General features: G+C 55.4%; 50 protein-coding genes and 3 pseudogenes (1 of these 53 only partly in view). 27 read left to right on the forward strand and 26 right to left on the reverse strand.

The genetic code is table 11. The features are described from left to right. The 8 genes from HA41_RS01470 to mutT form a co-directional block, all read left to right on the forward strand. Nucleotides 1-516, forward strand: partial view of a D-alanine--D-alanine ligase gene (locus HA41_RS01470; protein ID WP_094119267.1) — the 3' portion only. It extends 405 nt beyond the left edge of the window; only the last 516 of its 921 coding nucleotides appear in the window; its start codon lies beyond the left edge, outside the window; it ends in the stop codon at nucleotides 514-516. 1 nt (nucleotide 517) lies between these two features. Continuing rightward, nucleotides 518-1,357: a cell division protein FtsQ gene (ftsQ, locus tag HA41_RS01475; protein ID WP_094119268.1), complete on the forward strand. Its 840-nt coding sequence runs from the start codon at nucleotides 518-520 to the stop codon at nucleotides 1,355-1,357. Continuing rightward, nucleotides 1,354-2,610 (forward strand): cell division protein FtsA, encoded by a 1,257-nt coding sequence (ftsA, locus tag HA41_RS01480; RefSeq protein ID WP_003854739.1) that lies wholly within the window; start codon nucleotides 1,354-1,356, stop codon nucleotides 2,608-2,610. The genes ftsQ and ftsA overlap by 4 nt, the downstream gene beginning before the upstream one ends. A 71-nt stretch (nucleotides 2,611-2,681) precedes the next feature. Then, nucleotides 2,682-3,836, forward strand: coding sequence for a cell division protein FtsZ (gene ftsZ / locus HA41_RS01485; protein WP_009092127.1), 1,155 nt, complete (start codon nucleotides 2,682-2,684; stop codon nucleotides 3,834-3,836). Between the two features lie 101 nt (nucleotides 3,837-3,937). After that, complete coding sequence (lpxC, locus tag HA41_RS01490; RefSeq protein WP_094119269.1) at nucleotides 3,938-4,855, forward strand: UDP-3-O-acyl-N-acetylglucosamine deacetylase; 918 nt, start codon at nucleotides 3,938-3,940, stop codon at nucleotides 4,853-4,855. A 301-nt stretch (nucleotides 4,856-5,156) separates the two neighbouring features. Continuing rightward, nucleotides 5,157-5,663 (forward strand): secA translation cis-regulator SecM, encoded by a 507-nt coding sequence (gene secM / locus HA41_RS01495; RefSeq protein ID WP_208612731.1) that lies wholly within the window; start codon nucleotides 5,157-5,159, stop codon nucleotides 5,661-5,663. A gap of 74 nt (nucleotides 5,664-5,737) precedes the next feature. Further along, nucleotides 5,738-8,443: a preprotein translocase subunit SecA gene (gene secA / locus HA41_RS01500; RefSeq protein WP_094119271.1), complete on the forward strand. Its 2,706-nt coding sequence runs from the start codon at nucleotides 5,738-5,740 to the stop codon at nucleotides 8,441-8,443. Between the two features lie 165 nt (nucleotides 8,444-8,608). Next, a complete protein-coding gene (mutT, locus tag HA41_RS01505; RefSeq protein ID WP_094119272.1) occupies nucleotides 8,609-9,004 on the forward strand; it encodes an 8-oxo-dGTP diphosphatase MutT in 396 nt (131 codons plus the stop codon). A 30-nt stretch (nucleotides 9,005-9,034) separates the two neighbouring features. On the opposite strand, the gene yacG is transcribed toward mutT, so the two are convergent. The 3 genes from yacG to coaE are packed head-to-tail and all read right to left on the reverse strand — an operon-like array spanning nucleotide 9,035 to nucleotide 10,606. Then, nucleotides 9,035-9,232 carry a DNA gyrase inhibitor YacG gene (yacG, locus tag HA41_RS01510; RefSeq protein WP_031376700.1) on the reverse strand — a complete coding sequence of 66 codons (198 nt, stop codon included), beginning with the start codon at nucleotides 9,230-9,232 and terminating at the stop codon, nucleotides 9,035-9,037. Nucleotides 9,233-9,240: 8 nt separating this feature from the next. Continuing rightward, a complete protein-coding gene (gene zapD / locus HA41_RS01515; RefSeq protein ID WP_094119273.1) occupies nucleotides 9,241-9,984 on the reverse strand; it encodes a cell division protein ZapD in 744 nt (247 codons plus the stop codon). Between the two features lie 4 nt (nucleotides 9,985-9,988). Continuing rightward, nucleotides 9,989-10,606: a dephospho-CoA kinase gene (coaE, locus tag HA41_RS01520; protein ID WP_094119274.1), complete on the reverse strand. Its 618-nt coding sequence runs from the start codon at nucleotides 10,604-10,606 to the stop codon at nucleotides 9,989-9,991. Between the two features lie 225 nt (nucleotides 10,607-10,831). Between coaE and HA41_RS01525 the strand changes: the two genes are divergently transcribed. Continuing rightward, nucleotides 10,832-11,872 carry a GMP reductase gene (locus HA41_RS01525; protein WP_094119275.1) on the forward strand — a complete coding sequence of 347 codons (1,041 nt, stop codon included), beginning with the start codon at nucleotides 10,832-10,834 and terminating at the stop codon, nucleotides 11,870-11,872. 215 nt (nucleotides 11,873-12,087) lie between these two features. Here the strand turns inward: HA41_RS01525 and hofC are convergent, their stop codons facing one another. From hofC to nadC, 4 genes are all read right to left on the reverse strand, one after another. Beyond that, nucleotides 12,088-13,287 (reverse strand): protein transport protein HofC, encoded by a 1,200-nt coding sequence (gene hofC / locus HA41_RS01530; protein WP_094119276.1) that lies wholly within the window; start codon nucleotides 13,285-13,287, stop codon nucleotides 12,088-12,090. Further along, nucleotides 13,280-14,662, reverse strand: a complete 1,383-nt coding sequence (gene gspE, locus HA41_RS01535; protein WP_094119277.1) for a type II secretion system protein GspE — start codon at nucleotides 14,660-14,662, stop codon at nucleotides 13,280-13,282. Before gspE ends, hofC begins: the two co-directional genes overlap by 8 nt. Then, nucleotides 14,652-15,104, reverse strand: a complete 453-nt coding sequence (gene ppdD / locus HA41_RS01540; protein ID WP_094119278.1) for a prepilin peptidase-dependent pilin — start codon at nucleotides 15,102-15,104, stop codon at nucleotides 14,652-14,654. Before ppdD ends, gspE begins: the two co-directional genes overlap by 11 nt. Before the next feature lie 177 nt (nucleotides 15,105-15,281). After that, nucleotides 15,282-16,178: a carboxylating nicotinate-nucleotide diphosphorylase gene (gene nadC, locus HA41_RS01545; RefSeq protein ID WP_094119279.1), complete on the reverse strand. Its 897-nt coding sequence runs from the start codon at nucleotides 16,176-16,178 to the stop codon at nucleotides 15,282-15,284. A 198-nt stretch (nucleotides 16,179-16,376) separates the two neighbouring features. On the opposite strand from nadC, the gene ampD reads away from it, so the two are divergent. Continuing rightward, nucleotides 16,377-16,928 carry a 1,6-anhydro-N-acetylmuramyl-L-alanine amidase AmpD gene (gene ampD / locus HA41_RS01550; RefSeq protein ID WP_094119280.1) on the forward strand — a complete coding sequence of 184 codons (552 nt, stop codon included), beginning with the start codon at nucleotides 16,377-16,379 and terminating at the stop codon, nucleotides 16,926-16,928. A 16-nt stretch (nucleotides 16,929-16,944) separates the two neighbouring features. Further along, complete coding sequence (gene ampE / locus HA41_RS01555) at nucleotides 16,945-17,799, forward strand: beta-lactamase regulator AmpE (RefSeq protein WP_094119281.1); 855 nt, start codon at nucleotides 16,945-16,947, stop codon at nucleotides 17,797-17,799. Here the strand turns inward: ampE and HA41_RS01560 are convergent. The 4 genes from HA41_RS01560 to HA41_RS20635 form a co-directional block, all read right to left on the reverse strand. Next, nucleotides 17,781-18,740, reverse strand: a complete 960-nt coding sequence (locus HA41_RS01560) for a glycoside hydrolase family 43 protein (protein WP_094119282.1) — start codon at nucleotides 18,738-18,740, stop codon at nucleotides 17,781-17,783. The genes ampE and HA41_RS01560 overlap by 19 nt on opposite strands. After that, nucleotides 18,737-20,149, reverse strand: a complete 1,413-nt coding sequence (locus HA41_RS01565) for a glycoside-pentoside-hexuronide (GPH):cation symporter (protein WP_094119283.1) — start codon at nucleotides 20,147-20,149, stop codon at nucleotides 18,737-18,739. The genes HA41_RS01560 and HA41_RS01565 overlap by 4 nt, the downstream gene beginning before the upstream one ends. Nucleotides 20,150-20,348: 199 nt before the next feature. Continuing rightward, nucleotides 20,349-21,704: an aromatic amino acid transporter AroP gene (gene aroP, locus HA41_RS01570; RefSeq protein WP_094119284.1), complete on the reverse strand. Its 1,356-nt coding sequence runs from the start codon at nucleotides 21,702-21,704 to the stop codon at nucleotides 20,349-20,351. Nucleotides 21,705-21,762: 58 nt separating this feature from the next. Beyond that, nucleotides 21,763-22,038: a hypothetical protein gene (locus HA41_RS20635; protein ID WP_143807221.1), complete on the reverse strand. Its 276-nt coding sequence runs from the start codon at nucleotides 22,036-22,038 to the stop codon at nucleotides 21,763-21,765. 182 nt (nucleotides 22,039-22,220) lie between these two features. Here HA41_RS20635 and pdhR point away from each other — a divergent pair, with 182 nt between their 5' ends. The 4 genes from pdhR to lpdA all read left to right on the forward strand — a co-directional run bounded on the left by pdhR (nucleotide 22,221) and on the right by lpdA (nucleotide 29,259). After that, nucleotides 22,221-22,985, forward strand: a complete 765-nt coding sequence (pdhR, locus tag HA41_RS01575; RefSeq protein ID WP_094119285.1) for a pyruvate dehydrogenase complex transcriptional repressor PdhR — start codon at nucleotides 22,221-22,223, stop codon at nucleotides 22,983-22,985. A 103-nt stretch (nucleotides 22,986-23,088) separates the two neighbouring features. Beyond that, nucleotides 23,089-25,755 carry a pyruvate dehydrogenase (acetyl-transferring), homodimeric type gene (aceE, locus tag HA41_RS01580; protein ID WP_094119286.1) on the forward strand — a complete coding sequence of 889 codons (2,667 nt, stop codon included), beginning with the start codon at nucleotides 23,089-23,091 and terminating at the stop codon, nucleotides 25,753-25,755. Between the two features lie 14 nt (nucleotides 25,756-25,769). After that, nucleotides 25,770-27,674: a pyruvate dehydrogenase complex dihydrolipoyllysine-residue acetyltransferase gene (gene aceF / locus HA41_RS01585; protein ID WP_094119287.1), complete on the forward strand. Its 1,905-nt coding sequence runs from the start codon at nucleotides 25,770-25,772 to the stop codon at nucleotides 27,672-27,674. 160 nt (nucleotides 27,675-27,834) lie between these two features. Further along, the gene (gene lpdA, locus HA41_RS01590) at nucleotides 27,835-29,259 is read left to right on the forward strand and encodes a dihydrolipoyl dehydrogenase (RefSeq protein WP_094119311.1); all 1,425 of its coding nucleotides are present in this window, start codon (nucleotides 27,835-27,837) and stop codon (nucleotides 29,257-29,259) included. Between the two features lie 129 nt (nucleotides 29,260-29,388). Here the strand turns inward: lpdA and HA41_RS01595 are convergent. Beyond that, nucleotides 29,389-30,285: pseudogene (locus tag HA41_RS01595) on the reverse strand (LysR family transcriptional regulator). A 102-nt stretch (nucleotides 30,286-30,387) separates the two neighbouring features. Between HA41_RS01595 and HA41_RS01600 the strand changes: the two are divergent. The 7 genes and pseudogenes from HA41_RS01600 (at nucleotide 30,388) to HA41_RS01630 (ending at nucleotide 38,774) form a co-directional block, all read left to right on the forward strand. Further along, nucleotides 30,388-30,900, forward strand: coding sequence for a phenolic acid decarboxylase (locus HA41_RS01600; protein ID WP_162287199.1), 513 nt, complete (start codon nucleotides 30,388-30,390; stop codon nucleotides 30,898-30,900). Nucleotides 30,901-31,361: 461 nt separating this feature from the next. Next, a complete protein-coding gene (gene acnB / locus HA41_RS01605; protein ID WP_143807223.1) occupies nucleotides 31,362-33,959 on the forward strand; it encodes a bifunctional aconitate hydratase 2/2-methylisocitrate dehydratase in 2,598 nt (865 codons plus the stop codon). 189 nt (nucleotides 33,960-34,148) lie between these two features. After that, entirely contained in the window at nucleotides 34,149-34,529 is a 381-nt protein-coding gene (yacL, locus tag HA41_RS01610; RefSeq protein WP_094119289.1) for a protein YacL, read from the forward strand. Between the two features lie 280 nt (nucleotides 34,530-34,809). Further along, nucleotides 34,810-35,766 (forward strand): 2-keto-3-deoxygluconate permease 1, encoded by a 957-nt coding sequence (locus HA41_RS01615; RefSeq protein WP_094119290.1) that lies wholly within the window; start codon nucleotides 34,810-34,812, stop codon nucleotides 35,764-35,766. Continuing rightward, a complete protein-coding gene (gene dtnK, locus HA41_RS01620; protein WP_094119291.1) occupies nucleotides 35,763-37,034 on the forward strand; it encodes a D-threonate kinase in 1,272 nt (423 codons plus the stop codon). Before HA41_RS01615 ends, dtnK begins: the two co-directional genes overlap by 4 nt. Then, nucleotides 36,994-38,006: pseudogene (locus HA41_RS01625) on the forward strand (D-threonate 4-phosphate dehydrogenase). Before dtnK ends, HA41_RS01625 begins: the two are co-directional and overlap by 41 nt. A gap of 6 nt (nucleotides 38,007-38,012) precedes the next feature. Beyond that, nucleotides 38,013-38,774 carry a DeoR/GlpR family DNA-binding transcription regulator gene (locus tag HA41_RS01630; RefSeq protein WP_094119292.1) on the forward strand — a complete coding sequence of 254 codons (762 nt, stop codon included), beginning with the start codon at nucleotides 38,013-38,015 and terminating at the stop codon, nucleotides 38,772-38,774. A gap of 75 nt (nucleotides 38,775-38,849) precedes the next feature. On the opposite strand, the gene speD is transcribed toward HA41_RS01630, so the two are convergent. From speD to HA41_RS01645, 3 genes are all read right to left on the reverse strand, one after another. Next, nucleotides 38,850-39,659 carry an adenosylmethionine decarboxylase gene (gene speD, locus HA41_RS01635; RefSeq protein ID WP_094119293.1) on the reverse strand — a complete coding sequence of 270 codons (810 nt, stop codon included), beginning with the start codon at nucleotides 39,657-39,659 and terminating at the stop codon, nucleotides 38,850-38,852. Nucleotides 39,660-39,687: 28 nt separating this feature from the next. Further along, nucleotides 39,688-40,551: a polyamine aminopropyltransferase gene (gene speE, locus HA41_RS01640; protein ID WP_094119294.1), complete on the reverse strand. Its 864-nt coding sequence runs from the start codon at nucleotides 40,549-40,551 to the stop codon at nucleotides 39,688-39,690. A 105-nt stretch (nucleotides 40,552-40,656) separates the two neighbouring features. Next, nucleotides 40,657-41,004: a YacC family pilotin-like protein gene (locus HA41_RS01645; protein WP_094119295.1), complete on the reverse strand. Its 348-nt coding sequence runs from the start codon at nucleotides 41,002-41,004 to the stop codon at nucleotides 40,657-40,659. A gap of 180 nt (nucleotides 41,005-41,184) precedes the next feature. Between HA41_RS01645 and cueO the strand changes: the two genes are divergently transcribed. Further along, nucleotides 41,185-42,771, forward strand: a complete 1,587-nt coding sequence (gene cueO / locus HA41_RS01650; protein ID WP_094119296.1) for a multicopper oxidase CueO — start codon at nucleotides 41,185-41,187, stop codon at nucleotides 42,769-42,771. Between the two features lie 2 nt (nucleotides 42,772-42,773). Here the strand turns inward: cueO and HA41_RS01655 are convergent, their stop codons facing one another. Then, nucleotides 42,774-44,054 carry a cystathionine gamma-synthase family protein gene (locus HA41_RS01655; protein WP_094119297.1) on the reverse strand — a complete coding sequence of 427 codons (1,281 nt, stop codon included), beginning with the start codon at nucleotides 44,052-44,054 and terminating at the stop codon, nucleotides 42,774-42,776. Nucleotides 44,055-44,289: 235 nt separating this feature from the next. On the opposite strand from HA41_RS01655, the gene hpt reads away from it, so the two are divergent. Then, nucleotides 44,290-44,826, forward strand: coding sequence for a hypoxanthine phosphoribosyltransferase (gene hpt, locus HA41_RS01660; protein WP_046289198.1), 537 nt, complete (start codon nucleotides 44,290-44,292; stop codon nucleotides 44,824-44,826). 78 nt (nucleotides 44,827-44,904) lie between these two features. Here hpt and can read toward each other — a convergent pair. Then, nucleotides 44,905-45,557 (reverse strand): annotated as a pseudogene (gene can / locus HA41_RS01665) (carbonate dehydratase). Between the two features lie 108 nt (nucleotides 45,558-45,665). On the opposite strand from can, the gene HA41_RS01670 reads away from it, so the two are divergent. The 3 genes from HA41_RS01670 to HA41_RS01680 all read left to right on the forward strand — a co-directional run bounded on the left by HA41_RS01670 (nucleotide 45,666) and on the right by HA41_RS01680 (nucleotide 48,789). After that, nucleotides 45,666-46,592 carry an ABC transporter ATP-binding protein gene (locus tag HA41_RS01670; protein WP_094119298.1) on the forward strand — a complete coding sequence of 309 codons (927 nt, stop codon included), beginning with the start codon at nucleotides 45,666-45,668 and terminating at the stop codon, nucleotides 46,590-46,592. Continuing rightward, nucleotides 46,589-47,359, forward strand: coding sequence for an ABC transporter permease (locus HA41_RS01675; protein WP_089561393.1), 771 nt, complete (start codon nucleotides 46,589-46,591; stop codon nucleotides 47,357-47,359). Before HA41_RS01670 ends, HA41_RS01675 begins: the two co-directional genes overlap by 4 nt. Before the next feature lie 416 nt (nucleotides 47,360-47,775). Continuing rightward, nucleotides 47,776-48,789 carry an acyltransferase family protein gene (locus tag HA41_RS01680; RefSeq protein ID WP_094119299.1) on the forward strand — a complete coding sequence of 338 codons (1,014 nt, stop codon included), beginning with the start codon at nucleotides 47,776-47,778 and terminating at the stop codon, nucleotides 48,787-48,789. Nucleotides 48,790-48,846: 57 nt separating this feature from the next. Here HA41_RS01680 and panD read toward each other — a convergent pair whose 3' ends face one another. The 9 genes from panD to HA41_RS01725 form a co-directional block, all read right to left on the reverse strand. Continuing rightward, complete coding sequence (panD, locus tag HA41_RS01685) at nucleotides 48,847-49,227, reverse strand: aspartate 1-decarboxylase (RefSeq protein WP_094119300.1); 381 nt, start codon at nucleotides 49,225-49,227, stop codon at nucleotides 48,847-48,849. A 42-nt stretch (nucleotides 49,228-49,269) separates the two neighbouring features. Then, the gene (gene panC / locus HA41_RS01690; protein WP_094119301.1) at nucleotides 49,270-50,124 is read right to left on the reverse strand and encodes a pantoate--beta-alanine ligase; all 855 of its coding nucleotides are present in this window, start codon (nucleotides 50,122-50,124) and stop codon (nucleotides 49,270-49,272) included. Nucleotides 50,125-50,139: 15 nt separating this feature from the next. After that, on the reverse strand, nucleotides 50,140-50,934 hold the full coding sequence (gene panB / locus HA41_RS01695; RefSeq protein WP_094119302.1) for a 3-methyl-2-oxobutanoate hydroxymethyltransferase: 795 nt from the start codon (nucleotides 50,932-50,934) through the stop codon (nucleotides 50,140-50,142). Between the two features lie 83 nt (nucleotides 50,935-51,017). Beyond that, nucleotides 51,018-51,503 (reverse strand): 2-amino-4-hydroxy-6-hydroxymethyldihydropteridine diphosphokinase, encoded by a 486-nt coding sequence (gene folK / locus HA41_RS01700; RefSeq protein ID WP_094119303.1) that lies wholly within the window; start codon nucleotides 51,501-51,503, stop codon nucleotides 51,018-51,020. Continuing rightward, nucleotides 51,500-52,918, reverse strand: a complete 1,419-nt coding sequence (gene pcnB / locus HA41_RS01705; RefSeq protein WP_208612732.1) for a polynucleotide adenylyltransferase PcnB — start codon at nucleotides 52,916-52,918, stop codon at nucleotides 51,500-51,502. Before pcnB ends, folK begins: the two co-directional genes overlap by 4 nt. Nucleotides 52,919-52,957: 39 nt before the next feature. Continuing rightward, nucleotides 52,958-53,884, reverse strand: coding sequence for a tRNA glutamyl-Q(34) synthetase GluQRS (gene gluQRS / locus HA41_RS01710; protein WP_094119305.1), 927 nt, complete (start codon nucleotides 53,882-53,884; stop codon nucleotides 52,958-52,960). Between the two features lie 73 nt (nucleotides 53,885-53,957). Beyond that, complete coding sequence (gene dksA, locus HA41_RS01715) at nucleotides 53,958-54,413, reverse strand: RNA polymerase-binding protein DksA (protein ID WP_031375735.1); 456 nt, start codon at nucleotides 54,411-54,413, stop codon at nucleotides 53,958-53,960. Between the two features lie 248 nt (nucleotides 54,414-54,661). Then, entirely contained in the window at nucleotides 54,662-55,366 is a 705-nt protein-coding gene (gene sfsA / locus HA41_RS01720) for a DNA/RNA nuclease SfsA (RefSeq protein WP_094119306.1), read from the reverse strand. A gap of 11 nt (nucleotides 55,367-55,377) precedes the next feature. Beyond that, nucleotides 55,378-55,603 (reverse strand): 2'-5' RNA ligase family protein (locus HA41_RS01725; RefSeq protein WP_279627054.1); only part of this gene is annotated, 226 nt, incomplete at its 5' end.

A 55,603-nucleotide genomic window follows, 5' to 3' on the forward strand; every position in this document is an offset into this window, starting at 1 on the left:
GCGCTGGGTCTGCCCTTATTCGTTAAGCCCGCCTGTGAGGGCTCCAGCGTCGGGATCAGTCGGGTCAATGCACTGAGTGACTTGCCTGACGCGCTGGCGACCGCGTTTCAACACGACGATAACGTGCTGGTTGAAGCGTTTCTCAGCGGCGCGGAGTACACGGTGGCGATTGTTGGCGATCGTATCCTGCCCTCTATCGAAATAAAGAGCGCCAGCGAGTTCTATGACTATGAAGCAAAATATATTTCTGACGATACTCAGTACGTCTGCCCGGCTGATCTGAGCCCGGCGCGAGAAGCGGAGTTGCAGCAGCTGGTGCTGGCGGCCTGGCATGCGCTTGGCTGTCGTGGCTGGGGCAGAGTCGATGTGATGACCGATGAGGCGGGCAACTTCCAGCTGCTGGAAGCCAATACCTCGCCGGGAATGACCAGCCACAGCCTGGTGCCAATGGCGGCGAAACAGGCGGGCATGAGCTTCGCGCAGCTGGTTGCGCATATTCTGGAGTTGGCCGACTGATATGTCACAGGCGGCGATGAGAGTTCGAAATCGTGAACCGCAGGAGCGTATACGCACCGGGCGCAGTAACGGCGCCCGATTGTTCGGCATCGTTTTTTTGCTGATCGTAATCGGGATTATGATTTCTGGCGGGCTGGTGGTGCTGAAGTGGATGAACGATGCATCGCGGCTGCCGTTGTCAAAGCTGGTGGTGACCGGGCAAACCCATTACACCACCCATGATGACATTCGCCAGGCGATTTTATCGCTCGGCGCGCCGGGCACCTTTATGTCGCAGGATGTGGATATTCTGCAGCAGCAGATTGAGCGGCTGCCGTGGATTAAGCAGGTCAGCGTGCGTAAACAGTGGCCGGACGAACTGAAAATCCATCTGGTGGAGTATACGCCGGTGGCGCGCTGGAACGATCTGCATATGGTGGACGCCGATGGCGTCTCCTTCAGCGTGCCAGCGAACCATAGAGGTAAAGAGACTTTGCCGATGCTGTATGGGCCAGAAGGCAGTGAAAAAGAGGTGCTGGCGGGTTATCACAGCATGGACGATGTCCTGAAGGCGAGAAAGTTTACCCTGAAGGTCGCGTCGATGACGGCCCGGCGCTCATGGCAGCTGGTCACCAGCGACGATGTACGCATCGAACTGGGACGCAGCGATACCATGAAGCGCCTGAACCGCTTTATTGAGCTCTACCCGGTGCTGCAACAGCAAGGTCAGAACGAGAGCAAACGTATCAGCTACGTGGATTTACGATACGACTCGGGCGCCTCTGTTGGCTGGACGCCGGTCGTGATGGAGCCACAGGACAGTAATCAGCAACAGAACCAGGCACAGGCTAAACAACAATGATCAAGGCAACGGACAGAAAACTGGTAGTTGGACTCGAAATTGGCACCGCGAAGGTTGCCGCCCTGGTTGGGGAAATTCTGCCCGATGGTATGGTCAACATTATTGGGGTGGGCAGCTGTCCGTCCCGCGGTATGGATAAAGGTGGCGTGAATGACCTTGAGTCGGTGGTGAAATGCGTACAGCGCGCCATCGATCAGGCTGAGCTGATGGCAGATTGCCAGATTTCCTCCGTCTACCTTGCGTTATCGGGCAAACATATTAGTTGTCAGAACGAAATCGGGATGGTTCCGATTTCCGAAGAGGAAGTGACTCAGGATGATGTGGAGAACGTAGTGCATACCGCTAAGTCGGTGCGTGTGCGTGACGAGCATCGCATCCTGCATGTTATTCCTCAGGAGTACGCCATCGATTATCAGGAAGGGATCAAAAATCCGGTCGGTCTGTCCGGGGTGCGCATGCAGGCAAAAGTGCATCTGATCACCTGTCACAACGATATGGCGAAAAATATCGTCAAAGCCGTTGAACGTTGTGGCCTGAAAGTTGACCAATTGATTTTTGCCGGCCTGGCCTCCAGTTTTGCGGTCTTAACTGAAGACGAACGTGAGCTGGGTGTCTGTGTTGTCGATATTGGTGGCGGTACAATGGACATTGCCGTATATACCGGCGGCGCTTTACGGCACACTAAGGTTATTCCGTATGCAGGTAATGTGGTCACCAGCGACATCGCCTATGCATTTGGTACACCGCCGACCGATGCTGAAGCGATCAAAGTGCGTCACGGTTGCGCGCTGGGCTCGATTGTCGGCAAAGATGAGAACGTTGAAGTGCCCAGCGTCGGTGGACGTCCACCACGCAGCCTGCAGCGTCAGACGCTGGCTGAAGTGATTGAGCCGCGTTATACCGAGCTTTTGAATCTGGTCAATGACGAGATTCTGCAGTTACAGGAACAACTGCGTCAGCAGGGCGTGAAGCACCACCTGGCCGCGGGCATAGTCCTGACCGGCGGTGCGGCGCAAATTGAAGGACTGGCGGCCTGTGCGCAACGCGTATTCCATACGCAGGTGCGCATCGGACAACCGCTGAATATTACCGGCTTAACTGACTATGCGCAGGAGTCATACTACTCCACCGCGGTGGGACTGTTGCATTACGGCAAAGAGTCGCACATGAACGGCGATGCAGAGACCGAAAAACGGGTCTCAGTAGGCAACTGGTTCAAGCGCATCAATAGTTGGTTGAAAAAAGAGTTTTAATTTTTGTGAAAGGGGATCATGCTGTTTTCTTTAGTGATCTCCAGGCGACAGGCACATAACGGAGAGAAATCATGTTTGAACCTATGGAATTAACCAATGACGCGGTGATTAAAGTCATCGGCGTCGGCGGTGGCGGCGGTAACGCCGTAGAACACATGGTACGCGAACGTATCGAAGGTGTAGAATTCTTTGCTGTGAATACCGACGCGCAAGCGCTGCGTAAAACAGCTGTCGGCCAGACGATTCAGATCGGTAATAACATTACCAAAGGTCTGGGTGCGGGTGCGAACCCGGAAGTGGGCCGTAACTCTGCAGAAGAAGATCGCGAAGCACTGCGTTCTGCGCTGGAAGGGGCAGACATGGTGTTCATCGCAGCGGGCATGGGCGGCGGTACTGGTACCGGTGCAGCGCCTGTGGTGGCTGAAGTGGCGAAGGATCTCGGTATCCTGACCGTTGCTGTCGTCACCAAGCCGTTCAACTTCGAAGGCAAGAAGCGCATGGCGTTTGCCGAGCAGGGGATCGCGGAACTTTCTAAGCATGTCGATTCACTGATTACTATTCCAAACGACAAGCTGCTGAAGGTACTGGGTCGTGGCATCTCTCTGCTGGATGCCTTTGGCGCGGCCAATGACGTGCTGAAAGGCGCGGTTCAGGGCATTGCCGAACTGATTACCCGTCCGGGTCTGATGAACGTCGACTTTGCTGACGTGCGCACCGTGATGTCCGAAATGGGCTACGCGATGATGGGTTCAGGCGTCGCCTGTGGCGAAGACCGTGCGGAAGAAGCGGCTGAAATGGCGATCTCCAGCCCACTGCTGGAAGATATCGACCTGTCTGGCGCGCGCGGCGTGCTGGTCAACATCACGGCTGGTTTCGACCTGCGTCTGGACGAGTTCGAAACCGTGGGTAACACTATCCGCGCCTTCGCTTCTGACAACGCTACCGTGGTGATTGGTACCTCACTCGATCCGGAAATGAACGACGAACTGCGCGTCACCGTGGTGGCAACCGGTATCGGCATGGATAAACGTCCAGAAATTACGCTGGTTACTAACAAGCCAGCCAGCCAGCCGGTAATGGATCATCGCTATCAGCAGCACGGTATGTCACCGCTGCCGCAGGAGCAGAAACCGGCAGCAAAAGTGGTTAACGACCAGGCTGCGCAATCGAACAAAGAGCCAGACTACCTTGATATTCCGGCATTTTTGCGTAAGCAGGCCGATTAGGATTAACCCTATAATTGGGATTCTCCGCTCTTTGTGCTAAAGTATCTGCCCGCTGGTAAAGTATACTGGCGGTCGGAAAGGTAATATTGCGAGATAATACGATGATCAAACAAAGGACACTAAAACGTATTGTTCAGGCGACGGGTGTCGGTTTACATACCGGCAAGAAAGTCACCCTGACACTACGCCCTGCGTCGGCTAATACCGGGGTCATCTATCGTCGCACCGACTTGAATCCACCGGTAGATTTTCCGGCTGATGCAAAATACGTGCGCGACACCATGCTGAGTACCTGCCTAGTGAATGATGAAGGCGTGCGTATTTCAACGGTCGAACACCTTAATGCCGCTCTGGCGGGTCTGGGTATTGATAACATTATTGTTGAAGTCGATGCACCGGAAATCCCGATTATGGACGGCAGCGCAGCACCGTTTATCTATCTGCTGATGGATGCGGGTATCGAGCAGCTCAACAGCGCGAAGAAATTCGTGCGTGTTAAGCAGACCGTGCGTGTGGAAGAGGGTGACAAATGGGCCGAGATCAAACCGTACAACGGTTTCTCGCTCGACTTCACCATCGACTTCAAACACCCGGCGATCGATTCCAGCTCGCAGCGTTATGCGATGAACTTCTCTGCTAACGCCTTTGTTCGGCAAATCAGCCGCGCGCGTACATTTGGCTTTATGCGTGAAATCGAATATCTGCAGTCTAAAGGCCTGTGCCTGGGCGGTAGCTTAGATTGTGCGATAGGTCTGGATGATTTCCGCGTACTGAATGAAGAAGGCCTGCGTTTTGAAGACGAGTTTGTCCGTCACAAAATGCTGGACGCTATCGGCGACCTGTTTATGTGTGGTCATAACATCATTGGCGCATTTACTGCGTTCAAATCGGGCCACGCGCTGAACAACAAGTTGCTGCAAGCGGTTCTGGCTAAGCAGGAAGCCTGGGAATGGGCAACCTTCGAAGACGAAGCTGAACTGCCGCTGGCATTCAAAGCACCGAATCTGGTTCTGGCTTAATTACCTCAGAATGTGAAACGGCTGGTTATGCTGACACCCTCTCCGGTCAGCGGCGCCAGCCGTTTTTTTATTGCCTCCGCTCCTGCTACTGCTGACTGCAACCCTGCTCGCAACGCATTGTCTGTTTTGCTGAATTGATGAACAATCGCGCGCAATTTCTCGCATCGCCACTTTAATCCCAGGTGTGGATGCCCCACATTAGTGATACTATCTCTGGCGCTTTTACAGGCTGAATACCGCTGCAGCTCGCGGCGGGCGAACGATAATAAGAGCGCAACAGAGCGTGCGCGATGGAAAGGTTGTGATCGGAATTCTTCTGCGCTGGCGACAATTAGGTAGACGCTATTTCTGGCCTCATCTCCTGTTAGGGATGGTCGCGGCCAGTCTCGGCTTACCTGCCTGTGCGCAAAGTTCTGAACTCAATACCTCGTCTGAATCGCCGGCCAGTAGCCTGTTTATGGGTAACGCCGCGCGCTTTGATCACCTGATTCGCCTTCAGGAAGCGGCACGTCGTCCCAGTTTCAATGTCGACTACTGGCATCAGCACGCCATCCGCACCGTTATTCGCCATCTCTCTTTCACGCTGACGCCCCAGGCGCAGGCTGAACAACAAGCATTGCCGCTGGCGGCACAAAAGCTGGCGCTGATCGATTCGCTGCATGACTTACTGACATCCCACTCTGCGCTGCGTGCTGCGCCGCAGACGCTCTCCACGCCGCCTCTGTTTACCGCGACAACCCGCTCATGGGTTGAATGGCATGCCCGCGTGCATGGTATTCGCGCCGGACCCGCCCGATTGTTCTGCTAATATTTTTGGTTTTATTCACTCTGTTTAGATTTCGCAGTCCGGAATGCTCCGGCTGAATTGAGAATATATTTATTATGTTAAGCAAAATATTAACCAAGGTTTTTGGTAGCAGTAACGATCGTACGCTGCGTCGTATGCGCAAAGTGGTAGACGTCATCAATAAGATGGAGCCCGATTTTGAGAAGCTCTCTGATGATGAACTCAAAGCTAAAACTGACCTGTTCCGCGAACGCCTGAAAAAAGGTGAATCACTGGAAAGCCTGATCCCGGAAGCATTCGCAACCGTGCGTGAAGCGAGTAAACGCGTGTTCGGGATGCGTCACTTTGACGTGCAGCTGATCGGCGGCATGGTGTTGAACGATCGCTGCATCGCTGAGATGCGTACCGGTGAAGGTAAAACGCTGACCGCAACGCTGCCAGCCTACCTGAATGCGCTGTCCGGTAAAGGCGTTCACGTGGTTACCGTCAACGACTATCTGGCACAGCGTGATGCGGAAAACAACCGGCCGCTGTTTGAGTTCCTTGGGTTAAGCATTGGTATCAACATGTCGGGCCTGCCGGCAGTGGCGAAGCGTGAAGCTTATGCAGCAGACATTACCTACGGTACCAACAACGAATATGGCTTTGACTACCTGCGCGACAACATGGCTTTCAGCCCGGAAGAGCGTGTACAGCGTAAACTGCACTATGCGTTGGTGGATGAAGTTGACTCCATCCTGATCGATGAAGCGCGTACGCCGCTGATCATTTCGGGACCGGCAGAAGATAGTTCTGAGCTCTACACCAAAGTGAACAAAATCATCCCGCATCTGGTTCGCCAGGATAAAGAAGACACCGAAACCCATCAGGGTGAAGGCGACTTCTGGGTCGATGAAAAAGCGCGCCAGGCGCATATGTCTGAACGCGGACTGGTCAAAGTAGAAGAACTGCTGGTCAGTCAGGGCATTATGGAAGCGGGCGAATCCCTCTATTCGCCGACCAACATTATGCTGATGCACCACGTCACCGCGGCACTGCGCGCCCATGCGCTGTTTACCCGCGATGTGGATTACATCGTGAAAGATGGCGAAGTGGTGATCGTCGATGAACATACCGGTCGTACCATGCAGGGTCGTCGCTGGTCTGACGGTCTGCATCAGGCGATTGAAGCTAAAGAAGGGGTAGATATCCAGAACGAGAATCAGACGCTGGCCTCTATCACTTTCCAGAACTACTTCCGTATATACGAAAAACTGGCCGGTATGACCGGTACGGCGGACACCGAAGCGTTCGAATTCAGCTCTATCTACAAGCTCGATACCATTGTGGTGCCGACCAACCGTCCGATGGTGCGTAAAGATCTGCCCGATCTGGTCTATATGACCGAGAAAGAGAAGATCGATGCGATTATCGAAGATATCCGGGAGCGGACCGCCAATGGCCAGCCGGTGCTGGTCGGAACCATCTCGATTGAAAAATCGGAAGTGGTCTCGAATGAACTGACGCGCGCCGGTATCAAACATAATGTTCTGAACGCCAAATTCCACGCCCGCGAAGCGGAAATCGTGGCCCAGGCGGGTCAGCCAGGTGCCGTCACCATTGCGACCAACATGGCTGGACGTGGTACCGATATTATGCTCGGCGGCAGCTGGCACGCCGAAGTCGCTGAACTGGAAAACCCGACCGAAGCACAAATCGAAGAGATCAAAACCGCATGGCAGATTCGTCATGACGCGGTACTGGCATCAGGCGGTTTGCACATTGTGGGTACCGAGCGTCACGAATCGCGTCGTATCGATAACCAGCTGCGTGGTCGTGCCGGTCGTCAGGGTGATGCCGGTTCTTCCCGCTTCTACCTGTCAATGGAAGATGCGCTGATGCGTATTTTTGCCTCGGATCGCGTCTCAAATATGATGCGTAAACTGGGGATGAAGCCAGGTGAAGCAATTGAGCACCCGTGGGTCACCAAAGCGATTGCTAACGCGCAGCGTAAAGTAGAAAGCCGTAACTTCGATATTCGTAAGCAGCTGCTGGAATATGACGATGTGGCCAACGATCAGCGTCGCGCCATCTACAGCCAGCGTAACGAACTGCTGGATGTGTCGGATGTGAGCGAAACCATCAACAGCATTCGCCATGACGTTTATAAAGTGACCATCGATACCTACATCCCGCCGCAGTCACTGGAAGAGATGTGGGATGTGCCAGGTCTGGAAGAGCGTCTGCGTACCGATTTTGACCTTAACCTGCCGATTGCGGAATGGCTGGATAAAGAACCCGATCTGCATGAAGAGGTGCTGCGTGAGCGCATCATGACGCATGCGATGGAGAACTATGCCGCCAAAGAAGAGGTGGTTGGCGCTGAGATGATGCGTAACTTCGAAAAAGGCGTGATGTTGCAGACGCTGGATTCGCTGTGGAAAGAGCATCTGGCGGCGATGGACTACCTGCGTCAGGGTATTCATCTGCGTGGTTATGCGCAGAAGGATCCGAAGCAGGAGTACAAACGTGAGTCGTTCGCTATGTTTGCCGCCATGCTGGAGTCACTGAAATATGAAGTGATCAGTACGCTGAGCAAGGTGCAGGTGCGGATGCCGGAAGAGGTTGAAGCGATGGAGCAGCAACGTCGCGAAGAGGCGGAACGTCTGGCCCAGCAGCAGCAACTGAGCCACGTTGAAGAAGAGACGCTGGCGGCAGAAGCGCTGGCGCAGCAGAGTGGCGAACGTAAAGTCGGACGCAACGATCCCTGCCCATGTGGCTCAGGTAAAAAGTATAAGCAGTGCCACGGTCGTCTGGCCTGAGATTAAGCATTGATGAAAAAGGAGCCTCTGGCTCCTTTTTTATTGCCACTGCGTTGCGTCAGCAGCTTTGAGCCGGATGACGGGGGCAGGCCAAAGCGATTAACATCCGCCACACCCTGTTTTACACTCAACCTTCATTCATCCAACATTACCAGGATATTCTTCATGAAGCACCTGCAGGTCGCGGTTGGTATTATCCGCAATGTCGATAAACAGATTTTCCTTGCCCAGCGCGCGGCAACCTCCTATATGGCCAATAAATGGGAATTTCCCGGCGGCAAGATTGAAGCGGGTGAGAGCGCTGAGCAGGGGCTGATTCGCGAGTTACAGGAAGAGACCGGCATTGAGGTTACCGAGGCGCGTCCGATTGGCCAGGCTGACCACAGTTATGAGGATTTGCGGGTAACGCTGCATTTCTTCCTGGTCGAAGGCTGGAAAGGAGATCCGTGGGGCAAAGAGGGACAGCCGCAGCGCTGGGTTGATCAGCAGGCGCTGGTCGCTGAGGAGTTTCCACCGGCTAACCACCCATTGATTGCTCGCCTGGTCGCCGGCGAGTTCTGACAGGGTGGAGCCGTCGGCTCCACCTGACGATTAATGGTCCTCTTCACTCCAGTTATCGCTGTCATTCAGATCGCCGCTGCTGGGAATACGTTTCTCTTCAGCGGCCCATTCACCTAAATCGATCAGCTGGCAGCGCTTGCTGCAAAACGGCCGCCACGGGCTGAGCTCATCCCAGATTACATCTTTGCCGCACTGTGGACAGGCGACGGTCATCACTTCTTGCTGCATATTCACCTCTAACAACAGGCCAGTTGAAAATTGAGACGGGCCGGAACCTCGCCACGCTCATTATCAAGCGGCATAAATCGAATGGCATAACGGCTTTTATGTCCGGAGACCTGCGGATAGAGCGCATCCTCCAGCGACAGCTGCAGGCGCAGCAGGTCTGCGCCTTCAGCATTGTCCTGATAAAAGCCATTCAGGCTGGTCTGGTTACGAAACGTGCCTGACTGACGGATTAGATCGAGGATCATCGCCAGCGCATGATGCAGCGGCACCAGTGTCTGCATCCAGGCCTCGACCTGGGCATCGCGCGCTTCCTGTGGCAGGTGCAGCCAGATGTGCAGGCCGGGCAAATCAAAACTACAGCAGCCGCCAGGAATACTCAGGCGCTGACGCACCAGCGCAATCAGGCGATCCTCACGCAGTTGCTGCCCCATTCGCGGCGCATTCATCAGCTGGGTTGCCTGCACTTTTAACTTGTCACGCAGAGTATCGACCAGCGTCATATCGACGCCGGGCACATCAGCCCAGGCGCGTAACTTCTGCTGCTGGCGCTCGAGCTCTTTCAGTAATTCGGTACGCATATCGCCGCGCTCAAAAATATCGAGCAGTTCGCCGATCAGACGAAAAAAAGTCAGGGCATTGACGGTCCTATCCAGCGGGGTGGTCTCATCTAACTGATTAATCAGAAACTCAACCCGTAGCCAGGTGCGCATTTTTTCATTCAGGGGATGTTCAAACAGAACGGGTGTGCTCATGGTGTTAATCCTGTTGCGTTGCCGCCAGCCTGAGGTAGCGCTGATGAAGTTCGGCAACCTGTGGCAATGCGTCTTCAGGCTCGCCACTGTTATCAATAATGTCATCGGCACAGGCGAGGCGTTGTTGCCGCGTGGCCTGTGCCGCAAGAATACGTTGCGCCTGAGCAAGTGAAATCTGGTCGCGCTGCCGGGTGCGGGCGATCTGCGTCGCTTCGTCGACATCAATCACCAGTACCCGATCAGCCTGGTGCTGCAGCTGATTTTCCACCAGTAATGGCACTACCCACAGCACATAAGGCGAAGAGGCTTCGGCGATCAGCTGTTGGGTACGGGCGTTAATCAGCGGATGCAGCAGTGCGTTTAACCAGTTTTTCTCTTCCGGCGTCTGAAAAATAATATCGCGTAACCGCGCACGATCCAGACTGCCCTGTTCGGTCAGGATAGCGGCACCGTAACGCGCTGCTATCGCCTGTAACGCGGGTGTACCAGGCTCAACGACTTCCCGCGCAATCAGGTCAGCATCGATAATGTTGACCCCGAACGCAGCGAACTGCCTGGCAATCGAGCTTTTACCGCTACCGATTCCCCCTGTCAGCGCTATGGTATAGGGCCTATTTCCCATCTGACTTCTCTTTTGGACACAGGTTCATGTTAAGAGACTGGTGCACAAACGAAAAAATGCGCGCCAGATCACAACGATAACACTCAGCTAAATTTAACGGATTGTAGCGTAAATAAAGTGAAATTCGCAGTCTTGTCGCCGGACGATACGCGCGTATCATAAGGTCACTGGAGCCGTGCTGGCTTCGCGAACGACTGTTCGTTGCCACTCACCAGGACATCACAGATGCGTATTGAAGAAGATTTGAAACTGGGCTTTAAAGACGTCTTAATCCGCCCAAAACGCTCCACGCTGAAAAGCCGCTCACAGGTCGAGCTGGAACGCAGTTTTACCTTTAAACACTCCGGCCTGAGCTGGAGTGGGGTGCCCGTCATTGCCGCCAATATGGATACCGTCGGTACCTTTCTGATGGCAGAAGCGCTGGCCAGCTTTAATATTCTGACGGCAGTGCATAAGCATTACAGCGTAGATGACTGGCGTGCATTCATTCAGCGCGTACCCGATTCAGTTCTGAACTCAGTAATGGTCTCTACCGGAACCTCTGAAGCGGATTTCACTAAGCTGAACACCATTCTGGCATTGTCAGAAAAATTACAGTTTATCTGCATCGACGTAGCCAATGGCTATTCACAGCATTTTGTCGATTTTCTGCAGCGCGCCCGTGAAGCCTTCCCAGGCAAAACCATCTGTGCCGGGAATGTGGTGACCGGAGAAATGGTCGAAGAGCTGATTCTGTCCGGAGCCGATATTGTCAAAGTGGGCATAGGACCCGGCTCGGTCTGTACCACACGGGTGAAGACCGGCGTGGGTTATCCGCAGCTCTCTGCGGTGATCGAGTGTGCTGACGCGGCGCATGGCCTGAGTGGTCAGATTGTCAGTGATGGCGGATGTTCAGTGCCGGGCGATATTGCCAAAGCCTTTGGCGGCGGCGCCGATTTCGTGATGCTGGGCGGAATGCTGGCAGCGCACGATGAATGCGAAGGGCGGGTTGTGGAAGAAAATGGCGAAAGTTTCATGCTGTTTTATGGCATGAGTTCAGAGTCGGCAATGAAGCGTCACGTCGGTGGTGTGGCAGAATACCGTGCAGCGGAAGGGAAAACCGTAAAGTTGCCGTTGCGCGGCCCGGTAGCTGAAACCGCACGCGATATTCTGGGCGGCCTGCGCTCAGCCTGCACCTATGTGGGTGCCGAGCGTCTGAAAGAGCTGACGAAACGCACAACCTTTATTCGGGTAGCCGAGCAGGAAAACCGCGTTTTTAATCGTTAATGATTCAGCGAGTGTCAGTGATGGATAACTGAGGATGGAGGGTTAATGATGGATGATCGGTCAGCGGCGGTCAGGCATTGTCCGTCAGTTCCGATACCGGCGCACCAGGCGTGGTCTAGGGTTGCTCACCCATCGTCGACATCCATCTGAAGCTCCTCATCGGGTGCCACATCTTACTTATCTGACTTCACATTAAGGCGCGCATCACGCGCGCCTTAATGCATCGCATCACCTAATCCGAATACCGGCAGATACATCGCGATCACCAGCGTGCCGACAATGCCGCCAATCACTACCATCATCATGGGCTCCAGCGAGGCAGCCAGCGTGTCAGCGCGTTCACGGGTTTGCCCCTCATGCCATTCAGCCAGCCGTGCCAGCATCAAATCCAATGCACCCGCCTCTTCACCGACGCGAATCAACTGACCACAGAGCGCGGTAAACAGCGGATGTTGCGCCAGTGCCTGATGCAGCGGTTTTCCTTCGGCGATATGCTGCTGCAGCCCGGCAATCGCTTCCCGCCATAACAGTGAAGAGAGTGTCACCTCGACCGCGGCAAGTCCCTGTAACAGGGTTAATCCGGCATGCTGCGTCAGATGCAGAAGGGTGTAAATCTGCGTTAACTGCGAACCGCGCCACAGCCCGGAGAGCAGCGGGAGACGTAAAAACAGCCGCTGTTCCCATCGCTGCCAGTCTGCGGAGCGCCGCCGCAGTTGCTGCCAGCTCACCAGCGTCAGCAACAGCACGCTGGCTAACGGCAGCCCCCACTGCTGCAACGCGGCGGAAAGCTGCATCACTGCGGTGGTAAAGGCCGGTAAGGGCGCGTCAAACGAGGCATAGACCGTGACAAATTCCGGCAGTACGAACAGCAGCATGCCGCAGCTTACAGCCAGCGCCACCAGCAGAATGAACAGGGGATAGCGAAGCGCCTTCACGACCTGATGCCGTAACTGGTGCTGGCGGGTCTGCTGCTGAGCCAGTTCATTGCAGCAAACATCCAGTTGTCCGGTCAGTTCACCGACCTCCATCAGGGCCGGGTATAGGGCTGGAAAGATCTGCGGCCACTCACGCAGCGCCTGTGAAAAAGGCTGACCGCTGATGACCCGATGATGCAGCGCCATCATCAATGCGCGCCAGCCAGCATGGGGATGGCCTTCAGCCAGCAGGGCGAGACTCTCTGCCAGCGGCAAACCGGCTTTGAGCAGGGTGGCCAGCTGGCGAATCAGATCGGTTTTGTGCTGCCATTTCCAGTCAGCCGGGCGCCAGACTTTGTCACGTTTCCAGCTGACCGGCAGCAGATCGCGCTGCGCCAGCATCAGCAACAGGTTTTCACTGTCGATGGCCAGTAGCTGACCGCTTTGCAACTCGCCCTGACTATTAACCGCCTGCCAGCGAAACAGTGCGGGATTAGCCATCTTCCAGTCCGATAACCCGCTGCATCTCTTCCAGCGAGGTGTCGCCCCGGCTCACCGCCTCCAGCCCGGAAGCAAGCAGGGTACGCAGCCCCTGCTGCTTTGCCAGAGCGAGCAGATTCTCAAGCGGCATCTCTGCAGCAATGGCGTTTTGCAATCTGGCGTTTACCGGCAGCAGCTCAAACAGCGCCAGCCGGCCAAAGTAGCCGGAGAAGCAGTGATCGCAGCCGGGCGCGCGCCAGGTCTGTAAGGTGCCGGGCCAGAGTTCGGCAGGGTAGTGCGCTACCGCCTGAGCCGGCTGACGACAATGTGGACAGAGGCGCCGTACCAGGCGCTGCGCGACAATCAGCCGCAGCGCCGGCCCCAGCAGATAACCGGGAATACCCATCTGTCTAAGGCGGGTCAGGGTTTCGGCGGTTGAGTTGGTATGCAGAGTAGAGAGCACCAGATGTCCGGTCTGCGCGGCCTTAACCGCAATCCCGGCGGTTTCTGCATCGCGGATCTCGCCGACCATAATCACATCCGGATCCTGGCGCAACAGCGCACGCAGCACGCGATGGAAGTCGAGCCCATTTTTACTGTGAATCTGCGTCTGATTGATGCCAGGCAGCGGAATTTCAATCGGGTCTTCGACACTGCAGAGATTTTTGTCTGGCGTATTCAGCGCACTGAGCCCGCTGTAGAGGGTGAAGGTTTTGCCGCTGCCGGTTGGCCCGGTCACCAGGATCAGCCCTTGCGGCTGCGCCAGCGCCGAGCAGAGCAGGCGTAACTGGGCGGCGGGAAGCCCCAGCTTATCCAGCGATAGTGCGGCGCTTTCACTCTGCAGCAGCCGGACCACGGCTTTTTCTCCGCCGTGAATCGGCAGCGTGGCAAGGCGAAACGAGGCCGGTTTGCCGGCAATCTCCAGGCTGAACTGACCATCCTGGGGTAACCGGCGTTCGGCAATATCCAGTCCGCCAAGGATTTTCAGGCGAGCCAGCAATGCTGCGGGCGGGATGGCCGGCAGCGCGGAGAGCGGATGCAGGACACCATCAATCCGCAGCCTGACCCGCAGCCCCTCCCGGCAGGGTTCGATGTGAATGTCTGATGCGCGACGCTCCAGCGCCTGCTGCAGTATCTGCTGCGTTGCCTCAATGGCTGACTCTGAGGGGGCGTCTTCGCGTGCTGACAACGGTTTTTCACTGTGCTGTAACTGGTCGAGACGCGCCTGGGGCCAGCACTCGATCTCAATCTGGCACTGGCTGGCAAAATGCAGGGCTTCAGCCAGCCCCTGCGGCACCGTTTCCGCCACGGCAACCCGTAACTGGCTGGCATCATGGTGCAGCACCAGGGCGCGATAGCGCTGGCATAATGCCGCAATCGCCGCATCAGGCTTCATCGGCAGCTCCTTTATCGGCAAAGCGGAACTGCGCAAGGCAATTGTCACGCAGGCTGCTGTTACTGCTGGTGCAGCTACGTTGCCAGCTGATGCCGCCTTCGGTGCTGTCCCATACTGGCAGCATCTCGACGCTTAACCCATTCAGACTCTCCTGTCCGGTCAGGGTGATGACGCCATTGGTGACGCTCAGGGCTGAAACATAGCGTGAGCTTCTGACGGCAGGAATGCCGTGTTCGCCAGCCTGACACGGCGTCGGGCCGCCGCGCTCTAAAGCACAGAGCTCCACTGCGGTTTTATACGGCACCATGGTTTGCAGCATGTCGGTGAGCGCTGCGCGCTGCAGATAGTTTTGATAAGCAGGCAGACCGATGGCGCTGAGGATCGCCACGATACCCACCACAATCATCAGTTCGACCAGGGTAAATCCACGTTGATAATCCATCTCGTCTTCTCCAGGTTAAGAAGCTGACAGATTAAAAAAAGTGGCATGAGGAATCACAGGCGCAGAGTGAAACAATGGAAAAGAAGACGAGAAGAGAGTCAGGACTTGCAGTGCAGCCGAAATCGCTATGGAAGCGGGATCGTATAAAGCGCCGTGCTGGCGGCACGGCGCGATAGCTTACTGCTGCTGAAAACGCATCGATAAATCGAGTGCACGCACATGTTTGGTCAGCGCACCCACCGAGACATAATCAACGCCGGTCTGCGCAATCAGTGGTAGCGTGGTTTCCGTGACGTTGCCCGAGACTTCGAGCAGCGCACGCCCCTGATTCAGCGCTACCGCCGCACGCATCCCTTCCAGGCTGAAGTTATCCAGCATCACAATATCCGCTGCCGCCTCCAGTGCCTGACTCAGTTCCTCCAGCGATTCCACTTCCACCTCTACCGGCACATCCGGATGCAGCCATTGTGCCTTTTCCACCGCCTGACGAATCGATCCGCTGGCAATAATGTGATTCTCTTTAATCAGGTAGGCATCGGACAGGCCCAGGCGATGATTACTGCCACCGCCGCACAGGACAGCATATTTCAGCGCGGTGCGCAGGCCGGGCAGGGTTTTTCGCGTATCCAGCAGTTGCGTCTGGCTGCCCGCCAGCAGCGCCACATAGCGGCTGACTTCGGTGGCAGCGCCAGAGAGGGTCTGAACAAAATTGAGCGCGGTACGTTCAGCGGTCAGCAGTAATCGTGCCGGACCCTTGATATCGAACAGCGGCTGGTCAGCTTCGATCCGATCACCATCCGCGACATGCCAGGTCAGGGTTGCATGTGAGCCGAGCTGAATAAACACCTCTTCGACCCAGCGTTTACCACAGAAAACACCCGCTTCACGGGTAATCACCTGAGCATGGGCCTGCGTTTCAGCGGGCAACAGCTGGGCGGTGATATCACGATCGGCATCAATCTCGCCGCCAAGATCTTCCTGTAACGCACGCGCAACCGCCTCGGGAATGTCACCTTCGATGCGTCTAATCAAAGCCTGACGGCGGCTGTCTGGATCATAACCACGCGAAGACATAAGCGTTGAACTCCAAAATGGGATGATGAGTAAGGTGTTCACAATAGCCTGAACCGTAACCGGGTACCAGCGATGGACGTAATTTTGTTTAGTATCCTTAACACGCATCGCCCGTCTGGCAGCATAACGACGCATTTAGAGGCAAGAAACCCTTACTATTCATGCTATTCTCAGCCTGATTGAATAAGGAAATGCAGCATGAAACTTGAACATGGCTGGCTGACCGGGGTACGTCAGGTCCCCTCGCCGCATTGTAATGAGCGACCCGACGATGAGGCGCCTTCGCTGCTGGTCATCCACAATATCAGCTTACCGCCAGGCGAATTTGGTGGCCCGTGGATCGATAAATTGTTCACCGGCACCTTGCCGCCGGATGCGCATCCTTATTTCGTCGATATTGCCGCGCTGCGCGTGGCGGCGCACTGCCTGATTCGTCGCGATGGCGAGATCGTACAGTACGTTTCCTTTGATAAACGAGCCTGGCATGCCGGAGTGTCGCAGTTTGAAGGCCGTGAGAACTGCAACGACTTCTCCATCGGTATCGAACTGGAAGGCACGGATAGCGACCCCTATACCGGGGCGCAATATCAGTCGCTGCAGCAGGTCACACAACTGCTGTTGCAGCACTACCCGCTGACGCCTGCGCGTATTACCGGACACAGTGATATCGCACCGGCGCGCAAAACCGATCCCGGACCTGCTTTTGACTGGGGCTACTATAAACAGCTGTTAACGCAGCAAAAATCGTGATTTTTGCGGAGTCAGTATGACGTTGTTTACCTTGTTGTTGGTTTTAGGCTGGGAACGCCTGTTCAAGCTGGGCGAGCACTGGCAGCTGGAACACCGGCTGGAGCCGTTTTTTCGTCGCCGCCAGCATGTCTCAATGGTGCGTACCCTGCTGATGACGGTACTGGCGATGGCCGTGACGGCGCTGGTGGTCTGGAGCCTGAAAGGAGTGCTGTTTGGCGTACTGCAACTGCTGTTCTGGATCGTCGTCGGGTTGTTGTGTATCGGCGCGGGGTCGGTACGACGGCATTATCACACCTACCTGAAAGCGGCCAGTCATGACGATGCCGCTGCGCATCAGGCGATGGCGGCGGAGCTGACCCTGATACACGGCGTACCGGTTGAGTGCAGCGAGCGCGAATTTCTGCGCGAACTGCAGAATGCGCTGATCTGGATTAACTTCCGCTTCTACCTCGCGCCGATGTTCTGGCTGGTGGTGGGCGGTGCCTGGGGACCGGTGCTGCTGGTGGGTTACGCCTTCCTGCGCGCCTGGCAGGGCTGGCTGGCAAAACAGGGCACGCCGATGGCGCGTGCTCAGTCTGGTGTCGATGGCATTTTGCATGTGCTTGACTGGATCCCGGTGCGGCTGGCGGGTGTGGCCTACGCCTTGCTGGGACATGGCGAGAAAGCGTTGCCGGCATGGTTTGCCTCGCTCACCGACCGTCATCGCTCGCAGTATCAGGTACTGACCAGCCTGGCGCAGTTCTCGCTATCTCGCGATCCGCACACCGATAAAGTCGAAACGCCACGGGTTGCTGTGGCGTTAGCGAAACGAACCTCACTGGTGCTGGTCGTGGCCGTGGCGTTGCTGACGATCTACGGCACGCTGGTGTGATCGGCGGGCGGCACGCCAAAATCGGGTGTGCCATCTGCCCGCCAGTCAAAGTACTTCAGCCGGGTATGGCGATTCGGATCCCATAACGGATCGCCCTCAATTTCGGTGTAATTACGCGCGTGGTAAACCAGCACCTCGCGTCCCGCCTCATCCTGGGTAAAGCTGTTGTGGCCCGGCCCATACTGATGATTATCCCAGCTCGACACAAACACCGGCCGGGCAGATTTCTGCCAGGCGGTAACGTCGAGTGGATCGGCATCCATCGCAATCGACAGTAAACCCAGACAGTAATTCTCATCGGTGGCGCTGGCCGAGTAGGTGACAAACAGCCGGTCACCGTGGCGGATTACCGCCGCGCCTTCATTAACGCTAAACCCGGCGCATTCCCACTCATATTCAGGCCGGCTCAGCATCACCGGCGTCCCTTTCAGCGTCCAGGGGTTGAGCAACTCAGCCAGATAGAGGTTCGAGTTGCCGGGAATCGCCGGATCTTTCTGCGCCCACAAATACCAGTTCTTGCCCTGATGCACGAAGTGGGTGGCATCCAGCGAGAAACTGTCGAACTGGCTGAATACCCGACGGCACGGCTGCCATTCACCCTGCAGTGGATCGGCCGCATCACACACCAGCGCATACATCCGGTGCTGAAACAGGCCATCCTTGATGTCGCGCGTCGGCGCAGCCGCAAAATAGATCACCCACTGGCCGTCGATAAGGTGCAGTTCCGGCGCCCATATCAGTTCGCTGCAGGGGCCGCTGTCCGGTTTGCGCCATACCACCACCGGTTCAGCGCTGCGCAGATCTGCCAGCGTATCGGCACGACGGATCTCCAGCCGGTCATATTCCGGCACTGAGGCGATAAAGTAGTAGTGTTGATCATGACGCAGAATAAACGGGTCGGCGCGCTGCTCGATAAAAGGGTTGGGCAGGATAGCGGTCATTTTACTTCTCCGGTTTGCGGGACAACACCGTCGCGTGTGCGAACAGTCTGTAAATCACGGAAATTTTCGCGACGCAGCGCGAGATCCTGCTGAATGGTGAGCATCATTTTACGGTCGACCTTCATCAGCCGTACCACACCTGCAGTAATCAGATAACCCACGCCCGGGATCACGGTAAACAACAGCATGATGCCGTTGATTGCTTCCGGCGACTGCTGTTTAGCCCCGGCATTGTAGCCGTAGATCGACAGCAGGAAGCCAACCATCGCCCCGGCGACCGCCAGTCCCACTTTGAGAAAAAACAGGTTGCCGGAGAAGCTGATACCGGTGATGCGCTTGCCGGTTTTCCATTCGCCATAGTCATCGACATCGGCCATCAGCGACCAGTGCAGCGGCGACGGAATCTGATGCAGGATGTTCAGCACAAAGTAGGCGATCACCACCATCAGCGTGGCGTGCGGATCGATCCAGTAAAACGCACTGGAGAACAGCGCCAGTGCAATGTTGGTCCAGAAGAAAACCTTGAGCTTACACCAGCGGTCGGTCAGCACTTTTGCCAGCGTACTGCCGAACATCATGCCAATCACACCGAGGCTGATAAACAGCGTGGCGAAATGGGTCGATTGCCCCATTACCCAGGTAACGTAATACATGGTCGCGGCCATGCGGATAAAGCCGGGACAGACGTTGCAGAAGGTCAGCAGCAGAATGCGCACCCACTGATCGTTTTTCCAGACGTCGCGCAGATCTTTCTTCAGGTCGTCATTGCTGGGGACGGCGGGGTGAATACGCTCACGCACCGTGGCAAAGCAGAACAGGAACATCGCCAGGCCGATGGTTGCCAGCACGGTCATCGCCATCTGATAACCGCGCGCCTTGTCTTCGCCACCAAACCATTCCGCCATCGGCAGCAGCGACATCGACAGGATCAGCGTAGCGATGCCGACCATCACGAAGCGGTAAGACTGGCAGGAGACGCGTTCGCCGGGATCGTTGGTAATCACGCCGCCCAGCGAGCAGTAAGGAATGTTGATGGCGGTGTAGGTCAGCGACATCAGGAAGTAGGTGACGAAGGCCCAGATCACCTTGTTATGGTAGGTCCAGTCCGGTGTGGTAAACATCAGCACGCTGAACAGCACATAGGGAACGGAGACCCATAGCAGCCACGGGCGAAAGCGGCCCCAGCGACTCTGGGTGCGATCGGCAACCGCGCCCATGATCGGATCGGTCACCGCGTCCAGTACCCGTACCGACAGCAGCAGTGTGCCGACCAGCGCCGGGGCTAAGCCGAAAACATCGGTATAGAAGTAGTTGAGGAACAACATGATGGCACCGCCAATCATGTTGCATCCGGCATCGCCCATGCCATAACCCAGTTTTTCTCGAAATGAGAGGGCTGCACCTTTCATGGTTCTCTCCTGCGCATCCGGTGTGAACAGGAATTATTGTCGCTAAATCAGTGAGATGACTGGGAGTAAATCGCCATGAAGATGGACAAAACAGGTGCGCGGGAAGAAGTGTGAACTGGATCGGGCTTTAGCGCCAGGTGGCGGATAAAGCGGAACGCCTGCTGCAGCACGCCACGGCGCTGCAGCAGGTAAGGGCTTATCAGGCTTTTTGTGTCTGATTTTTAATGAAGTAGCCCATCCCCAGAATCACCAGCCAGACCGGAATCAGCCAGACGGAGATCGCCATGCCCGGTGTGGTCGCCATCAACACCAGAATGGCCGCCAGGAAGATCAGGCAAATCCAGTTACCCACCGGATAGAACAGCGCTTTGAAGCGGGTGGTCACCCCTTGCTGATCTTTCTTACGACGGAATTTGAGGTGCGCCAGGCTGATCATCGCCCAGTTAATCACCAGCGCCGAGACCACCAGCGACATCAGCAGGCCAAAAGCCTCGCCCGGCATCAGGTAGTTGATTAACACGCAGAGCGCAGTGGCGACAGCGGATACCAGAATGGTCAGCACCGGCACGCCGCGGCGGTCCACTTTCAGCAGCGCTTTGGGGGCGTTGCCCTGTTGCGCCAGACCAAACAGCATACGGCTGTTGCAGTACACGCAGCTGTTATAGACCGACAGCGCCGCCGTCAGGATCACCACGTTCAGCGCATTAGCCACCATCGCATCCCCCAGTTCGTGGAAGATGAAGACGAACGGACTGACGTCCGCGGTAACGCGGGTCCACGGCATCAGTGACAGCAGCACCGCCAGCGAACCGATGTAGAAAATCAGGATGCGCCACAAGACCTGGTTGGTCGCTTTAGGAATGCTGGTTTCCGGATTATCCGCTTCTGCGGCAGTGATCCCCACCAGTTCCAGACCGCCAAACGAGAACATGATGATCGCCATTACCATCACCAGCCCGCCGAGGCCATGCGGGAAGAACCCGCCCTGTTCCCACAGGTTGCGCACGGTGGCCTGCGGGCCGCCGTGGCCACTGAACAGCAACCAGCCGCCGAACAGGATCATGCCAATCACCGCAACCACTTTAATAATGGCGAACCAGAACTCCATCTCACCAAACACTTTCACGTTGGTCAGGTTAATGGCGTTGATCATCACAAAGAAGATGGCGGCCGAGGCCCAGGTCGGGAAGTCAGGCCACCAGAACTGGATATATTTACCCACAGCGGTCAGCTCTGCCATCGCTACCAGTACATAGAGTACCCAATAGTTCCAGCCCGATGCGAAGCCAGCAAAGTTGCCCCAGTACTTATAGGCGAAGTGGCTGAAGCTGCCGGCAACGGGCTCCTCCACCACCATTTCGCCTAGCTGGCGCATGATTAAAAAGGCAATAAAACCGGCAATGGCATACCCCAGAATAACTGCCGGTCCGGCGGATTCAATGACCGATGCACTGCCCAGAAACAGGCCGGTCCCCACCGCACCACCCAGCGCGATGAGCTGAATATGACGGTTCTTCAGACCGCGTTTCAGCGCTTCGCCTTGCTGTTGTTCCATACAAACCTCGTGATGTTTTTATTCTTCATTCGCAGCGCAGTCCGCTGTAAGGAAGTGGTTACATTAACGTATTGATTATTTTACGGTATCCGGCGTGCTGTCTGCTGCCTGGCGCTACCCTGGCGACAAGAATAGTGATAAGCGAATCGCTTTGCACCTGCTTTCGCTTTTCGTGCTGGGCATTGACTGAAAAAACAGCGTCTGGCTCACGTCTGTGACAGGCAAATTTCTGCCATGAAACGATGTCGATGGCGAATAGGTTTCGCTTATGGTAGCCGCTGCGGTTAGCGGCTAAACGGGTGTAAGGTTTGGTAAAAGTGAAGTTATTTAACATTTGCTCTCGCGGTAATTTTTCATTTTTTTAACCGCAAGTTAGCGTCACCACTGGCTTTAACTGCTGCGGAATGTGACCGCGACCATATAGACACAAGGTGAATACTTTGTTACTTTACCGGCACCTTTTGACAATTGGTATTACCAATTTACTCCGGACGATGGGCTAAATAAGAAGGGAAGATGGCTTACAGTAAGATTCGCCAACCCAAACTCTCCGACGCCATCGAGCAACAGCTCGAATCCCTGATCATGGAAGGGACGTTGCGTCCGGGAGAGAAGCTGCTCCCCGAGCGCGAACTCGCCAAACAATTCGATGTCTCACGTCCGTCTCTCCGCGAAGCGATCCAGCGCTTAGAAGCCAAAGGATTACTGCTACGCCGTCAGGGTGGCGGAACGTTCGTACAGGAGCATCTCTGGCAAAGCATGAGCGATCCACTCGTAGAGCTTCTTGCCGACCATCCGGAATCACAATTTGATCTGCTGGAAACGCGCCATGCCTTAGAAGGCATCGCCGCCTATTATGCGGCACTGCGCGGCACCGAAGAGGATCTGCTGCGGATACGCGATTGCCATCTGCAGATCCAGCAGGCACAGGAGAGCGGCGACTTAGACGCCGAAGCGGACGCAGTGATGCAGTATCAGATCGCTGTCACAGAAGCAGCCCATAATGTTGTGCTTTTGCATTTGCTACGCTCTATGGGCCCTATGCTGGAACAAAACGTTCGTCAGAATTTCGAATTGCTCTACTCGCGCCGGGAAATGCTGGCGAAAGTGAGCGGTCACCGCGCCAGAATCTTTGAGGCGATTGTGGCTCGTGAGCCGGAAAAAGCGCGCGAGGCTTCACACCGTCACCTGGCGTTCATAGAGGAAATCTTGCTGGACAGAAGTCGGGAGCAGAGCCGTCGAGAACGCTCCCTGCGTCGTTTACAGCAACGTAAGGAATAACGTGCGACAAAGATCGTACGGACATGTGCGACGAGCCTGCCTGCATCTGCTGTAACAGGCTCCCGATTATTCAACGTATTAGACACAGATAAGGAACACACCCATGTCAGAACGTTTACACAATGACGTGGATCCGATTGAAACTCGTGACTGGCTACAGGCGATCGAATCGGTCATCCGTGAAGAAGGTGTTGAACGTGCGCAGTATCTGATTGATCAGGTACTGGGTGCAGCCCGCAAAGGCGGCGTGAACGTTGCTGCAGGATCTTCTGCAATCAGCAACTATATCAACTCTATTGCCGTTGAAGATGAACCGGACTATCCGGGCAATACCTCTCTTGAACGTCGTATCCGTTCCGCGATCCGCTGGAACGCCATCATGTCGGTGCTGCGCGCATCGAAGAAAGATCTGGAACTGGGTGGCCATATGTCCTCCTTCCAGTCTTCTGCCACCATTTATGAAGTGTGCTTTAACCACTTCTTCCGCGCGCGCAGTGAGAAGGATGGCGGCGACCTGGTTTACTTCCAGGGCCACATTTCCCCAGGCATCTATGCCCGTGCGTTCCTTGAAGGTCGTCTGACCGAAGAGCAGATGAACAACTTCCGTCAGGAAGTGGCCGGTAAAGGCCTTTCATCTTATCCGCACCCGAAACTGATGCCAGAGTTCTGGCAGTTCCCGACCGTTTCCATGGGTCTGGGTCCGCTGTCAGCTATCTATCAGGCGAAGTTCCTGAAATATCTGGAACACCGTGGTCTGAAAGATACCTCTGCACAGACCGTCTATGCCTTCCTGGGTGATGGCGAGATGGATGAGCCGGAATCAAAAGGCGCAATCACCATCGCCACCCGTGAAAAACTGGATAACCTGGTCTTCATCATCAACTGCAACCTGCAGCGTCTGGATGGCCCGGTCACCGGTAACGGTAAGATCATCAACGAGCTGGAAGGCATCTTTGCCGGTGCTGGCTGGGAAGTGATCAAAGTGATCTGGGGCGGTCGCTGGGATGAGCTGCTGCGCAAAGATACCAGCGGCAAGCTGATTCAGCTGATGAACGAAACCGTTGACGGCGATTACCAGACCTTTAAATCCCGTGATGGTGCCTATGTGCGTGAGCACTTCTTTGGTAAATATCCGGAAACCGCCGCGCTGGTTAAAGATATGTCCGATGATGAAATCTGGGCACTGAACCGTGGCGGCCACGATCCGAAGAAAATCTACGCGGCACTGAAAAAAGCGCAGGATACCAAAGGCAAGCCGGTACTGATCCTGGCGCATACCATCAAAGGTTATGGTATGGGCGACACTGCGGAAGGCAAAAACATTGCTCACCAGGTGAAGAAGATGAACATGGATGGCGTGCGCTATATCCGTGATCGCTTCAACGTGCCGGTAGAGGATGACAAGATTGAATCTCTGCCGTACGTGACCTTCGACAAAGGCTCTGAAGAGTACAACTATCTGCACGGTCAGCGTGAGAAGTTGGGCGGCTACCTGCCAACGCGTCAGCCGAAGTTCACCGAGAAGCTGGAAATGCCAGCGCTGGAAGAGTTCAATGCGCTGCTGGATGAGCAGAACAAAGAGATTTCGACCACCATCGCCTTTGTGCGTGCCCTGAACGTGATGCTGAAGAACAAGTCGATCAAAGATCGTCTGGTTCCGATCCTCGCTGATGAAGCGCGTACCTTTGGTATGGAAGGTCTGTTCCGTCAGATCGGTATCTACAGCCCGAACGGTCAGCAGTACACCCCTCAGGACCGTGAGCAGGTGGCTTACTACAAAGAAGATGAGAAAGGTCAGATTCTGCAGGAAGGGATCAACGAGCTGGGCGCAGGATCATCCTGGCTGGCGGCGGCGACCTCTTACAGCACCAACAACCTGCCGATGATCCCGTTCTACATCTATTACTCGATGTTCGGCTTCCAGCGTATCGGCGATCTGATGTGGCTGGCGGGCGACCAACAGGCGCGCGGCTTCCTGGTCGGCGGCACCTCCGGTCGTACCACGCTGAACGGTGAAGGTTTGCAGCATGAAGATGGTCACAGCCACATTCAGTCGCTGACTATCCCTAACTGTATCTCCTACGATCCTTCATACGCATATGAAGTCGCGGTGATCATGCATGACGGTCTGGTGCGGATGTATGGCGAAGCGCAGGAAAACGTCTACTACTACATCACCACGCTGAACGAAAACTACCACATGCCAGCGATGCCGCAGGGTGCGGAAGAGGGTATCCGTAAGGGTATCTACAAGCTGGAAACGGTCGATGGCAGCAAAGGCAAAGTCCAGCTGCTGGGTTCAGGCTCTATCCTGCGTCACGTACGTGAAGCGGCACAGATTCTGGCGAAAGACTACGGTATCGGCTCTGACGTCTACAGCGTGACCTCGTTCACCGAGCTGGCGCGTGATGGCCAGGATTGTGAGCGCTGGAACATGCTGCATCCGACTGAACAACCGCGCGTGCCTTACATCGCGCAGGTAATGAACGATGCACCGGCCGTCGCCTCAACCGACTACATGAAGCTGTTCGCTGAGCAGGTTCGTAGCTATGTACCTGCCAGCGACTATCGCGTGCTGGGTACCGATGGCTTTGGTCGCTCTGACAGCCGCGAAAATCTGCGTCATCACTTCGAAGTGGATGCGTCTTATGTGGTGGTTGCCGCGCTGGGTGAGCTGGCTAAACGTGGCGAGATTGAGAAGAAAGTGGTGGCTGACGCGATCACCAAATTCAGTATCGATGCCGATAAAGTTAACCCGCGTCTGGCTTAAGAGGTAATAGAGTAATGGCTATCGAAATTAAGGTACCGGATATCGGGTCTGACGAAGTTGAAGTCACCGAGATTCTGGTGAAAGTTGGCGACAAGGTGGAAGCCGAACAGTCGCTGATCACCGTGGAAGGCGACAAAGCCTCAATGGAAGTGCCTTCGCCGCAGGCTGGCGTAGTCAAAGAGATCAAAATCGCCACCGGTGACAAAGTAGAAACCGGCTCGCTGATCATGATGTTTGACGCGGAAGGTGCGGCAGAAGCCGCACCGGCACCGGCCGCAGAGAAAAAAGCAGACGCGGCCCCGGCGCCAGCGGCTGCCTCTGCTACCGCCAGCAAAGATGTCAATGTTCCGGATATCGGCGGTGACGAAGTCGAAGTCACTGAGATTCTGGTGAAGGTTGGCGACAAAGTTGAAGCCGAACAATCTCTGATCGTGGTAGAAGGCGACAAAGCCTCGATGGAAGTCCCGGCACCGTTCGCGGGTACCGTGAAAGAGATCAAAATCAGCACCGGCGATAAAGTGAGCACCGGTTCGCACATTATGGTGTTTGAAGCGGAAGGCGCAGCGCCGGCCGCTGGCGTGAAACCTGAAGTGAAAGAAGAAGCGGCAACGGCTCCGGCTGCGGCAGCGGGCGCAAAAGAGGTTAACGTTCCGGATATCGGTGGTGACGAAGTTGAAGTCACTGAAGTGCTGGTGAAAGTCGGCGACAAAGTTGAAGCTGAGCAGTCACTGATTGTGGTGGAAGGCGACAAAGCCTCGATGGAAGTTCCTGCACCATTCGCGGGCACCGTGAAAGAGCTGAAAGTGGCGACTGGCGACAAAGTCAGCACCGGCTCACTGATCATGGTGTTTGAAGTGGAAGGTGCTGCGCCAGCCGCTGCCCCAGCAGCAGCAGCGAAACAGGATGCCCCGGCACCGGCAGAAAAAGCCGAAGCTAAAGCCGCGGCACCAGCCGCCGCCAAAGCGGAGAGCAAAGGCGAGTTCGCCGAGAACGATGCCTATGTTCACGCTACCCCGGTGATCCGTCGTCTGGCGCGTGAGTTCGGTGTTAATCTGGCGAAAGTCAAAGGCACTGGCCGCAAAGGCCGTATCCTGAAAGAAGATGTGCAGAGCTATGTGAAAGAGGCGGTCAAACGCGCTGAAGCGGCACCGGCTGCTGCCAGCGGCGGCGGTCTGCCTGGCATGCTGCCATGGCCGAAAGTGGACTTCAGTAAGTTTGGCGAAATCGAAGAGGTCGAACTGGGACGCATCCAGAAAATTTCTGGCGCGAACCTGAGCCGTAACTGGGTGATGATCCCGCACGTTACGCATTTCGACAAAACCGATATCACCGATCTGGAAGCGTTCCGTAAGCAGCAGAATGCGGAAGCCGAGAAGCGTAAGATGGACGTGAAGTACACCCCGGTGGTGTTCATCATGAAAGCGGTCGCTGCGGCACTTGAGCAGATGCCACGCTTCAACAGTTCACTGTCAGAAGATGCGCAGAAGCTGACGCTGAAGAAATACATCAACATCGGTGTGGCGGTTGATACGCCAAATGGTCTGGTGGTTCCGGTCTTCAAAGACGTGAACAAAAAGGGCATCACCGAGCTGTCACGTGAACTGATGGCGATTTCGAAGAAAGCACGTGACGGTAAGCTGACGGCAGGCGACATGCAGGGCGGATGCTTTACCATATCCAGCCTCGGCGGTTTGGGTACCACACACTTCGCGCCGATCGTCAACGCGCCGGAAGTGGCTATCCTCGGCGTCTCGAAGTCGGCGATGGAGCCGGTATGGAACGGTAAAGAGTTTGCACCACGTCTGATGATGCCAATTTCTCTTTCCTTCGATCACCGCGTCATCGACGGGGCTGATGGGGCGCGTTTCATCACTCTGATCGGCAATATGCTGTCTGACATTCGTCGTTTAGTTATGTAAATGTGAAGAAGGCCGGCGAAAGCCGGCCTTCCTGTAACGATTCGTCGCACCGCGGTTGGCAGTTTGTTAACAATTCTGTAAACTCTTGCGGTGAAAGTCCCGGTGGAACAAGGGCATCATAAGAACGTCTGACCCGCCGGATATCAAATAAGAGGTCATGATGAGTACAGAGATTAAAACCCAGGTCGTAGTACTTGGGGCGGGTCCTGCAGGATACTCTGCAGCCTTCCGTTGCGCGGATTTAGGTCTGGAAACCGTACTGGTAGAGCGTTACAGCACCCTGGGTGGTGTTTGTCTGAACGTCGGTTGTATCCCATCTAAAGCGCTGCTGCACGTTGCTAAAGTGATTGAAGAGGCGAAAGCCCTTGAAGAGCACGGCATTGTGTTTGGTCAGCCATCGACTGATATCAACAAGATTCGCAGCTGGAAAGAGAAGGTGATCAACCAGTTGACTGGCGGCCTGTCAGGTATGGCAAAAGGTCGTAAAGTCAAAGTGGTTAATGGCCTGGGCAAATTCACCGGTGCTAACACCCTGGTGGTTGAAGGAGAAGGCGGCGCGACCACCATCAACTTCGATAACGCCATCATCGCTGCGGGTTCACGCCCAATCGAACTGCCGTTTATTCCACATGAAGATCCACGCGTCTGGGACTCAACCGATGCGCTGGAACTGAAAGAAGTACCGAAGCGCCTGCTGGTTATGGGTGGCGGTATCATCGGTCTGGAAATGGCAACGGTCTATCATGCGCTGGGTTCAGAGATCGATGTGGTCGAGATGTTCGATCAGGTCATCCCGGCTGCGGATAAAGATGTGGTGAAAGTCTTCACCAAGAAAATCAGCAAGAAATTTAACCTGATGCTGGAAACCAAAGTGACCGCCGTTGAAGCAAAAGACGATGGTATTTACGTTTCGATGGAAGGTAAAAAAGCACCTGGCGAAGCACAGCGTTATGATGCGGTGCTGGTGGCTATCGGTCGTGTACCGAACGGCAAAGGTCTGGATGCGGGCAAAGCGGGCGTGGAAGTGGACGATCGCGGCTTCATTCGCGTCGACAAGCAGATGCGTACCAATGTGCCGCACATCTACGCTATCGGTGACATCGTCGGTCAGCCCATGCTGGCGCACAAAGGCGTGCATGAAGGCCACGTCGCGGCGGAAGTGATCTCGGGTCTGAAGCACTACTTCGATCCGAAAGTGATCCCATCCATCGCCTATACCGAGCCAGAAGTTGCCTGGGTCGGCCTGACCGAGAAAGAAGCGAAAGAGAAAGGCATCAGCTACGAGACCGCCACCTTCCCGTGGGCAGCCTCTGGTCGTGCTATCGCTTCTGACTGTGCAGAAGGCATCACCAAACTGATTTTCGATAAAGAGACGCACCGGGTTATTGGTGGCGCGATTGTCGGTACCAACGGCGGCGAGCTGCTGGGTGAAATCGGTCTGGCGATCGAGATGGGTTGTGATGCGGAAGATATTGCGCTGACCATCCATGCTCACCCAACCCTGCATGAGTCAGTGGGTCTGGCGGCAGAAATCTTTGAAGGCAGCATCACCGATCTGCCTAACGCGAAAGCGAAAAAGAAATAAGCCTCTCTGATCGTCTGATCGATAAAAAAGCTCCCTGTACGGGAGCTTTTTTTTGCCTGAATGTTGGGCTGGCGAGTATGTGCGCATTCAACCCGCATTCATCCTCTCCCGCTAACTCTCCACACGGCATCAACCCCGCCGATCCGCTGCCACCTGGTCGATAAACATCTGCGCCAGTACCGCGATCGCCGAATTGCCTGGCAATTTCTCTTCATTAATGCGCAGCATCAGTGAGGTTGAGCGTCGCCGACCCTGTAGCAGCGGGAGCGGGCGCAGTTTGCCGCTCTCCAGCTAGGCGGCAATGTTCTTCTCCGGCAACCAGCCATAGCCAAGCTGATGCTGCACCGCCTCAATGGCTGCCGACAGGGTAGTGAACGACCAGTTCTCCGCCTGCTCGCCACTGACTTCTGACTGCTGCTGTTGCTGGCGATCGAGAATGGTAATGCAGGGCCAGCGCGCCAGAGTGGCGGCACTGAGCGGTGCTGGCTCGCTGTGCAGGGGGTGGTCGCGATGAGCGACCGCGATAAAGTCGACGCTCATCAGGCTTTCGCCGGTTAACGATTCGTCGCCACTGCGTGCCACCAGCCAGAGATCGGCCTGCTGTTCCGCCAGCCTGAGCGGCGTTTCGCTGCGGACGATTTCACTGAACCAGACGCGGACGTGCGGATAACGCTGCTGAAACTGGTGCAACACCGTAAACAGCAGCGGCTTGGGTGCGATGGCATCGACCATCAGGTCGATACGAGAAGGTTCACCGCGCTGTAATGCGGCAGCCTGTGCTTCCAGGCTGTTAAAACCGGTCAGCAGCGGCCGCGCCTGCGCCAGTAGCTGCTCGCCCTCCGCCGTCAGAACTGCCCGTCGTCCTGCCTGTTGCAATAGCGCGATGCCCAGCCGCTGCTGCAACAGGCCAATCTGGTAACTGACTGAGGACTGGCTGCGATTATTTTTCTCAGCCGCCAGCGCAAAACTGCCTTCGTTAACCACGGAGTCGAGAAGAAACCACTGTTCGAGCGTCGTCTTGTGCATAATAATCTATCTAAAATTTGAATGGATTGGCGCTAAAAATAGCGTTATTAATCACTTTTGTAACGCGCGATAATCTCCTCAAGGCAAATAAATGAGGAAATCATCATGAGCACTTTTGATAAAAACAACCTGTCTGGTCTGGTCGGCAAACATCTGGTTTATACCTATGACAACGGCTGGAACTACGAGCTCTATATAAAAAATGCTAACACCGTTGATTACCGTATTCACAGCGGAATGGTGGGTAACCGCTGGGTGAAAAACCAGCACGCTTATATCGTTCGTCTGGCACAGGATGTCTATAAAGTCTCCTGGACCGAGCCGACCGGCACCGATGTCAGCCTGGCCGTTAACCTGACCGATAAAATTTTCCACGGCACCATCTTCTTCCCTCGCTGGGTGATGAATAATCCGGAAAAAACGGTCTGCTTCCAGAACGAACATCTGGAAGAGATGGCAAAATACCGCGAGGCAGGTCCGGCTTATCCGACTGAAGTGATTGATGAGTTCGCTACGCTGACTTTTATCCGCGATGCAGGCGAAAACAACGACAGCGTGATTGACTGTCCGGCCAGTGAACTGCCCGCTGATTTTCCTGCCAGCCTGAAAAACTAACCTCGTTCAGAAGAGCCCATCCCGGGCTCTTCTGCTGCGGGTAACAGCAGCAACCTTCTGCTGTCTGCAGCGGGACATCACCCAATCCTGCTCACATCTCGCCAAAAATTATCTTCAGGCCGGGGTTCTATTCCTGGCCGTTATACATTTCAGAGAAATCATAGCGGGCTAAATCCTGACCGGCAGGTCAACGCGGGGTGACCTTTTCCAGCGGCGCGATGGTGCGCTTCCCGGGCCGGTTTGCTGTCCGGAGAAGCGATGGCTGGCGGCAGTAAACCGGCAGAAAGGGTTATGCTTTTAATGTTGTATTTTTGTAAACAGATTAACAAACACCCGAAATCCTGCTATTCTGCCCTCCGCGAAACCGGGCACCTCAACCTGGACATCACAAGGCAAGGTTGTTCTCCATAAGTGAGCAAGGTGGTCGGAAAGCCCTACATAATGAGAGCGAGGATAACGTCGTGCTAGAAGAATACCGTAAGCACGTTGCCGAGCGTGCCGCAGAAGGGATCGTACCTAAGCCTTTAGATGCTTCCCAAATGGCCGCGCTGGTTGAACTGCTAAAAAATCCACCTGCGGGTGAAGAAGAATTTCTGACCGATCTGTTGGTCAACCGTGTTCCACCCGGCGTCGATGAAGCGGCGTACGTTAAAGCGGGTTTCCTGGCCGCTGTCGCCAAAGGCGAAGCCACCTCTCCTCTGATCTCTCCTGAAAAAGCGGTTGAACTGCTTGGCACCATGCAGGGCGGTTATAATATTCATCCGCTGATCGAGGCGCTGGAAGACCACAAACTGGCACCGATCGCGGCCAAAGCCCTCTCACACACGCTGCTGATGTTTGATAGCTTCTATGACGTGGAAGAGAAAGCCAAAGCGGGCAATGAATACGCGAAGCAGGTGATGCAGTCGTGGGCCGATGCGGAATGGTATCTGTCACGGCCAGAACTGGCAGAAAAGATTACCGTCACCGTGTTCAAAGTCACCGGCGAAACCAACACCGACGACCTCTCTCCGGCGCCGGATGCCTGGTCACGTCCTGACATCCCACTGCACGCGTTAGCGATGCTGAAAAATGCCCGTGAAGGCATTGAGCCGGATGAGCCAGGCAACGTTGGCCCAATTAAACAGATCCAGGCGCTGCAGGCCAAAGGCTTCCCGCTGGCGTATGTGGGTGACGTAGTCGGTACCGGTTCCTCACGTAAATCCGCCACCAACTCGGTGCTGTGGTTTATGGGCGACGACATCCCGAACGTGCCGAACAAAAAAGGCGGCGGCGTGGTGCTGGGCAGCAAAATTGCCCCGATCTTCTTCAACACCATGGAAGATGCCGGCGCACTGCCGATCGAAGTGGATGTGAACAACCTGAACATGGGCGATGTCATCGACATCTATCCCTTCAAAGGTGAAGTGCGCAACCATCAGACCAACGAACTGCTGGCCAGCTTCGAACTGAAAACTGAAGTGCTGATTGATGAAGTACGCGCCGGTGGCCGTATTCCGCTGATCATCGGTCGTGGCCTGACCACCAAAGCGCGTGAGTCGCTGGGTCTGCCGCACAGCACCGTATTCCGTCAGGCGAAAGATGTTGCGGAGAGCACCCGCGGTTTCTCGCTGGCACAGAAGATGGTCGGCCGCGCCTGTGGCGTCGAGGGTGTCCGTCCGGGCGCCTATTGCGAACCAAAAATGACCTCAGTGGGATCGCAGGATACCACCGGTCCGATGACCCGTGATGAGCTGAAAGATCTGGCGTGCCTCGGTTTCTCGACCGATCTGGTGATGCAGTCATTCTGTCACACCGCAGCTTATCCTAAGCCGGTGGATGTGAACACGCACCATACGCTGCCAGACTTCATCATGAACCGTGGCGGTGTGTCGCTGCGTCCGGGTGACGGCATCATTCACAGCTGGCTGAACCGTATGCTGCTGCCGGATACCGTCGGTACCGGTGGTGACTCCCATACCCGTTTCCCGATCGGTATCTCCTTCCCGGCGGGTTCTGGCCTGGTGGCGTTTGCCGCCGCGACCGGCGTGATGCCGCTCGACATGCCGGAATCGGTACTGGTGCGCTTTAAAGGCAAAATGGAGCCAGGCATTACGCTGCGCGATCTGGTTCATGCCATCCCGCTGTATGCCATCAAACAGGGTCTGCTGACCGTTGAGAAGAAAGGTAAGAAAAACATCTTCTCTGGCCGCATCCTGGAGATTGAAGGTCTGCCGGATCTGAAAGTCGAGCAGGCGTTTGAGCTGTCAGATGCGTCAGCGGAACGTTCAGCGGCGGGCTGTACCATCAAGCTGGATAAAGACCCGATTATTGAATACCTGAACTCCAACATCGTGCTGCTGAAGTGGATGATTGCTGAAGGCTATGGCGATCGTCGTACGCTGGAACGTCGTGTTGAAGGGATGGAGAAATGGCTGGCGGATCCACAGTTGCTGGAAGCGGATGCGGATGCGGAATATGCCGCGGTGATTGAGATCGATCTGGCGGATATTAAAGAGCCGATCCTCTGCGCACCTAACGATCCTGATGATGCCCGTCTGCTCTCTGATGTGCAGGGTGAGAAGATCGATGAAGTCTTCATCGGCTCGTGCATGACTAACATCGGTCACTTCCGTGCAGCCGGTAAGCTACTGGATAGCCATAAAGGCCAGTTACCGACCCGTCTGTGGGTGGCTCCGCCAACCAAGATGGATGCGGCGCAACTGACCGAAGAAGGTTACTACAGCGTATTCGGTAAGAGCGGGGCGCGTATCGAGATCCCAGGCTGTTCACTCTGCATGGGTAACCAGGCACGCGTGGCGGACGGTGCGACGGTGGTCTCCACCTCAACCCGTAACTTCCCGAACCGTCTGGGTACCGGCGCGAACGTCTACCTGGCATCAGCCGAGCTGGCGGCAGTGGCCTCACTGTTAGGTCGCCTGCCAACGCCGGATGAGTATCAGCAATTTATGGCGCAGGTGGATAAAACTGCCAGCGACACCTATCGCTATCTCAACTTTGACCAGCTGGCGCAGTACACCGACAAAGCTGACGGCGTGATTTTCCAGACTGCAGTCTGATTCACTGACCGGTAGCCATAAAAAGGGGCGATGATTCGCCCCTTTTTTTCGTCTGTGCGACGGCAACCGGCGCGATGAAAAGCTGGATTTCGCCGGACAGCCTGCAATAATGCGCCACTTGTCACACTTTGCCGTTGAGGCAGCGCTGACACTGATAACGTGACGCGATGATGTAGAGAGGAACGGGCGATGGAATATGAATTTTTACGCGATGTGACCGGCCAGATTAAGGTGCGCATGTCGATGGATCACGAAGCGGTCGGTCACTGGTTCAATGAAGAGGTCAGAGACGATCCTGGCCTGCTGGATGAAGTCGAGGCCGCCATCGAAGATGTGAAAGGCAGCGTGCGGCAATGGCAGCGTGTCGGCAGCGAGTACACCATCCTGCTGGATGAGGAAGAGGTGATGATCCGCGCCAACCTGCTGGCACTGGAAGATGACGGCATGGAAGAGGGGATGAACTACTACGACGAAGAGAGCCTCTCATTCTGCGGCATTGAAGATTTCCTGCTGGTGATCGCCGCCTATCGCCAGTTCGTGAATCAGTACGGTAATAAAAGCCGGGCATAACTTTTCGGCCTGTTAACCCCGCTCCCTTTAAGTGCACCTGCTTATTTTCGCCGGGTGCGCTTCATGCTGATTCGGTTTTCATTACCCCCATTCCTGTCTCTCTGTCTCTTCTTACCCGCTCTGTTGAGGATCGCCGGGTCTGGCTCCAGGTTGTAACCTGCATGACCAGATGAGCGAAATTAATCAGTTTGATTATTATTTATCTGCGACCGACCTCACATTTGTTTTTATTTGATCTATTACAATCATTTTGACTATTTAAAATCATTCTGGGTGTAATATGAAACTAAAGGCGGCAATAGAAAAAGTCCCGGGAGGGATGATGGTCATCCCGCTGGTTATCGGTGCGTTGATAAACACCTTTTATCCTGCAGCGCTGAATATTGGCGGTTTCACGACTGCATTGTTTAAAAATGGCGCAGCGACATTGATTGGCGCATTTTTGTTGTGCATGGGTGCAGGCATCAGTTTTAAAGCTGCGCCTCATGCGCTGTTACAGGGTGGAACCATAACGCTGACTAAATTGCTGGTTGCGGTTGCACTGGGTCTGGGGGTCGAACATCTGTTCGGGGCTGAGGGCATTTTTGGCCTGACCGGCGTCGCCATTATTGCAGCAATGAGTAACTCTAACGGAGGCTTGTATGCTGCGCTGGTAGGCCAGTTTGGCAATGAGCGGGATGTCGGTGCTATCTCCGTATTATCGCTGAACGATGGACCCTTCTTTACTCTGATCGCATTGGGGGCGGCCGGTATGGCCAATATTCCGCTGATGGCTCTGGTCGCCGTGCTGGTGCCATTACTGGTCGGTATGCTACTCGGAAACCTTGATCAGAATATGCGTGAATTTCTCACTAAAGGCGGCCCGCTTTTGATCCCTTTCTTCGCTTTTGCCTTAGGGGCTGGCATCAATCTGGAAATGCTTCTTCAGGGCGGACTGGCTGGCATTCTTTTAGGGTTCATCACGACCTTTGTGGGCGGATTTTTTAATATTCGGGCCGATCGCCTGGTGGGTGGCTCTGGCATTGCGGGTGCAGCAGCCTCCAGCACAGCGGGTAATGCCGTGGCGACACCGCTGGCCATAGCCCAGGCTGATCCTTCGATGGCAGCGGTTGCAGCGGCGGCAGCCCCCCTGATTGCGGCTTCGGTTATCACCACGGCGATCCTGACCCCTGTCCTCAGTTCATGGGTCGCCAGACGCATCTCTGCGAAAGCGGCCAGAGAGGAGAATGCTGCATGAAAATGGTCGTCATTGCCGATGATTTTACTGGCGCAAATGATACCGGGGTGCAACTGGCTAAAAAAGGCGCACGGATCGATGTGCTGCTTAGCGACCAGCACAAACCTGCGCGGGGTTGTGATGTGCTGGTCATCAACACAGAGAGCCGGGCATTGACACCTGATGATGCCCGGCAAAAGGTGTTGACCGCATTACATCCTTTTTGCGGCAACGCTGATCAGCCTGTTGTGTATAAAAAAATTGACTCAACGTTTCGTGGCAACGTCGGCGCAGAGATCGAGGCTGCGATGCAGGCCAGTGGTGCGCAGCTTGCCCTTGTGGCGGCGGCTATTCCGGCTGCGGGACGAACAACGTTTCAGGGACAATGCCGGGTCTTCGATGTACCGCTGGCTGAAACGGAATATGCCAGCGATCCGAAAACGCCGATCCTCTCTTCACATATCCGGACGCTTATTGAGGCGCAGACCCGGATACCTGTTTATGAATTGGATTTGGCGGTTGTGCGCAGTGGCAAACTTGTCGAAAGGCTGGCGGCGCTGGGTCATCAGGAACGCGGTATCGTCGTTATTGATGCAGTGCAGGAAAGTGACCTGGCTTTGTTAGCTCAGTCTCTTCCCCACCTCACTACATCATTACTGCTAGTCGGTGCCGCAGGGTTTGCTAATGCGTTGCCCGCTGAAAGTTACCTTAGCGACAGGCAGCGGCTGCCTGTCCTGGTGGTTGCCGGCTCAATGAGCGAAGTGACCCGGCAACAGATTACTTTTGCACAACAGGAAGATCTGCTGGGTATTGTGGATATCGACGTCGAAGTCATGTTGCTGGAAGACGCCACTCACGCTTGCCAGCTGATTGCCGGACGCGCTATCGCCATGCTGAAAACCCGCCGTCACTGCGCATTGCGTACCTGCCGTGATAGTGATGAACGACGCCGTATTGAGCAACTTTGCGAGACGATGCAGCTCAGCCGCCAGCAACTGGGGGATCGTATCAGCCAGGCGCTGGGCGAAATAACGCTGCGTATTATCACGCATACGCAGATTGGCGGTCTGTTTCTGACGGGCGGCGATATCGCTATTGCTGTCGCCCGCGCATTGGGGGCTGAAGGCTATCGTATCAATGCGGAAGTGGCTCCCTGCATACCCTGCGGCACCTTTATTAATAGTGAAATTGACGACTTGCCGGTAATCACCAAAGCGGGCGGTTTTGGCTGTCAAACCACGCTGCGTGATGCACTTTATTTTATCGAGGAGATGTACAGTGGGAAGTAAAATCGTTGCAGTCACCATGGGCGATCCGGCAGGGATCGGTCCTGAAATTATCCTTAAGTCCCTGGCCGGTGGCGAGCTGTCTGGCGCGAAGGTCGTGGTGATTGGTTGTCTGCTCACGCTAAAGCGCATCCAGGCTTTAGCGATTACACCTCCCTCAGAACTACACCTGATTAACAGGGTTTCGGAGGCACGCTTTATGCCAGGGGTAATCAATGTTATTGATGAGCCGTTAAAAGATCCCGCATCGCTAGCACCAGGGAAAGTGCAGGCTCAGGCTGGGGATCTGGCATACCGTTGCGTAAAGCGTGCAGCCGAACTTGCGCTGGCGGGCGAAGTACAAGCCATTGCCACCGCTCCGTTGAATAAAGAGGCGCTGCATGCGGCGGGCCATCTTTATCCGGGTCACACAGAGTTACTGGCAAAACTGACTAACAGTCGTGATTACGCATGGTGCTCTATACCGATAAGCTGAAAGTCATTCACGTCACCACCCATATTGCGCTGCGGAAATTCCTCGATACCCTGAACCAGTCACGCATCGGGACGGTGATCGGGATGGCGGATACCTTCCTGCGTCGGGTCGGCTATACTCAGCCGCGCATTGCGGTGGCGGGCGTTAATCCGCACGCCGGTGAAAACGGGCTGTTTGGCGATGAAGAGATCACCACGGTCGCGCCGGCCATTGCGGCGATGAAGGCGCAGGGCATTGCGGTATCGGGCCCCTGTCCACCGGATACGGTATTCCTTCAGTGTCAGGAAGGGCAGTACGATATGGTGGTGGCGATGTACCACGATCAGGGACATATTCCGCTTAAACTGCTGGGATTCTACGACGGGGTTAATATCACCGCGGGCCTGCCGTTTATCCGCACCTCGGCGGACCACGGCACCGCGTTTGATATCGCCTGGACAGGTAAAGCGAAGTCTGAGAGCATGACAATCTCTATCAAACTCGCGATGCAGCTCGCATAGGGAAATATGAAGGGACAGAGCCGTCTTGACCAGATTATGGATTACCTGAAAAGCCATAATCTGGTGACTGTTGAGCAGCTGGTCAGTGCCATCTCCGCCTCACCGGCCACCATTCGACGTGATTTAATTAAGCTGGATAAAGAAGGGGTAATCAGCCGCAGTCATGGTGACGTCACCCTCAACCGCTTTATTCCCACGCAACCGACTACGCTGGAGAAAATGCAGCGTAATCTGGCCGAAAAGCAGGCGATTGCCACCTGTGCTGCCCGTTTTGTTCAGGCGGGCGATTCGGTGGTGCTGGATGCCGGTACTACCATGCTGGAGCTGGCACGGCAACTGACTCATCTGCCGCTGCGGGTGATCACCGCCGATCTGCACATTGCGCTGTTTTTGTCGGAATTCAGGCAGATCGAGGTGACGATTATCGGTGGCCGCATTGATGATTCCAGCCAGTCCTGTATTGGCGAACATGGTCGTCGGCTATTGCGCAGCATCAATCCGGATATCGCCTTTGTCAGCTGTAATTCGTGGAGCCTGGAGCGCGGTATTACCACGCCGACGGAGGAAAAAGCCGGACTGAAACACGATCTGCTGGCCAATGCTTCCCGTCGCATATTGCTGGCAGACAGCAGCAAATATGGTTCCTGGTCGCTGTTTTGCGCCGCGCCGCTGGAAAGCCTGACCGATGTGGTGACCGACGAACGACTGGAAGAGGTTGTGCGGCAGGGACTGCGTGAGCGGGGGATTAGCCTGTTGCTGACGGCATAACCGTCGCAAAGTGGGATCAATGAGGCAGGGCGGCCAGCAGCGGCGCGTGTCGGAACAGCGCGCCGCCCGGCATGATTACAGCGTCTTCAGTCCCACTGAGGGGATATTTCTGCCGTAATAAATTTCACGCATCTCTTTCCACAGCAGGTCGGTGATTCGCTTGTGTTCCTGCGGGCTGAGATCTTCAGGCTGGGTGTTGAACAGGTAGTGCTTAAGATCGAATTCTTTCAGCAACATCTTGGTATGGAAGATGTTTTCCTGATAAACGTTCACATCCACCATGTCATACATCGCTTTCATATCATCTGACATGAAGTTCTGGATCGAATTAATTTCATGATCGATAAAGTGCTTCATCCCTTTCACGTCACGGGTAAACCCGCGTACCCGGTAATCGACCGTCACAATGTCAGATTCCAGCTGGTGAATCAGGTAATTCAGCGCTTTCAGCGGTGAAATCACGCCGCAGGTAGAGACTTCGATATCGGCGCGGAAGGTACAAAGTCCGCCTTCCGGATGACTTTCCGGATAGGTGTGTACGCAGATATGGCTCTTATCCAGATGGGCCACCACCGAATTCGGCAACGGGCCAGGGTGTTCCGAGTTATCGATATCTTTCGGATCGATCGGTTCTTCGCTGACCAGAATAGTGACGCTGGCGCCCTGCGGCTCATAATCCTGGCGCGCAATGTTCAGCACGTTGGCACCAATGATCGAGCAGGTCTCGGTCAGAATTTCGGTCAGACGGTTAGCGTTATATTGCTCATCAATGTAGGCAATATAACCATCGCGTTCAGCTTCAGTATTCGCATAGCAAATATCGTAAATACAAAAACTCAGGCTCTTAGTCAGGTTGTTGAAGCCATGTAGTTTTAGCTTTTGCAATTTTATTCACCCCCTTAGAAATGTGCCATCAGCGCGTGGCAGATAACGCATTCAACAGATATTGCGGCAGGGCAAAACTGCCGGTATGGATTGCCGGTGTGTAGTAACGGCAGGTCAGGCCAGCGGCCTCAAAACGCGCCTGCAGGGTAGCGCTATCGAGCTGGCGCAGCGCCGGGTTGTCACTCGCCCAGGCAAAGGTCATGATGCCGCCATAGTAGGTTGGAATCGCCGCCTGATAGAAGCTGACATCGGCAAAATAGTGACCCAGTTTGCGATGGCTGTTGACCGCTTCGTCCTGTTGCAGGAAGCAGACACCATTCTGCGCCACAAAGATGCCATTTTCATTAAGGGCCGCTTTGCAGCCGGCATAAAATTCTGAGGTAAACAGACTTTCACCGGGACCGATGGGGTCGGTGCAGTCAGAGATGATGACATCAAATTTTTCGGTGGTCTGATTGACGAAGTTAACGCCGTCGTCGATCACCAGGGTAAAGCGCGGATCGTCATAGGCACCGGCGCTGTGGTTCGGCAGGTACTGGCGACAGAAGGTGACTACACCTGCATCAATCTCCACCATAGTGATCTTTTCGATCTGTGGATGACGCGACACTTCACGCAGCATAGCGCCATCACCACCGCCAATGATCAGCACGCTTTTCGCCGCACCGTGCGCCAGCAGAGGAACGTGGGTCATCATTTCATGATAGATAAATTCGTCGCGCTCGGTGGTCTGTACCACGCCGTCCAGCGCCATGACGCGACCCATCGCGGCATTTTCGAAAATGATTAAATCCTGATGCGCAGTTTTCTCACGATAGAGCTGTTTATCGATGGTGAAATACTGACCAAAACCGGCATGAAGGGTTTCATACCACATTTCATTTTGGGCCATGGTGGGGCTCTCCTCTGATGACATCGCCATGAAAATGGGCGGCACATGATAGCTAACTCTGACCGTGGTTGCACGGTCAAATGTCCAGCAGAAGAGAGAGGGGGATTAGCGGACGTAAGCCAGCAGGCTCAGCGAATCGCGCGCCAGCGACTTACATTTTTTATCGTTGGTGATGGCGATGCCGCTCAGGTCACGATAGCTCTCTTCGCCCAGCGCTTTCATGTTGTAATTGCTGTAGTTGCTTAAATCCCAGCGGTTCTGCTGAGCAAAAAACACCAGTGCCTTACGGATCTGCGCATCCGGCAGATCCTGATAGCCGCAATCATTCTTCAGATAGACGAACACCGCCGTCAGATCGGCCAGATCTTCTGCTTCGGATTCGCTCAGAGCAAAACTGGTGGAGGAGAAGCCAAGGAGTCCCGTCAGCAGCAGGATCTTAAAGCTTTGCTTCATAATCGTTCTCTTCAATGGATATTGTTAATGACGTTAGCACAGTTGCTATCAGGTTTTCGATTAATTTGCCGCACCGTGCGGCTCTCCGCCTTTTTTCGGCTGATTCCGGAGGGTAATGCTTGACCTTCCCATAAGGTCAGGGTTTAGGCTGTCTGCTCTCATGCAACAAGGATGATTACCATGCAACGTCGCCAATTCCTGAAACTCTCGGCTGCCCTGAGTGCGGCCGGGGCGCTACCGCTCTGGAGCCGCTCGCTGATGGCCGCCAGCCGGCCGCTGTTACCGATTCCGTCACTGCTGATGCCGGATGCCAGAGGCCAGTACACCCTGACCGCCATGCAGGGCACCACGGAGTGGAACGGTAAGGCAGTGCCCACCTGGGGCTATAACGGCAACTTACTCGGCCCCGCTATCAGGCTGCAAAGTGGCAAGCCCGCCACGGTGAACATTCATAACCGGCTCAGCGAGGCGACCACACTGCACTGGCATGGGCTGGAAATCCCGGGCGCCGTCGATGGTGGCCCGCAGGCCAGCATCGCGCCTGGCGGCTCGCGGCAGGTCTCTTTCACCCCCGATCAACCGGCCGCGACCTGCTGGTATCATCCGCATCTGCATGGGAAAACCGGGCATCAGGTGGCGCAGGGACTGGCCGGGCTGATCCTGCTGGAAGATGACGAGATGGGTAAATTGCGGCTGCCGACCCAATGGGGCGTGGATGACGTGCCGCTGATCTTTCAGGATAAACAGCTGACCAAAGATGGCAGCCAGATTGATTACCAGCTGGATGTGATGCGCGCGGCGGTTGGCTGGTTTGGCGACATGATGCTGACCAATGGCGTGCAGTACCCGCAACATGCGGTGCCGCGCGGCTGGCTGCGGGTGCGGTTGCTGAATGGCTGCAATGCCCGTTCGCTGCATGTTGCCGCCAGTGACCAGCGACCGCTCTATGTCATCGCCAGCGACGGCGGACTGCTGGCCGAGCCGGTGAAGCTGGCGTCATTGCCGATGCTGCCAGGCGAACGTTTTGAAGTGATGATCGATACCTCGGATGGCAAAGCCTTTGATCTGGTGACGCTGCCGGTCGGGCAGATGGGCATGACACTGGCACCGTTCGACCAGCCGCTGCCGCTGGTGCAGATTTTGCCGCTGCGGGTGATGGCCAGCGCCACGCTGCCGGATCAGCTGGCAACACTGCCGCCAGTGCCGAAAACCGATGGGCTGAACACGCGCTGGCTGCAGCTGATGATGGATCCACAACTGGATCAGCTGGGGATGCAGGCGCTGATGCAGCGCTACGGTGACAAGGCGATGGGCAAGGGCGGCCACCACGGCATGTCAATGACGCACGATAAACCGGCTACCGATCACGACCAGCCGATGGATCACAGTATGCACGGCATGGCGCAACCGGCCGGCTATGATTTCCGTAACGGCAATAAGATCAACGGTCAGGCGTTTAATATGACGAAACCGTCCTTTGCGGTGAAGCTGGGCGAGTTCGAGAAATGGACCATTTCCGGCGAGGGTGACGCGATGCTGCATCCGTTCCACATTCACGGCACCCAGTTCCGTATTCTGTCAGAGAACGGCAAGCCACCGGCACCGCATCGTCAGGGCTGGAAAGATATGGTGAACGTCGACGGCTGGCGCAGCGAAGTACTGGTTCGCTTTAATTACGTCGCCACCGCCGAACACGCTTACATGGCCCACTGTCATCTGCTGGAGCACGAGGATACCGGCATGATGCTCGGGTTCACCGTCAGCTGAAATCAGGCCTGATCCAGCGCCAGCCGGATATCTTCAATCAGGTCGCCTGCATTCTCAATGCCGATCGACAGGCGGACTGTGGCGTCAGTGATTCCGCTACGCTGGCGCACCGCCTGCGGCACGCCGGAGTGGGTGGTACTGCCGGGATGGCTGGCGAGCGACTCGGTGCCGCCGAGGCTGACCGCCTGCTTAAACAGCGCCAGCGCATTGAGGAAACGAAACGCGGCGGGCTGACCCCCGACAATATCAAATGAGAAGGTCGAACCGGCCCCGCTGCACTGCTCGCGGTAGGTTTTGCCTTCGGCACTCTCCGCATCCAGATAGGGCAGCCAGTGCAGCTTCGCCACTTTCGGATGATCGCGCAGGAAGGCAGCTACCGCCTCGGCATTGTGAAATGCCTTCTCCATGCGCAGCGACAGCGTTTCCAGCGAACGGCTGAGCATCCAGCTGGAATGCGGATCGAGCTGGGTGCCGATAGCGCTGCGCAGCGCGCGGACCTGCGCCATTAACTTCTTACTGCCCATCGCCGCCCCGGCAATCAGGTCGGAATGACCGCCCACATATTTGGTCAGCGAGTAGAGCGACAGATCGGCACCCAGCGTCAGCGGCTGCTGAAACAGCGGGCCGAGCAGGGTGTTGTCGCAGGCGATAATCGGCCGTGAGCCCTGCTGCTGGTCAATCTCATCGGCGATACGTGCCATCAGACGGATGTTCACCAGGCTGTTGGTCGGATTGGCTGGCGTCTCGATCAGGATAATCGCGATCCGACCCAGCGCCATCGCCTGCTGTGCCGCTTCACGAACCCGGTTCTCGTCATTACCGTCGCTAAAGCCGACCGCCTTAATGTCCAGATTGTGCATCGTCTTGCTGAGCAGGGTTTCGGTGCCGCCATACAGCGGCTGCGAATGCAGGATCACCTCACCCGGTCGGGCAAAGGTCAGCAGCGCCGTGGCGATCGCCGCCATGCCGGAAGAGAACAGCGAACAGCTCTCCGCCTGCTCATAGACCGCCAGCCGATCCTCAACGATTTCGCTGTTGGGATGGTTAAAGCGCGAATAGACCAGCCCGCCGGTTTTCCCTTCGGGCGGTTCACGCCGGCCTGATACGTAATCGAAGAAATCCCGTCCCTCTTCGGCACTGTCGAAAACAAAGGTTGAGGTCAGGAACACCGGTGGCTTGACCGCACCTTCAGAAAGACGGGGATCGTAGCCGTAATTGAGCATCTGGGTTTCAGGATGCAGCGGACGGTCGCCGATGTGGGTTTTCTTGCTTGATGACGTCATTGTGATCTCCGGCCTGCGGCACGAGTGGAGTAATGATATGTTGGATAAAGGCTACCATGCAGCGAATCATGCTGGTAAATGCCAGAAAGTTCTAAGGTAATACGCATTACAACTACCCCGCGCCGGGCGGCAATAATTTTCGCGACGGTATCGTTTGCTTCGCGCCGATCGCAGCCGCCACGCGAATGACTATGATAGACTTCGTGGCTTTTCTGACGTAACCAGGCTGAAAGCAATGAAACACACTGTTGAAGTGATGATCCCTGAACAGGCAATCGCCGCGCGCATCGCTGAACTGGGCAAAGAGATTAATGACCACTACCGTGACAGCGGCAGTGACATGGTGCTGGTGGGGCTGCTGCGTGGTTCCTTTATGTTTATGGCCGACCTCTGCCGCGCCATTGACGTTCCGCATGAAGTCGATTTTATGACCGCCTCCAGTTACGGCAGCGGCATGTCCAGCAGCCGCGATGTGAAAATCCTGAAAGATCTGGATGAAGATATTCGTGGCAAAGATGTGTTAATCGTCGAAGATATCATCGACTCCGGTAACACTCTGAGCAAAGTACGTGAAATTCTGCAGCTGCGTCAGCCGAAGTCGCTGGCAATCTGTACCCTGCTGGATAAGCCGGAACGCCGTGAAGTGGAGGTCAACGTAGAGTACGTCGGCTTTGCGATTCCGGATGAATTCGTGGTCGGATTCGGTATCGATTATGCGCAGCACTATCGCCATCTGCCCTACATCGGCAAAGTGGTGCCGATCGAATCCTGAGTTGCGCACACCGCACCGCACATTCTTCCAAGGCCAGCAGCATCTGCTTCGTGTAGGCTGTGTCGCGCCTGATGCCACTTATTTGTCGCTATTCAGCAGATTAGCGATGCCGTGACGGTAGCGTTGTTCAAGAATTTCACGGCTGTTTGCCGTAACATCAAGGTTACGCAGGCAGCGTCATGAATGCCGTAAACCCAGCCATGCAGTGAGACATTTTGCCCGCGTTTCCAGGCAGATTGCAGCACGGTTGAGTGTCCCAGGTTATAGACTTGTTCAACGACGTTGATTTCGCACAGTTTATCCAGACGTTTATCCGGCGGGAGTTCCCCCAGCAACACGCTATGCTTGTACCAGAGGTCGCGGATATGCAGCAGCCAGTTGTCGATTAACCCCAGTTCCGGGTTATCCATCGCCGCCTGCACGCCGCCGCAGCCGTAGTGACCGCACACGATGACGTGTTCAACTTCCAGCACTTCGATGGCGTACTGCACCACGGAAAGACAGTTGAGATCGGTGTGAATCACCAGATTGGCAACGTTGCGGTGGACAAAGAGTTCACCCGGTTCCAGTCCGGTCAGACGTTCGGCGGGGACGCGGCTGTCAGAACAGCCAATCCACAGGAAGCGCGGTTTTTGTGCCTGGGCGAGCCGCTCAAAAAAGCCGGGATCTTCTTCGACCAGTAATGTAGACCATTCACGGTTATTACTGATCAGGGTATCGATATCTGTCATGGCGTTGAGCGACCGGTTACTGCGCAGAGTGCGTGCGCGTACTATAGGCGAAGGCTTCACAAATTTAAACGGCATCAGATTGCCATCAATACAGGGTATGGATTCGGAATGACATATGCACTGGAACTTTCCCGGCTGACCAAGACCTATCCCGGCGGCGTGCAGGCGCTGAAGGGTATCGATCTTAATGTTGAGGCCGGTGATTTTTATGCACTGCTGGGACCGAACGGCGCCGGTAAATCGACCACCATCGGCATTATCAGCTCACTGGTGAACAAATCTGACGGCAGCGTCCGGGTGTTTGGCTACGATCTGGAAAAAGATGTGGTCAACGCCAAACGTCAGCTTGGCCTGGTGCCGCAGGAATTTAACTTCAACCCGTTTGAGACGGTAATGCAAATCGTCGTCAACCAGGCGGGTTATTACGGTGTTGAACGTCGCGAAGCCAATGAGCGGGCAGAAAAATATCTGAAACAGCTCGATCTGTGGGGCAAGCGCAGCGAACGTGCGCGGATGCTCTCCGGCGGCATGAAGCGCCGTCTGATGATCGCCCGGGCACTGATGCATGAACCTAAGCTGCTGATTCTCGATGAACCGACCGCCGGCGTCGATATCGAACTGCGCCGCTCAATGTGGGTGTTCCTGAAAGAGCTCAACGCCAAAGGCACCACCATTATTCTCACCACCCACTATCTGGAAGAGGCTGAGATGCTGTGCCGTAATATCGGCATTATTCAGAGCGGTGAACTGGTCGAGAACACCTCGATGAAAGAGCTGCTCTCCAAACTCAAATCGGAAACCTTCATTCTTGATCTGGCGCCGCGCAGCCCATTACCGACGCTGGAGGGGTTTCAGTACCGTCTGGTAGATACCTCCACGCTGGAAGTAGAAGTGTTGCGCGAGCAGGGCCTGAACAGCGTGTTCAGCCAGCTGAGTGCGCAGGGCGTGCAGGTGCTGAGTATGCGTAACAAAGCCAACCGTCTGGAAGAGTTGTTCGTCGGCCTGACGCAGGGAAAAACAGGAGCAAAAGCATGACACATTTGTACTGGGTGGCGCTGAAGAGCATCTGGGCCAAAGAGATTAACCGTTTCGCCCGCATCTGGATCCAGACGCTGGTGCCGCCGGTGATCACCATGACGCTTTACTTCATCATCTTCGGTAACCTGATCGGTTCCCGGATTGGTGAGATGCACGGTTTCAGCTATATGCAGTTTATCGTGCCGGGTCTGATCATGATGGCGGTGATCACCAACGCCTATGCCAACGTGGCCTCGTCGTTCTTCAGCGCCAAGTTTCAGCGCAATATTGAAGAGCTGCTGGTGGCGCCGGTGCCGACCCACATCATCATTGCCGGTTACGTGGGCGGCGGCGTGGCACGTGGTGTCTGCGTCGGCATTCTGGTCACCGCCATTTCGCTGTTCTTTGTGCCGTTTCATGTCCACTCCTGGACGATGGTGGCGGTGACGCTGCTGCTGACCGCCGTGCTGTTTTCGCTGGCCGGTCTGTTGAATGCGGTGTTTGCCCGAACCTTTGATGATATCAGCCTGATCCCGACGTTTGTGCTGACGCCCTTAACCTACCTCGGTGGGGTGTTCTATTCCCTGACGCTGCTGCCCCCTTTCTGGCAGGCCGTTTCAAAACTGAATCCGATCGTTTATATGATCAGCGGTTTCCGTTTCGGCTTCCTCGGCATTAACGACGTGCCGCTGGTATTTACGCTGTCGGTATTGATTGCCTTTATCGTGGTGTTCTATGGCCTGGTTTACACCCTGATTCAGCGCGGGCGCGGATTACGTACCTGATCAATAAAATAAGATAAAGCCACGCGGTGATAACAGCGTGGCTTTTTTTTGTCCGCCTGGAAATCATCCGCCTTAATCTGGTTGATAGTATTAAGTTTAACGTTTTAATAACATCATAAATTTCCCCTTCATTATTAGCTTTCCGCTGCGGCAGAACTGATTCCGACTACTGGCTGATAACCCTGAGTATTATCTGATAATAATTTCTTCTTTACTTATATCGCCATGATTTAAAAAGCTAAAATTTTTTTAGGAATTGGACTAAATGCTGGCTGTTGTTTATTTGTACAATAGTTATCAGAATATCGCCAGATTAACGTTATTCCTCTGCTCACGGACAGAAAGTGGGAATGTTGAGTATTCAATAAGAAAATGGCCTGCAATCAGGGCCACTATTAAATACAAGGCAGGAAAAGATGAATCGTATTACGTGGATCGATAATCTGCGGGGATTGAGTATCCTCGCCATCATTTTTTTGCATAGCACCATCGCCGTGCATAATAATGCCGGACACTTTACCGCCTTCAGTAGCCTGTTAAATGAAATGCTTGCACCCATTCGACTAGGACTGATGTTTTTCGTCTCAGGCTTATTTGTTGATGCGGGCCTCAGAAAAGGGCTGGGTCCTTTTTTTAATAATAAGATTCACAGTATTCTTTATCCGTTCGTGGTCTGGGTGATTATTTATGGCGGGTTAAAGATCGTCTTCAGTTCAATGGCCAATACCCCGCAGTCACCGCTGAACATTATTCTTTCCCACCTGACGGGCGGGGGAGATATGACCTGGTTCCTGCAGTCGCTGTTTATTTTCTTCGTAGTGATTATTTTTGCCCGTCACCTGCCGTTCCTGCTGGTTTTCGTGGTCTGCATGGGGCTGAGCTGGGCGTTACCGGCGATCGATCCTGACAGCGTCTTTGCCAGCTTTGATAATACCCACGTCAATAAGACATTTTATTTGTTCGTCTTCTTCTATCTGGGTGATTACGTCGTCAGAAAACAGGTTGATATCGCTGATAAGGTGCAGCATGGTCCGACGCTCATTCTTTCACTGCTGAGCTTTGTGCTGCTCTCCTGCTTAAATATCTTTGTGCTGGAGAGCAACTTACCGGCGTTACTGTCGCCGCTGGCGCTGTTATCGGTGCCGTTTTTTGTCTGGATTGCGCTGAAGTTAAAGTCGGGGCTGGTCTATTATATCGGGGTCAATTCCATTGTCTTTTACCTGTCGCACTATCTGGCGATTCAGTTCTTCAGCAAGATGGTGAAGTTTGAAAGCCCGTCAGCCTGGGTCAACGATCTGAAATTTATATCGGCTTTCCTGGTGGCGCTGGCGCTGCCGTGGACGCTGTGCCTGCTCAGAAAACGTGGCTGGTTCAACTTCCTGTTTACCCTGAAAAAACCCTCTAAACCGCTCGCCACTAAACCGGTTTAACGCCGCGGATGAAATGAAAAAAGGGGCGCCGATGGTCGATCGGCGCCCCTTTTTCGATCAGGCAACCTGAACCGGGACGGCTTTAGCCAGCCGCTTCATCTGGTTATCGCCTTCAAAATAGGCCACTTTAGGCTGCCACTGGCGCGCTTCCGCCTCTTCCACCTGTACGTAAGAACAGATGATCAGAATGTCGCCTTCACAGGCGCAACGTGCCGCTGCCCCGTTGACCGAAATGATTTTTGAACCCCGTTCAGCGGCGATGGCGTAGGTAGAAAAGCGCTGGCCGTTGGTGACGTTATAAATATCAATCGCTTCATATTGCAGAATGCCGGACGCATCGAGAAAGTCCTGATCGATGGCACAGGAACCTTCATAGTTGAGGTCCGCCTGTGTCACCTTCACGCGGTGCAATTTGCCTTGTAGAACGGTACGGATCATAGCCAGAAACCTTGTCAGACGAGGAATAAAATGACCTGCAGCTTACTGCGTCAGGTCCACAGTTTGATTATCGATTAAACGGGCATTACCCAGCCAGGCCGCCATCAGCACCACGGCGCGCTGGCTGTCAACCGTCAGCGGTTGCAGTGTTTCCGCATCGCAGATGGCCAGGCCATCCGGGCGCAATCCCCGCTCCAGCAGCGTCTGATTCGCCTGCTCAATAATCTCTTCAATGTGGCGTTCGCCATTCGCCAGCCGCGCCGCCATCTGATGCATAACCTGACTGAGCGCCGGTGCCAGCTTGCGCTCGTCAGTGGTTAAGTAGCCATTGCGCGAACTCAGCGCCAGCCCATCTTTGGCGCGCACCGTTGGCACGCCGACAATTTCAATGTCGAAGCCCATATCCGCCACCATCTTGCGAATGATAGCCAGTTGCTGAAAATCCTTTTCACCGAAACAGGCAATGTCCGGCTGCACCAGGTTAAACAGCTTGCTGACAATGGTCGCCACGCCGCGAAAATGGCCGGGACGTGTCTCGCCCTCCAGCAACGAAGAGAGCACCGGGACTTCCACAAAAGTCTGATTCTTCAGGCCGTGCGGGTAAACTTCAGCCGGCGACGGGGCAAACACCACATCAACCTGATGACGGTTCAGTTTTTCGCAATCTTCCTGCAGGGTACGCGGATAGCGTGCCAGATCGTCGGGACGATCAAACTGCATCGGGTTGACGAAGATCGAAACAATCACGATATCGCCGCGCGCACGCGCTTCATCTACCAGCGTTAAATGGCCTTCGTGCAGGTTGCCCATCGTCGGCACCAGCGCGATACGCTTAGCTTGCTGCCGCCAGCGACGCACTTCCCGGCGCAGCATGGGTAGCGTTTCAATGATCAACACGGTTACTCTCCTGAATTACTGAAAGCTGTGCTCTGCCGCCGGATAGCGTCCGGCTTCGACGTCGGCGATATAGTGGCGAATCGCGGCACGGATATCCCCGGTCGCGGCCAGAAAGTTTTTAGCAAATTTAGGAATGTGGCCACCGGTCACGCCCAGCGCATCGTGCATCACCAGGATCTGCCCATCGGTGACGTTACCGGCACCAATGCCGATCACCGGAATAGAGAGCGCAGCGGTCACGCGCTGAGCCAGGGAAACCGGTACGCACTCCAGCACCATCAGCTGCGCACCGGCCGCTTCCAGCGCCAGCGCATCTTTCACCAGCTGTTCTGCGCCCGCTTCATCACGGCCCTGCACCTTATAACCGCCAAAGATATTGACCGACTGCGGCGTCAGGCCGAGGTGGCCGCAAACCGGCACGGCCCGCTCGGTCAGCATCCGCACCGTCTCTGCCAGCCAGCTTCCGCCTTCCAGCTTCACCATGTTGGCACCGGCACGCATCAGCTGAGCGGCGTTGTCGAAGGTTTGCTGTGGCGTGGCATAACTCATGAACGGCAAATCGGCGAGCAGCAGCGCCAGGGGCGCACCGCGCCGCACAGCGGCCGTGTGGTAGGTGATATCGCTGACCGTGACCGGCAGGGTGGAATCGTGGCCCTGTACCGTCATGCCAAGGGAATCACCAACCAGCATTACCTGGATGCCTTCATCGGCAAACAGGCGGGCAAAACTGAAATCGTAGGCGGTCAGCGTGGCGAATTTTTTGCCGTCGGCTTTCCACTGACGCAGATGTGACATTGTGGTGGGTTTCATGGCGACCTCTACTCAGAAATCCTGATGGGCGCAGTTTACTGGATAGCGTTCAGGAGCGGAATCGAAGATGTGAGATTGTGTGCTCAGGCGCGCCAGAGGTGGATATCACGACTATCGAGCGTCGCAAGAATGGCGCTCAGCGCCCGGCCATCCGGCAGCGTGGCCTCAGGGGCGATTGCCAGCAGCGGCACCAGCATAAAGGCGCGGTTCAGCAGGTCATAATGCGGCACGATCAGCCGATCGCTGTTAATCACCGCCTCGCCAAACAGCATCACATCGATATCCAGCGTGCGGGGGCCCCAGCGTTCCGCCTTGCGGACCCGGCCATGTTCGCGTTCAATCCGCTGGGTATGATCCAGCAACGCTTCCGCACTCAGTGAGGTCTCCAGCGCCACGGCGGCGTTGAGGAAATCAGGCTGATCGGGTGGGCCATAGGGCGGCGTGCGGTAAAATGGGGAGGTGGCGATGCGTTGCGTGTACGGCAACGCATCCAGTGCGTTCAGCGCTGCATCAACCTGATGCAGCGGATCGGCAAGATTACTGCCTAACGCGAGGTAGACCCGGGTCATGAGGCGTTTTGATTGTCGCGGCGCGGTGCTGAAGGACGACGACGTGGACGGCGCGATTTATGACGCGGTGCCGGATCGTCGCCCAGGTTGTTGAGCATGTTTTTCTGATGGGGCGGTGCCGCCACCTGAAACTCTCCCCACCACTGGCTCAGGCGCAGCAGTTCCGGGTTGTTTTCCACTTCCGCGCGCAGGGCCAGCAGGTCATAAGCGGCACGGAACTTAGGATGCTCCATTAGCTTCCAGGCGCGTTTACCGTGGCGACGTGACATGCGTAACTGCAGCAGCCAGATATCACGAATCAGCGAGGTAATACGTTTCGGAATCGCCAGCGCGCGGCAGGCTTCATCCAGCGTATCGTTCATCGCCATCGCAAAGGCTTCGAAATAGGTCAGACCGCTCTCCTGCGCAATGCGCTCTGCGGTTTCGAGCTGCGGATACCAGAACATGGCGGCAAACAGGAAGGCCGGATTGACGCGCATATCATTATGGATGCGGTTATCGGTGTTTTTCAGCACCTGAGCCAGCATCTTCTCCATCAGGCTGTCGCTCTGCTCGGTAAAGTTGCGCGCCAGCGTCGGGAACAGCGGCTGGAACAGCTGATATTCACACAGCTTGAGGTAGGTACTGTAACCGTAGCCAGCCTGCAGCAGCTTCAGCGACTCTTCGAACAGGCGCGCGGGCGGAATATCACGCAGCAGTGATGCCAGACGCGGGATCGGCTCGGCCGTTTCCGGCGCAATGCTCATATTGAGCTTGGCGGCAAAGCGCGCCACGCGCAGCATACGCACCGGATCTTCGCGATAGCGGGTTTCCGGATCGCCAATCAGGCGAATGATGCCCTGTTGCAGGTCGTGCAGGCCGCCGACGTAGTCGCGGACGCTGAAATCGGCGACGCTGTAATAAAGACTGTTGATGGTGAGATCGCGGCGCTGGGCATCATCTTCGATGGTACCGAAGATATTATCGCGCAGCAGCATGCCGCTCTGGGCGCGCTGCGAATTGTTGCGATCGTCCTCGCTCTCTTCCATTTGATGGTGTCCGCGGAAGGTCGCAACTTCGATCACTTCCGGACCAAACATCACGTGCGCCAGACGAAAACGGCGGCCGACCAGGCGACAGTTGCGGAACAGCTTGCGCATCTGCTCTGGCGTGGCGTTAGTGGTGACATCGAAATCCTTGGGTTTTTGCCCCAGCAGCAAATCGCGCACGCCACCGCCTACCAGATAGGCTTCATAACCGGCTTTATTCAGGCGATAGAGCACTTTGAGGGCATTTTCGCTGATGTCTTTGCGTGAGATGGTGTGGCTTTCACGAGGAATGATGGTCATAAGACGCTCTGGTTCAACCTCTGCAGGGGCTTCCTCTTCATCACGCTTCAGGACTTTCCGGCAAAAATTAGCTACTCGGGTAAAAATGGGACACCTCGACAGTGGCGTAAAAGGGTGTAGGTAAAATCAGCGGCTAATCATAGCCTGTTGAGAACGATTTGAGAATGCTGTTGTCTCTGCATCCGGTTTCAGGGCGTTGTCATGGGGCATCAAAGCGATATTCCACTGCGACACCGCCTCAGACAGCAGTTTGTCCTGCGTTAAGTCCTGCCAGCCGCTGGAAACCGGCTGGCCGAGGAAGCGTAACGCTGCGACTAACAGCGGTCGCGCATCGCCATCAGGCAAGGACGGCGCATGATTTTGCTTCGATAACTTATTGCCATCGTGATTCAGCGCCAGCGGCAGATGCAGATATTCGGGCTGCGGCCAGCCAAACTGCTGGTAGAGCGCAATCTGCCGTACCGTGGGCTCAATCAGGTCCGCGCCGCGCACCACTTCAGTAACGCCCTGGAAATGATCGTCAACCACCACCGCCAGGTTGTAGGCAAACAGCCCATCGCGGCGGTGAATGATAAAATCTTCCTCTGCCAGTCGCCGATCCACCTGCACGCTGCCGCGTAAGCGATCGTCAAACGCCAGTACCGGGTTGTGCTGCCGCAGGCGAAGCGCCGCATTCTCCGGCCCGCGCTGCCGATCACGGCAGTAGCCATCATAGAAGCCGCCAATCTGCTGAATGCGGCGACGGGTGCAGGTACAGAAATAACTCTGGCGGTGCTGCTGTAGCCAGGCCAGCGCCTCGCGGTAGGCATCGTGGCGCTGTGACTGCCAGAGCACCTCTCCATCCCAGTTTAAACCGTAGTGCTCCAGCTGATGCAGGATGCGGGTTGCTGCGCCCGGTACTTCACGCGGCGGATCGATATCTTCTATCCGCACCCGCCAGAGACCCTGCTGCGCACGCGCACTCAGGTAGCTGCCTAATGCAGCAATCAGCGAGCCAAAGTGAAGTTCACCAGACGGGGAAGGGGCGAAGCGGCCGATACAGGAGGAGGTCATAGGCTGTAAACGTGACCACGCAGCGGAAAAACCGGTGGTTGTTCCACTGCGTGGCAACGTGCTGGACGCGGCATTAGCCGGCCATTTGTTTCTCACGAATTTCTGCTAACGTCTTACAGTCGATGCAAAGATCGGCAGTAGGACGCGCTTCGAGACGACGAATACCAATCTCAACGCCACAGGAATCGCAATAACCGAAGTCGTCATCTTCGACTTTCTTCAGCGTCTTTTCGATCTTTTTAATCAGTTTACGTTCGCGATCGCGGTTACGCAGCTCCAGGCTGAACTCCTCTTCCTGCGCGGCACGGTCAACCGGGTCGGGGAAGTTAGCAGCTTCATCCTGCATATGCGATACGGTACGATCGACCTCGTCCCGCAATTGATTACGCCAGGCTTCCAGAATCTTGCGAAAATGGGTCAGCTGCGCGTCGTTCATATACTCTTCGCCCGGCTTCTCCTGATAAGGCTCCACCCCAGCGATGGCGAGAATACTCAGGGACGATGTTTTACGGTTTTGCCCTTCTTGCATGTTGTTTCTCCTGGATAACACGCACTATACCCTTCGACTTTCGTCTTGCAGGTGCGTTGCTGCTAGCCTGCTGTTTGACATCTACGGGGTACATCGATCCCACATTGGGGAAAAAAACAGGCCGCTATAAATAACAGAAGCCGTCAGGGTTGGCAATTATTCGTGAACACACCTTGACAAGCCTGTGAGGAACAGCGTAATTGGGCCTTAGCTCAGAACAGTCTTACCACATAAAATTGCAAAAGATATTACAAGGTTACGTTCAGCGGCGTTTTAAGAAACATGCCCGCTGCGGATAAGTCCGCCCGATACGCTAAAACCTCGACGCCCTCCCGCTGCGCCTGGACCAGTTGCTCTGCGTAAGCCACGTCAATGTGACGCGCCGGGGAAACGTCCTCAATCCCCGAGTGCAGAACGGCAAACAACAAAACGGCCCGATGACCTGCCCCGGCAACCATCGCCAGCTCACGCAGGTGTTTCTGTCCCCGAACCGTCACCGCATCCGGAAAATAACCTTTTCCTTCATGTAAAAGGGTTACGGATTTCACCTCAATATAGCAGTTGCGTCGGTCCTGCGCCTTGAGCAGAAAATCAATTCTGCTTTTTTCACTGCCATATCTCACTTCAGCCTGCCGCTGCGAATAACCGGTGAGTTCGGGCAGCTGTTGCTGATCGAGCGCTTCAGCCACCAGCTGGTTGGCGCGCAGGGTGTTGACGCAGATCCAGTGGCCCTGTTGCGTCCCGGTCAGCTCCCAGCTGTGCGGATATTTTCGCGTCACGCTGTCTGAGGTGGAGTACCAGACCCGATCGCCAGGCGTGGCACAGCCGGTCATGGCACCGGTATTGGCGCAGTGGATCGTCATGATTTCACCCTCTGGCGTCTCAACATCGGCCAGAAAACGTTTGTAACGGGCGATCAGGCGGGCAGGTTTGAGCGGGGGAGAGAAGTACATAAGGTTCCTGATTAAGGCTGTAACGGCCAGCTGGCCAGCGCACGATAGCGGGTCCGGCCCTGCGCGTAGTCGGAGGCGAACAGCGAAAACTGGCTGACGCGGAAGCGCCAGTGAAAACCGCATGGCGGCAGGGCCACCGGCTGGGTTGCATGGCGCAACAGGGTTATGTGCGGATGAAAGGGCTGCGGGCTCTGGTGACAGCCGTGCCGGGCGGCCTGCGCCCGTAACAGGCTGGCC

The organism is Pantoea conspicua (genome assembly GCF_002095315.1).
In the GTDB taxonomy this organism is placed as follows: domain Bacteria; phylum Pseudomonadota; class Gammaproteobacteria; order Enterobacterales; family Enterobacteriaceae; genus Pantoea; species Pantoea conspicua.

Excerpts from the sequence above, each read along its gene's own strand:
- ftsQ (WP_094119268.1), top strand. The coding sequence starts at position 518 with ATGTCACAGGCGGCGATGAGAGTTCGAAATCGTGAACCGCAGGAGCGT.
- ftsA (WP_003854739.1), top strand. The coding sequence starts at position 1,354 with ATGATCAAGGCAACGGACAGAAAACTGGTAGTTGGACTCGAAATTGGC.
- ftsZ (WP_009092127.1), top strand. The coding sequence starts at position 2,682 with ATGTTTGAACCTATGGAATTAACCAATGACGCGGTGATTAAAGTCATC.
- lpxC (WP_094119269.1), top strand. The coding sequence starts at position 3,938 with ATGATCAAACAAAGGACACTAAAACGTATTGTTCAGGCGACGGGTGTC.
- secA (WP_094119271.1), top strand. The coding sequence starts at position 5,738 with ATGTTAAGCAAAATATTAACCAAGGTTTTTGGTAGCAGTAACGATCGT.
- mutT (WP_094119272.1), top strand. The coding sequence starts at position 8,609 with ATGAAGCACCTGCAGGTCGCGGTTGGTATTATCCGCAATGTCGATAAA.
- yacG (WP_031376700.1), bottom strand. The coding sequence starts at position 9,232 with ATGCAGCAAGAAGTGATGACCGTCGCCTGTCCACAGTGCGGCAAAGAT.
- zapD (WP_094119273.1), bottom strand. The coding sequence starts at position 9,984 with ATGAGCACACCCGTTCTGTTTGAACATCCCCTGAATGAAAAAATGCGC.
- coaE (WP_094119274.1), bottom strand. The coding sequence starts at position 10,606 with ATGGGAAATAGGCCCTATACCATAGCGCTGACAGGGGGAATCGGTAGC.
- HA41_RS01525 (WP_094119275.1), top strand. The coding sequence starts at position 10,832 with ATGCGTATTGAAGAAGATTTGAAACTGGGCTTTAAAGACGTCTTAATC.
- hofC (WP_094119276.1), bottom strand. The coding sequence starts at position 13,287 with ATGGCTAATCCCGCACTGTTTCGCTGGCAGGCGGTTAATAGTCAGGGC.
- gspE (WP_094119277.1), bottom strand. The coding sequence starts at position 14,662 with ATGAAGCCTGATGCGGCGATTGCGGCATTATGCCAGCGCTATCGCGCC.
- ppdD (WP_094119278.1), bottom strand. The coding sequence starts at position 15,104 with ATGGATTATCAACGTGGATTTACCCTGGTCGAACTGATGATTGTGGTG.
- nadC (WP_094119279.1), bottom strand. The coding sequence starts at position 16,178 with ATGTCTTCGCGTGGTTATGATCCAGACAGCCGCCGTCAGGCTTTGATT.
- ampD (WP_094119280.1), top strand. The coding sequence starts at position 16,377 with ATGAAACTTGAACATGGCTGGCTGACCGGGGTACGTCAGGTCCCCTCG.
- ampE (WP_094119281.1), top strand. The coding sequence starts at position 16,945 with ATGACGTTGTTTACCTTGTTGTTGGTTTTAGGCTGGGAACGCCTGTTC.
- HA41_RS01560 (WP_094119282.1), bottom strand. The coding sequence starts at position 18,740 with ATGACCGCTATCCTGCCCAACCCTTTTATCGAGCAGCGCGCCGACCCG.
- HA41_RS01565 (WP_094119283.1), bottom strand. The coding sequence starts at position 20,149 with ATGAAAGGTGCAGCCCTCTCATTTCGAGAAAAACTGGGTTATGGCATG.
- aroP (WP_094119284.1), bottom strand. The coding sequence starts at position 21,704 with ATGGAACAACAGCAAGGCGAAGCGCTGAAACGCGGTCTGAAGAACCGT.
- HA41_RS20635 (WP_143807221.1), bottom strand. The coding sequence starts at position 22,038 with ATGTTAAATAACTTCACTTTTACCAAACCTTACACCCGTTTAGCCGCT.
- pdhR (WP_094119285.1), top strand. The coding sequence starts at position 22,221 with ATGGCTTACAGTAAGATTCGCCAACCCAAACTCTCCGACGCCATCGAG.
- aceE (WP_094119286.1), top strand. The coding sequence starts at position 23,089 with ATGTCAGAACGTTTACACAATGACGTGGATCCGATTGAAACTCGTGAC.
- aceF (WP_094119287.1), top strand. The coding sequence starts at position 25,770 with ATGGCTATCGAAATTAAGGTACCGGATATCGGGTCTGACGAAGTTGAA.
- lpdA (WP_094119311.1), top strand. The coding sequence starts at position 27,835 with ATGAGTACAGAGATTAAAACCCAGGTCGTAGTACTTGGGGCGGGTCCT.
- yacL (WP_094119289.1), top strand. The coding sequence starts at position 34,149 with ATGGAATATGAATTTTTACGCGATGTGACCGGCCAGATTAAGGTGCGC.
- HA41_RS01615 (WP_094119290.1), top strand. The coding sequence starts at position 34,810 with ATGAAACTAAAGGCGGCAATAGAAAAAGTCCCGGGAGGGATGATGGTC.
- dtnK (WP_094119291.1), top strand. The coding sequence starts at position 35,763 with ATGAAAATGGTCGTCATTGCCGATGATTTTACTGGCGCAAATGATACC.
- HA41_RS01630 (WP_094119292.1), top strand. The coding sequence starts at position 38,013 with ATGAAGGGACAGAGCCGTCTTGACCAGATTATGGATTACCTGAAAAGC.
- speE (WP_094119294.1), bottom strand. The coding sequence starts at position 40,551 with ATGGCCCAAAATGAAATGTGGTATGAAACCCTTCATGCCGGTTTTGGT.
- HA41_RS01645 (WP_094119295.1), bottom strand. The coding sequence starts at position 41,004 with ATGAAGCAAAGCTTTAAGATCCTGCTGCTGACGGGACTCCTTGGCTTC.
- cueO (WP_094119296.1), top strand. The coding sequence starts at position 41,185 with ATGCAACGTCGCCAATTCCTGAAACTCTCGGCTGCCCTGAGTGCGGCC.
- HA41_RS01655 (WP_094119297.1), bottom strand. The coding sequence starts at position 44,054 with ATGACGTCATCAAGCAAGAAAACCCACATCGGCGACCGTCCGCTGCAT.
- hpt (WP_046289198.1), top strand. The coding sequence starts at position 44,290 with ATGAAACACACTGTTGAAGTGATGATCCCTGAACAGGCAATCGCCGCG.
- HA41_RS01670 (WP_094119298.1), top strand. The coding sequence starts at position 45,666 with ATGACATATGCACTGGAACTTTCCCGGCTGACCAAGACCTATCCCGGC.
- HA41_RS01675 (WP_089561393.1), top strand. The coding sequence starts at position 46,589 with ATGACACATTTGTACTGGGTGGCGCTGAAGAGCATCTGGGCCAAAGAG.
- HA41_RS01680 (WP_094119299.1), top strand. The coding sequence starts at position 47,776 with ATGAATCGTATTACGTGGATCGATAATCTGCGGGGATTGAGTATCCTC.
- panD (WP_094119300.1), bottom strand. The coding sequence starts at position 49,227 with ATGATCCGTACCGTTCTACAAGGCAAATTGCACCGCGTGAAGGTGACA.
- panB (WP_094119302.1), bottom strand. The coding sequence starts at position 50,934 with ATGAAACCCACCACAATGTCACATCTGCGTCAGTGGAAAGCCGACGGC.
- folK (WP_094119303.1), bottom strand. The coding sequence starts at position 51,503 with ATGACCCGGGTCTACCTCGCGTTAGGCAGTAATCTTGCCGATCCGCTG.
- gluQRS (WP_094119305.1), bottom strand. The coding sequence starts at position 53,884 with ATGACCTCCTCCTGTATCGGCCGCTTCGCCCCTTCCCCGTCTGGTGAA.
- dksA (WP_031375735.1), bottom strand. The coding sequence starts at position 54,413 with ATGCAAGAAGGGCAAAACCGTAAAACATCGTCCCTGAGTATTCTCGCC.
- sfsA (WP_094119306.1), bottom strand. The coding sequence starts at position 55,366 with ATGTACTTCTCTCCCCCGCTCAAACCTGCCCGCCTGATCGCCCGTTAC.